Annotated in this window: 46 protein-coding genes; 19 read left to right on the top strand and 27 right to left on the bottom strand. The window is 67.3% G+C overall.

Annotation, left to right across the window (positions count from 1 at the left end; all coding sequences use genetic code 11):
• Positions 1-187: 187 nt before the first annotated feature.
• From JHD80_RS11355 to JHD80_RS11385, 7 genes are all read right to left on the bottom strand, one after another.
• The gene (locus JHD80_RS11355) at positions 188-1,846 is read right to left on the bottom strand and encodes an OFA family MFS transporter (protein ID WP_199087103.1); all 1,659 of its coding nucleotides are present in this window, start codon (positions 1,844-1,846) and stop codon (positions 188-190) included.
• A 95-nt stretch (positions 1,847-1,941) separates the two neighbouring features.
• On the bottom strand, positions 1,942-2,199 hold the full coding sequence (locus JHD80_RS11360; protein WP_248311502.1) for a formate dehydrogenase subunit delta: 258 nt from the start codon (positions 2,197-2,199) through the stop codon (positions 1,942-1,944).
• Positions 2,196-3,038: a formate dehydrogenase accessory sulfurtransferase FdhD gene (gene fdhD, locus JHD80_RS11365; protein ID WP_199087104.1), complete on the bottom strand. Its 843-nt coding sequence runs from the start codon at positions 3,036-3,038 to the stop codon at positions 2,196-2,198. The genes JHD80_RS11360 and fdhD overlap by 4 nt, the downstream gene beginning before the upstream one ends.
• Positions 3,025-5,907 (bottom strand): formate dehydrogenase subunit alpha, encoded by a 2,883-nt coding sequence (fdhF, locus tag JHD80_RS11370; RefSeq protein ID WP_199087105.1) that lies wholly within the window; start codon positions 5,905-5,907, stop codon positions 3,025-3,027. Before fdhF ends, fdhD begins: the two co-directional genes overlap by 14 nt.
• Before the next feature lie 10 nt (positions 5,908-5,917).
• Positions 5,918-7,483, bottom strand: coding sequence for a formate dehydrogenase beta subunit (locus JHD80_RS11375; protein WP_199087106.1), 1,566 nt, complete (start codon positions 7,481-7,483; stop codon positions 5,918-5,920).
• Positions 7,480-7,956 carry an NAD(P)H-dependent oxidoreductase subunit E gene (locus JHD80_RS11380; RefSeq protein ID WP_199087108.1) on the bottom strand — a complete coding sequence of 159 codons (477 nt, stop codon included), beginning with the start codon at positions 7,954-7,956 and terminating at the stop codon, positions 7,480-7,482. The genes JHD80_RS11375 and JHD80_RS11380 overlap by 4 nt, the downstream gene beginning before the upstream one ends.
• A 227-nt stretch (positions 7,957-8,183) precedes the next feature.
• Positions 8,184-9,098, bottom strand: a complete 915-nt coding sequence (locus tag JHD80_RS11385; RefSeq protein WP_210339868.1) for a LysR family transcriptional regulator — start codon at positions 9,096-9,098, stop codon at positions 8,184-8,186.
• 209 nt (positions 9,099-9,307) lie between these two features.
• Between JHD80_RS11385 and JHD80_RS11390 the strand changes: the two genes are divergently transcribed.
• A complete protein-coding gene (locus tag JHD80_RS11390) occupies positions 9,308-10,339 on the top strand; it encodes an LLM class flavin-dependent oxidoreductase (protein ID WP_199087109.1) in 1,032 nt (343 codons plus the stop codon).
• Between the two features lie 129 nt (positions 10,340-10,468).
• Here the strand turns inward: JHD80_RS11390 and JHD80_RS11395 are convergent, their stop codons facing one another.
• Entirely contained in the window at positions 10,469-10,966 is a 498-nt protein-coding gene (locus JHD80_RS11395) for an Lrp/AsnC family transcriptional regulator (protein WP_061968714.1), read from the bottom strand.
• Between the two features lie 228 nt (positions 10,967-11,194).
• Between JHD80_RS11395 and JHD80_RS11400 the strand changes: the two genes are divergently transcribed.
• The 5 genes from JHD80_RS11400 to JHD80_RS11420 all read left to right on the top strand — a co-directional run bounded on the left by JHD80_RS11400 (position 11,195) and on the right by JHD80_RS11420 (position 16,958).
• On the top strand, positions 11,195-12,454 hold the full coding sequence (locus JHD80_RS11400; RefSeq protein WP_199087110.1) for a 3-methyl-2-oxobutanoate dehydrogenase (2-methylpropanoyl-transferring) subunit alpha: 1,260 nt from the start codon (positions 11,195-11,197) through the stop codon (positions 12,452-12,454).
• 4 nt (positions 12,455-12,458) lie between these two features.
• Positions 12,459-13,475 (top strand): alpha-ketoacid dehydrogenase subunit beta, encoded by a 1,017-nt coding sequence (locus JHD80_RS11405; RefSeq protein ID WP_199087111.1) that lies wholly within the window; start codon positions 12,459-12,461, stop codon positions 13,473-13,475.
• Positions 13,475-14,782, top strand: a complete 1,308-nt coding sequence (locus tag JHD80_RS11410) for a dihydrolipoamide acetyltransferase family protein (protein ID WP_199087112.1) — start codon at positions 13,475-13,477, stop codon at positions 14,780-14,782. The genes JHD80_RS11405 and JHD80_RS11410 overlap by 1 nt, the downstream gene beginning before the upstream one ends.
• Positions 14,783-14,794: 12 nt before the next feature.
• Positions 14,795-16,192 carry a dihydrolipoyl dehydrogenase gene (lpdA, locus tag JHD80_RS11415; protein ID WP_199087113.1) on the top strand — a complete coding sequence of 466 codons (1,398 nt, stop codon included), beginning with the start codon at positions 14,795-14,797 and terminating at the stop codon, positions 16,190-16,192.
• Positions 16,193-16,550: 358 nt separating this feature from the next.
• Positions 16,551-16,958, top strand: coding sequence for a DUF983 domain-containing protein (locus JHD80_RS11420; protein WP_199087114.1), 408 nt, complete (start codon positions 16,551-16,553; stop codon positions 16,956-16,958).
• Positions 16,959-16,973: 15 nt separating this feature from the next.
• Here JHD80_RS11420 and JHD80_RS11425 read toward each other — a convergent pair whose 3' ends face one another.
• Positions 16,974-18,335 (bottom strand): aminotransferase-like domain-containing protein, encoded by a 1,362-nt coding sequence (locus tag JHD80_RS11425; protein ID WP_199087115.1) that lies wholly within the window; start codon positions 18,333-18,335, stop codon positions 16,974-16,976.
• Between the two features lie 169 nt (positions 18,336-18,504).
• Between JHD80_RS11425 and JHD80_RS11430 the strand changes: the two genes are divergently transcribed.
• Positions 18,505-18,993 (top strand): Lrp/AsnC family transcriptional regulator, encoded by a 489-nt coding sequence (locus JHD80_RS11430; protein ID WP_199087117.1) that lies wholly within the window; start codon positions 18,505-18,507, stop codon positions 18,991-18,993.
• Between the two features lie 124 nt (positions 18,994-19,117).
• Here the strand turns inward: JHD80_RS11430 and JHD80_RS11435 are convergent, their stop codons facing one another.
• Positions 19,118-20,548 carry an aldehyde dehydrogenase family protein gene (locus JHD80_RS11435; protein ID WP_199087119.1) on the bottom strand — a complete coding sequence of 477 codons (1,431 nt, stop codon included), beginning with the start codon at positions 20,546-20,548 and terminating at the stop codon, positions 19,118-19,120.
• Positions 20,549-20,889: 341 nt separating this feature from the next.
• The gene (locus JHD80_RS11440) at positions 20,890-21,327 is read right to left on the bottom strand and encodes an Lrp/AsnC family transcriptional regulator (RefSeq protein ID WP_047577514.1); all 438 of its coding nucleotides are present in this window, start codon (positions 21,325-21,327) and stop codon (positions 20,890-20,892) included.
• A gap of 128 nt (positions 21,328-21,455) precedes the next feature.
• Here JHD80_RS11440 and JHD80_RS11445 point away from each other — a divergent pair, with 128 nt between their 5' ends.
• Positions 21,456-22,514, top strand: coding sequence for an ornithine cyclodeaminase (locus tag JHD80_RS11445; protein ID WP_199087121.1), 1,059 nt, complete (start codon positions 21,456-21,458; stop codon positions 22,512-22,514).
• Positions 22,515-22,702: 188 nt separating this feature from the next.
• Here JHD80_RS11445 and JHD80_RS11450 read toward each other — a convergent pair whose 3' ends face one another.
• Positions 22,703-23,581: a LysR family transcriptional regulator gene (locus JHD80_RS11450; protein ID WP_199087122.1), complete on the bottom strand. Its 879-nt coding sequence runs from the start codon at positions 23,579-23,581 to the stop codon at positions 22,703-22,705.
• A 19-nt stretch (positions 23,582-23,600) separates the two neighbouring features.
• Positions 23,601-25,220 carry a threonine ammonia-lyase, biosynthetic gene (gene ilvA, locus JHD80_RS11455; protein WP_199087124.1) on the bottom strand — a complete coding sequence of 540 codons (1,620 nt, stop codon included), beginning with the start codon at positions 25,218-25,220 and terminating at the stop codon, positions 23,601-23,603.
• Between the two features lie 98 nt (positions 25,221-25,318).
• Here ilvA and ggt point away from each other — a divergent pair, with 98 nt between their 5' ends.
• Positions 25,319-26,914: a gamma-glutamyltransferase gene (gene ggt, locus JHD80_RS11460; protein WP_199087126.1), complete on the top strand. Its 1,596-nt coding sequence runs from the start codon at positions 25,319-25,321 to the stop codon at positions 26,912-26,914.
• Positions 26,915-27,134: 220 nt separating this feature from the next.
• The gene (locus JHD80_RS11465; RefSeq protein ID WP_199087128.1) at positions 27,135-28,181 is read left to right on the top strand and encodes a Gfo/Idh/MocA family protein; all 1,047 of its coding nucleotides are present in this window, start codon (positions 27,135-27,137) and stop codon (positions 28,179-28,181) included.
• 9 nt (positions 28,182-28,190) lie between these two features.
• On the opposite strand, the gene JHD80_RS11470 is transcribed toward JHD80_RS11465, so the two are convergent.
• From JHD80_RS11470 to pdxH, 5 genes are all read right to left on the bottom strand, one after another.
• Positions 28,191-28,463, bottom strand: coding sequence for a hypothetical protein (locus JHD80_RS11470; RefSeq protein WP_248311504.1), 273 nt, complete (start codon positions 28,461-28,463; stop codon positions 28,191-28,193).
• A 182-nt stretch (positions 28,464-28,645) separates the two neighbouring features.
• A complete protein-coding gene (locus tag JHD80_RS11475) occupies positions 28,646-29,089 on the bottom strand; it encodes a TIGR02301 family protein (protein ID WP_199087130.1) in 444 nt (147 codons plus the stop codon).
• Entirely contained in the window at positions 29,086-29,601 is a 516-nt protein-coding gene (locus tag JHD80_RS11480) for an NUDIX hydrolase (protein WP_248311505.1), read from the bottom strand. The genes JHD80_RS11475 and JHD80_RS11480 overlap by 4 nt, the downstream gene beginning before the upstream one ends.
• Entirely contained in the window at positions 29,582-30,304 is a 723-nt protein-coding gene (locus tag JHD80_RS11485) for an SDR family NAD(P)-dependent oxidoreductase (RefSeq protein WP_199087197.1), read from the bottom strand. Before JHD80_RS11485 ends, JHD80_RS11480 begins: the two co-directional genes overlap by 20 nt.
• Before the next feature lie 67 nt (positions 30,305-30,371).
• Positions 30,372-30,986 carry a pyridoxamine 5'-phosphate oxidase gene (gene pdxH, locus JHD80_RS11490; protein ID WP_199087132.1) on the bottom strand — a complete coding sequence of 205 codons (615 nt, stop codon included), beginning with the start codon at positions 30,984-30,986 and terminating at the stop codon, positions 30,372-30,374.
• Positions 30,987-31,111: 125 nt separating this feature from the next.
• Between pdxH and JHD80_RS11495 the strand changes: the two genes are divergently transcribed.
• The 3 genes from JHD80_RS11495 to fabI all read left to right on the top strand — a co-directional run bounded on the left by JHD80_RS11495 (position 31,112) and on the right by fabI (position 33,659).
• The gene (locus tag JHD80_RS11495; RefSeq protein ID WP_199087134.1) at positions 31,112-31,582 is read left to right on the top strand and encodes an RT0821/Lpp0805 family surface protein; all 471 of its coding nucleotides are present in this window, start codon (positions 31,112-31,114) and stop codon (positions 31,580-31,582) included.
• A gap of 154 nt (positions 31,583-31,736) precedes the next feature.
• Entirely contained in the window at positions 31,737-32,663 is a 927-nt protein-coding gene (locus JHD80_RS11500) for a DnaJ C-terminal domain-containing protein (RefSeq protein WP_199087154.1), read from the top strand.
• Between the two features lie 156 nt (positions 32,664-32,819).
• Entirely contained in the window at positions 32,820-33,659 is an 840-nt protein-coding gene (fabI, locus tag JHD80_RS11505; protein WP_038359560.1) for an enoyl-ACP reductase FabI, read from the top strand.
• A gap of 61 nt (positions 33,660-33,720) precedes the next feature.
• Here the strand turns inward: fabI and folK are convergent, their stop codons facing one another.
• From folK to folP, 3 genes are read right to left on the bottom strand one after another with little or no spacing between them, the layout of a single operon-like run.
• Positions 33,721-34,236: a 2-amino-4-hydroxy-6-hydroxymethyldihydropteridine diphosphokinase gene (gene folK / locus JHD80_RS11510; protein ID WP_199087157.1), complete on the bottom strand. Its 516-nt coding sequence runs from the start codon at positions 34,234-34,236 to the stop codon at positions 33,721-33,723.
• Positions 34,226-34,600: a dihydroneopterin aldolase gene (gene folB, locus JHD80_RS11515; protein WP_199087159.1), complete on the bottom strand. Its 375-nt coding sequence runs from the start codon at positions 34,598-34,600 to the stop codon at positions 34,226-34,228. The genes folK and folB overlap by 11 nt, the downstream gene beginning before the upstream one ends.
• The gene (gene folP, locus JHD80_RS11520; protein WP_199087161.1) at positions 34,597-35,439 is read right to left on the bottom strand and encodes a dihydropteroate synthase; all 843 of its coding nucleotides are present in this window, start codon (positions 35,437-35,439) and stop codon (positions 34,597-34,599) included. Before folP ends, folB begins: the two co-directional genes overlap by 4 nt.
• A gap of 140 nt (positions 35,440-35,579) precedes the next feature.
• Here folP and JHD80_RS11525 point away from each other — a divergent pair, with 140 nt between their 5' ends.
• The 4 genes from JHD80_RS11525 (at position 35,580) to ribB (ending at position 43,074) form a co-directional block, all read left to right on the top strand.
• Entirely contained in the window at positions 35,580-36,176 is a 597-nt protein-coding gene (locus JHD80_RS11525; RefSeq protein WP_199087163.1) for a histidine phosphatase family protein, read from the top strand.
• Between the two features lie 244 nt (positions 36,177-36,420).
• Entirely contained in the window at positions 36,421-40,431 is a 4,011-nt protein-coding gene (locus JHD80_RS11530) for a Pls/PosA family non-ribosomal peptide synthetase (protein WP_199087165.1), read from the top strand.
• A 73-nt stretch (positions 40,432-40,504) separates the two neighbouring features.
• Positions 40,505-41,623: a chorismate synthase gene (gene aroC / locus JHD80_RS11535; RefSeq protein ID WP_199087172.1), complete on the top strand. Its 1,119-nt coding sequence runs from the start codon at positions 40,505-40,507 to the stop codon at positions 41,621-41,623.
• Positions 41,624-41,793: 170 nt separating this feature from the next.
• Positions 41,794-43,074 (top strand): 3,4-dihydroxy-2-butanone-4-phosphate synthase, encoded by a 1,281-nt coding sequence (gene ribB, locus JHD80_RS11540; protein ID WP_199087174.1) that lies wholly within the window; start codon positions 41,794-41,796, stop codon positions 43,072-43,074.
• 187 nt (positions 43,075-43,261) lie between these two features.
• Here ribB and JHD80_RS11545 read toward each other — a convergent pair whose 3' ends face one another.
• Positions 43,262-44,191 carry a histone deacetylase family protein gene (locus JHD80_RS11545; protein WP_199087176.1) on the bottom strand — a complete coding sequence of 310 codons (930 nt, stop codon included), beginning with the start codon at positions 44,189-44,191 and terminating at the stop codon, positions 43,262-43,264.
• A 201-nt stretch (positions 44,192-44,392) separates the two neighbouring features.
• Between JHD80_RS11545 and JHD80_RS11550 the strand changes: the two genes are divergently transcribed.
• Positions 44,393-44,989 carry a L,D-transpeptidase gene (locus JHD80_RS11550; RefSeq protein WP_199087177.1) on the top strand — a complete coding sequence of 199 codons (597 nt, stop codon included), beginning with the start codon at positions 44,393-44,395 and terminating at the stop codon, positions 44,987-44,989.
• 335 nt (positions 44,990-45,324) lie between these two features.
• Here the strand turns inward: JHD80_RS11550 and JHD80_RS11555 are convergent, their stop codons facing one another.
• The 4 genes from JHD80_RS11555 to JHD80_RS11570 all read right to left on the bottom strand — a co-directional run bounded on the left by JHD80_RS11555 (position 45,325) and on the right by JHD80_RS11570 (position 49,340).
• Positions 45,325-45,531: a hypothetical protein gene (locus tag JHD80_RS11555; RefSeq protein ID WP_199087179.1), complete on the bottom strand. Its 207-nt coding sequence runs from the start codon at positions 45,529-45,531 to the stop codon at positions 45,325-45,327.
• 208 nt (positions 45,532-45,739) lie between these two features.
• Positions 45,740-47,116: an aspartate aminotransferase family protein gene (locus tag JHD80_RS11560; protein ID WP_199087181.1), complete on the bottom strand. Its 1,377-nt coding sequence runs from the start codon at positions 47,114-47,116 to the stop codon at positions 45,740-45,742.
• Positions 47,117-47,402: 286 nt separating this feature from the next.
• Positions 47,403-48,869, bottom strand: coding sequence for an amidase (locus tag JHD80_RS11565; protein WP_199087183.1), 1,467 nt, complete (start codon positions 48,867-48,869; stop codon positions 47,403-47,405).
• Positions 48,870-48,875: 6 nt separating this feature from the next.
• Positions 48,876-49,340 (bottom strand): MarR family winged helix-turn-helix transcriptional regulator, encoded by a 465-nt coding sequence (locus JHD80_RS11570; protein WP_199087185.1) that lies wholly within the window; start codon positions 49,338-49,340, stop codon positions 48,876-48,878.
• Between the two features lie 135 nt (positions 49,341-49,475).
• On the opposite strand from JHD80_RS11570, the gene JHD80_RS11575 reads away from it, so the two are divergent.
• Positions 49,476-51,101 (top strand): long-chain-fatty-acid--CoA ligase, encoded by a 1,626-nt coding sequence (locus JHD80_RS11575; protein WP_199087187.1) that lies wholly within the window; start codon positions 49,476-49,478, stop codon positions 51,099-51,101.
• 241 nt (positions 51,102-51,342) lie between these two features.
• On the opposite strand, the gene JHD80_RS11580 is transcribed toward JHD80_RS11575, so the two are convergent.
• Positions 51,343-51,836, bottom strand: a 494-nt coding sequence (locus JHD80_RS11580) for a methyl-accepting chemotaxis protein (protein ID WP_248311506.1), incomplete at its 5' end; no start/stop codon positions are given.

Consider the following 51,836-nt stretch of genomic DNA (forward strand, 5'->3'; position numbering starts at 1 on the left):
ACCCCTATTGAGGGGCTGCCGGCTGTCAGCAGCGAACCCGCGGCCCGGAGACGTTGGCTGGGCGCATGCCATGCCGCCCTTCCATTCGTCGGCGAAACCCATCGGGCCCTCCGACCATGTCTAATGGAGAAGCCCGCATCGATCGCTCGATGCGGGCTTTTCTCGATAACTGACGTTCGCGCTTCGCTCAGCGGAACAGCGCCAGCGACTTCGACAGCGTGATCCAGACGCCCCAGGCGATCGGCAGGCCGACCACGGCCCAGGCCAGGAGGGCCGGACCATTGAAGCCGCCCTTGCCGATGCCGTGGGAGCCGTAATGCGCGGTCGCGCTGGCATTGGCGGTCCGGGCCTGCAGCGCCGCGACCTCGGCATCCTTCATGAACCACTTCGCCGCGACCGGGCGGATCAGCAGGTTGCAGAGGAAGCCGAGCACCAGCATGCCGGCGAGGATGTACATGGTGCGGTCATAGACCTGCGCGCGCGGCACGCCGGCATTGATCTGCGCCTCGCGGATATAGTTCACCACGACCGGGCCGATGATGCCGGCAGTCGACCACGCCGTCAGCAGGCGGCCATGGATGGCGCCGACGAACTGCGTGCCGAACATGTCGGCGAGATAGGCCGGCACCGTCGCGAAGCCGCCGCCATACATCGACAGGATGATGCAGAAGAAGCCGACGAAGAGCGCCAGCGACCCGGCATGCGCCGCCCAGGGCGAAAGCGCATAGAGCAGGATGCCGAGCCCGAAGAAGGTGGCATAGGTCAGCTTGCGGCCGAGCTTGTCCGAGAGCGAGGCCCAGAAGAAGCGCCCGACGATGTTGAACAGCGAGAGCAGGCCGACGAAGGCCGCCGCGATCGTGGCGATCTGCGTCTTCTGCCCGGCGTCGAGCGCGGCGAAGCCGATCTCCGGCTGGCCGATCAGCTTGCCCGCGAAGATCTCCTGCAACATCGGCGAGGCCATGCCGAGCACGCCGATGCCGGCGGAGACGTTGAGGCAGAGCACCGCCCAGATCAGCCAGAACTGCGGCGTCTTGTGCGCGTTCTGGAGATGGACATGGCCCGAGGTGATCATCGCGTTCTGCGTCGCCGGCGGGGTCCAGCCGTCGGGGCGCCAGTTCGCCGGGGGCACGCGATAGCCGAAGGTGCCGGCCATCATGAAGACGAAATAGATCGCGGCCATCGCGACGAAGGTCTGCCAGACGCCGACCGAGGCCGGAGTCTTGAAATAGTTCATCAGCATGTCCGCCAGCGGCGAGCCGATCATCGCGCCGCCGCCGAAGCCCATGATCGCCATGCCGGTCGCCATGCCGCGCCGGTCCGGGAACCATTTCACCAGGGTCGAGACCGGCGAGATATAGCCGAGGCCGAGCCCGATGCCGCCGATCACGCCGGAGCCCAGCCACATCAGCCAGAGCTGGTGCCAGTAGATGCCGAGCGCCGAGATCAGGAGGCCGCCGCACCAGCACAAGGTCGAGACGAAGGCCGCCTTGCGCGGGCCGACGCGCTCCAGCCAGCCGCCCCAGATCGCGGCGGAGGAACCGAGGAAGACGAAGAACAGCGTGTACATCCAGCCGAGATCGGCGACCTTCCAGTCGCAGGCCGTGGTGAACAGCGAGCCGATCAGGCCGACATCCGCGGCGCAGGCGACGGGCTTGGTGATGCCGATCGCCTGGCTCAGCGGCAGCCAGAACACCGAGAAGCCATAGGCCATGCCGATGCACAGATGGATGCAGAGCGCAGCCGGCGGCACCAGCCAGCGGTTGAAGCCGGCCTTGGCGATGGTCCGTTCACGATCGAGCAGGCCGACGCCGCCCCCGACCTGTCCGATATCCTGTGCGACACTCATTCCCCGGTTCCTTTCCCCATGGCTTCGCCGTTCGGGCCGGGTAGGGTCCCAGCTCGTTGTCATCTCTCGTCGCCGGCAGAGCCGGCGTCTGGCTGCTACCCTGCGCGCCCCGGCCTGATCAGCGGCATGGCATGCCGCAGCAGGGGCGTGAGGTCCTCCGGCCGGTCGGTGAAGGCGGCGAGGAAATCCCCGCGCATCCGTCCGGTCCAGAACTGGTTGATATGGTCGGCGACGGAGCGGGCGGCCTCCGCCTCCGGATAGGCCTTGAAGAAATCGGCGATCTGCCCGGCCATGCGCCGGAGCTTCTCGACGTTTTCGGCGTGGTGATCGATGGTCAGGCCGGCCTCCGTCATCGGGCGATCGTCTCAGGTTCGGGCGCGAGCGCACCGGTGAAGACGATGCAGCCGTCGCGCCGTGCGACCGCGGCGAGCGTCAGGCCGAGATGCCGGGCCCGCTCGATCGCGAGCGAGGTCGGCGCGGAGATCGCGACCAGCGTCCCCGCGCCGAAGATCGCGGCCTTCTCGACCATCTCGAAGGAGGCGCGGCTGGTGACGAGCAGGAAGCCTTCGCCGGCATCCGCCCCGGCGCGGAGCCGCGCGCCGATCAGCTTGTCGAGGGCGTTGTGCCGGCCGACATCCTCGCGCACGGCCAGGATCGCGCCGGAAGCATCGCACCAGGCGGCGGCATGGACGGCGCGGGTGAGCTGGTTCAGCGGCTGGTGCTTGTCGAGCGCGGTGAGCGCGGCCTCGATCGCCGAGGCGGAGACGGCGCGCGAAGCCCGCGTCGCCGCATCGGCCATCGGAATTTCTTCGATGGTCTCGACCCCGCAAAGCCCGCAGGAGGTCCGGCCCGAGAGATTGCGCCGCCGCGCCAGATGCTCGCGGAAGCGGCCCGGTGCGAGCTCGACGGTGACGATGACGCCCTCGTCCTTCGGCTCGACCGCGATGCCCCGGATTTCGTCCGCGCCGCGCACGATGCCTTCGGTCAGGCTGAAACCGGTAACGAAATCCTCGAGATCGGACGGGCTCGCCATCATCACCGCATAGGGCATGTTGCCATAGACGATGTTGATCGGCGTCTCGACCGCGACCTCGATCTCGCGCGCGTCGTCCTGCGGCGCGCCGAAGCGCAGCGGCCGGGCCGTGACGGCGGCCGAGGCCGGCGGCTGGGCTGGCGGATTATTCCGCGGCATCGGGCAGGCGCTCCGCGATCCGGCGCAAGGTCACGTCCTCTTCGAAATTCTTCTCCTGCCAGGCGGAATAAGCATTCGTGCGCCGGACGTCGACGGCGGTGACCTTGTATTCCGGGCAGTTCGTCGCCCAGTCCGAATAATCGCTGGTGATGACGTTGGCGCCGGTCTTGGCGTGGTGGAAGGTCGTATAGACCACGCCCGGCTGCATCCGCTCGGAAATCACAGCCCGGAGCGCGATATCGCCCGAGCGGCTGGCGAGCGCGACGAGATCGCCGTCACGGATGCCGCGGCTTTCGGCGTCGAAGGGATGGATCTCCAGCACGTCCTCGTCATGCCAGGCGCCGTTCTCGGTGCGCCGTGTCTGCGCGCCGACATTGTATTGCGAGAGGATGCGACCCGTGGTGAGCAGCAGCGGGAAGCGCGGCCCGGTCCGTTCGTCGGTCGGGACGTATTCGGTGATCATGAACTTGCCCTTGCCGCGCACGAAGCGGTCGACATGCATCAAGGGCGTCCCGGTCGGCGCCTTGTCGTTGCAGGGCCACTGCACCGAGCCGAGCTTGTCGAGCTTGTCGTAGGAGACGCCGGCGAAGCTCGGCGTCAACCGCGCGATCTCGTCCATGATTTCGCTGGGATGACCATAGGCCATCTCGTAGCCCAGCGCGCGGGCCAGATCGATCGTGACCTGCCACTCGTCCTTGCCGGCTAGCGGCGCCATCACCTGCCGCACGCGGTTGATGCGGCGCTCGGCATTGGTGAAGGTGCCGTCCTTCTCCAGGAAGGAGGCGCCCGGCAGGAAGACATGGGCGTATTTCGCCGTCTCGTTTAGGAAGATGTCCTGGATGACGACGCATTCCATCGAGGCGAGGCCCGCCGTGACATGCTTGGTATTGGGGTCCGACTGGGCGATGTCCTCGCCCTGGACGTAGAGCCCCTTGAAGGTGCCCTCGACCGCCTCGTCCAGCATGTTGTTGATGCGCAGGCCTTGCTCGGGATCGAGCGGCACGCCCCAGAGCATCTCGAAGACCTGCCGGGTCGAATCGTCGGAGACGTGGCGATAGCCCGAAAATTCGTGCGGGAAGGAGCCCATGTCGCAGGAGCCCTGGACATTGTTCTGCCCGCGCAGCGGATTGATGCCGACGCCGTCGCGCCCGATATTGCCGGTCGCCATGGCGAGGTTCGCCATCGCCATCACCGTGGTCGAGCCCTGGCTGTGCTCAGTGACGCCGAGCCCGTAATAGATCGCGCCATTGCCGCCGGTGGCATAGAGCCGCGCCGCGGCGCGCACATCCGCCGCCGGCACGCCGGTATAGGTCTCGCTCGCTTCCGGCGAGTTCTCCTCGCGGGCGACGAAGCGGGCCCAATGCTCGAAATCGCCGAGATCGCAGCGCTCGCGCACATAGGCCTCGTCGATCAGCCCCTCGGTGACGACGACATGGCTCAGCGCATTGAGCAGCGCGACATTGGTGCCGGGGCGCAGCGGCAGGTGGTAATCCGCCTTCACATGCGGCGACTGCACCATGTCGATCCGGCGGGGATCGGCGACGATCAGGCGGGCGCCCTGGCGGATGCGCTTCTTCATGCGCGAGGCGAAGACCGGGTGCCCGTCGGTCGGGTTCGCGCCGATGACCAGGATGACGTCGGACTTGGCGACGGACTTGAAGTCCTGCGTGCCGGCCGAGGTGCCGAGCGTCGTCCTGAGGCCATAGCCGGTCGGCGAGTGGCAGACGCGGGCGCAGGTATCGACATTGTTGTTGCGGAAGGCGGCGCGCACCAGCTTCTGGACGAGGAAGACCTCCTCGTTGGTGCAGCGCGACGAGGTGATGGCGCCGACCGATTCACGGCCGTACTTGGCCTGGATGCGCTTGAACTCGGAAGCCGCGTAATTGATCGCCTCTTCCCATGATACTTCGCGCCACGGGTCGGTGATCTTCGCCCGGATCATCGGCTTGGTCATGCGGTCGGTATGGGTCGCATAGCCCCAGGCGAAGCGGCCCTTGACGCAGGAATGGCCCTCGTTCGCCTTGCCGTCCTTGTAGGGCACCATGCGGATGACGCGGTCGCCCTGCATCTCCGCCTTGAACGAGCAGCCGACGCCGCAATAGGCGCAGGTCGTCACCACCGAATGCTCGGGCTGGCCGTGCTCGATGACCTTGTTCTCCATCAGCGTCGCTGTCGGGCAGGCCTGCACGCAGGCGCCGCAGGAAACGCATTCCGATCCCAGGAAATCGGTCGGCCCCGCCGCGACGCGGGAGTCGAAGCCGCGCCCGGTGATCGTCAGCGCGAAGGTGCCCTGGACCTCCTCGCAAGCCCGCACGCAGCGATTGCAGACGATGCATTTCGACGGGTCGTAGGTGAAGTACGGATTCGACGTATCCTTGGCGAGCCAGTTCTCGTTGGCGAGCCCGTCCTGGCCCTTGGCGAAGACGTGGTTCTCGCCCTCATAGCCATAGCGGACTTCGCGCAGGCCGACCGCGCCGGCCATGTCCTGCAATTCGCAATCGCCATTGGCCGAGCAGGTCAGGCAGTCCAGCGGATGATCGGAGATATAGAGCTCCATCACGCCCTTGCGCAGTCCGGAGAGATTCTCCGACTGGGTGCGGACGACCATGCCCTCTTCGGCCGGCGTGGTGCAGGAGGCCGGCGTGCCGCGCCGCCCCTCGATCTCGACGAGGCAGAGCCGGCAGGAGCCGAAGGGTTCGAGCGAGTCGGTGGCGCAGAGCTTCGGGATCTTGGTGCCGAGGCTCATGGCGGCGGCCATCACCGAGGTGCCCGCCGGGACCGTGACGCTCTGGCCGTCGATGGTCAGCGTCACCGTCTTCTCGGAGAGCCGGATCGGCGTGCCGTAGTCGATTTCCTTGATCAGGCTCATCGTGGCCTCCTCACTCGGCTGCCAGCGGCAGCGGAGGACGGTCGAAATCCTCGGGGAAATGGTTGAGCGCGCTCAGCACTGGCATCGGGGTCAGGCCGCCCATGGCGCAGAGCGAGGCGTCGGTCATCAGCTTCGAGAGATCGCGCAGCACGGCAATGTTCTTCGGCACCTCAGTGCCGGCGATGATGCGGTCCATCGTCTCGACGCCGCGCGTCGCCCCGATGCGGCAGGGCGTGCACTTGCCGCAGCTTTCCTTGGCGCAGAATTCGAAGGCGAAGCGCGCCTGTTTGGCCATGTCGACGCTGTCGTCGAACACGACGATGCCGCCATGGCCGAGCATCGCCCGCATCGCCGCGAGCGCCTCGTAATCCATCTGCACGTCGAGCTGCGCGGCGGTGAGATAGGCGCCGAGCGGGCCGCCGACCTGCACGGCCCGGATCGGCCGGCCCGACAGCGTGCCGCCGCCCATATCCTCGATGATCTCGCGCAAGCTGATGCCGAAGGCGAGTTCGATCAGCCCGCCGCGCCTGACATTGCCGCCGAGCTGGATCGGCAGCGTGCCGCGCGAGCGACCCATGCCGTAATCCGCATAGACCTGCGCGCCATGGTCGAGGATCCACGGCACGGCGGCGAAGGAGAGCACGTTGTTGACGACGGTCGGCTTGCCGAACAGTCCTTGCAAGGCCGGCAGCGGGGGCTTGGCCCGGACGATGGCGCGCTTGCCTTCGAGGCTTTCGAGCAGCGAGGTTTCCTCGCCGCAGATGTAGGCTCCGGCCCCGAGCCGCACTTCCAGATGGAATGAATGCTCCGAGCCCAGAACCGAGGCGCCGATCAGTCCGGCGGCTTCCGCCTTCAGGATCGCGCGCTGGAGCATGCGATGGGCATGCGGGTATTCCGAGCGCAGATAGATATAGCCGCGCGTCGCCCCGACCGCGATCGCGGCGATCGCCATGCCCTCGATGACGAGATAGGGGTCGCCCTCGAACAGCATCCGGTCGGCGAAGGTGCCGCTGTCGCCCTCGTCGGCATTGCAGACGATGTATTTCTGCTCCGCCTTGGCGTCGTGGACGGTCTTCCATTTGATGCCGGTCGGGAAGCCGGCGCCGCCGCGGCCGCGCAGGCCGGAGGCCTTCACCGCCTCGACGATCTCGCCGCCGGTGAGCGCCAGCGCCTTCTCCAGCCCCTTGAAGCCGCCATGGGCGCGGTATTCGGCAATCGAGAGCGGGTCGATGACGCCGACGCGCTCGAAGGTGAGGCGCTGCTGGCGCTTCATCCAGTTCAGCTCCTCGGTCTTGCCGAGGCGCAAGGCGTGAGCGCCGCCCGAAGCGAAGCCGGCATCGAACAGCGATGCGACGTCCTTCGCCGCGACCGGCCCGTAGGCGATGCGTCCCTCGGTCGTCTCGACCTCGACCAGCGGCTCCAGCCAGAGCATGCCGCGCGAGCCGTTGCGGACGATCTCGACGGAAAGCCCGCGCGTCGTCGCTTCGCTGGCGATGGCCTGCGCGACGGCTTCCGCGCCGACCGACAGGGCGGCGGCGTCGATGGGAACGAAGATGCGGACCGGTGCGGCGCTCATGAATGCGCCTTTCCGTGCTGGCAGAGCCCGGCGATGCGGGCGGCGTCAACGCGCCCGATCAACTCGCCATCGACCAGGGCCGAAGGCCCGAGCGCGCAATTGCCGAGACAATACACCGTTTCGACGATGGCGTCGCCGGCATGGTGGTCGTCGACCGCGATGCCATGCTTGCGGGCAAGCTCGTCGACCACGCTCTCACAGCCCAAAGCCTGGCAGGCCTCGGCCCGGCAGAGCTTGATGACGCGGGCCGGCTGCGGGGCGGTCTTGAAGTCGTGATAGAAGGAGATCGCGCCATGCACTTCGGCGCGCGACAGGTTAAGCGCTTCCGCGATCAAAGGCACGGCCTGCGGATCGACATAGCCGAACTCGTCCTGAAGGGCATGCAGCATCGGCAGCGTGGCGCCTTCCAGATGCGCCAGTCCCGCCACGATCATGCGCGCACTGTCCTGATCCCAGGCCGGATAAGCCGCCATCTTTCCTCCATAGGCCCGGTTCGCCGGACGCTCGTTAAGGGGAGGGTGGTTGAAACTAGAATGATTTCAAATCGTTTCTTTCGAATGCGTGATAGTTTTGAGCTATCAAAATACGCGATGAGGGTACGCTTCCGCCATGCGGCAGGTTTGCCAAGCTCCAAAAAATCTCCCGGAGGGCCGTTTTGCGCTGCACAATGCTGCGCTGCTTCTAAGACGATAGGCGAAGACTATCGAACGATGGGGCGGCGAGGCAGCCCGGCATCGGTGACCGGCTTCGTCATCATCAGCAGATTGCGCGCGAGCGGCGCCACCGGCTGCCGGTCCGCCACGATCAGCCCGATCGTGCGCTGCGCCTCCGGCTCCACCAGCGACAGCGCCCGCGTGCCGAGCGGTACGCCGAAGAATTCCAGCAATTGCAGCGAGACGATGCTGGCGATGCCCTGGATGCCGGCATGCGAGCAGAGGTTGAAGATCGAGTTGGTCTCGATCATCGGGCGCGGCGCCGTGCCGACCGAGCGGAAGATGCCGTCGATGATGCGCCGGTTCTGCATGTCGCCGGTCAGCAGGCAGAGCTTCTGCTCGGCGGCCTCGGCCCAGGTGATGGTGTCGCACGCGCCGAACGGCCCGTCCTCGCGGGTCAGCAGCACATAGGATTCCTGGTAGATCGGCTTCGAGATCACCCGGTCGAGCGGCTCGTTGTCGAGATAGGTCAGCCCGACATCGAGCTCGAAATCGTCGATGCCCTGCTGGATCTCCTGCGAGGTCAGCGAAAGCACGGTGAGCGACACCGCCGGATAGCGCTCCGAGAAGGGCGCGGTGATATGGGCGATCATCGGCAGCGCGGTCGGGATCGCGCCGAGCCTGATCCGGCCGGAGACGCCCTCGCGCAGTTCGGCGATCGAATCCTTCATCACCTCGGCCTCGGCCAGGATGCGCCGGGCATGGGCGAGCACGACCTCGCCCTCCTTGGTGAAGCCCTGGAAGCGCCGCCCGCGCTCGACGATCATCACGCCGAGCTCTTCCTCGAGCTGCACGATCGCGGCCGAAAGCGTCGGCTGCGAGACATGGCAGGCCTCGGCCGCGCGGCGGAAATGTTTTTCGCGCGCGAGCGCATCGAGATAGACCAATTGGCGAATGATCATGGCTTCGGCTCGGAGGCGGCCGAGAGCGCCGCGCGCCCGAGCATCGGCAGCTTGCGCGGGCGATGCAAGCGTGGCGGTTGCATTCCTGCAAACAGGCTGTTGCTGGCCGGGCAACGCCCCAAGAATTGCGCTGCGGCAATCTCGACCCTAACTGCGGGAGGCCGGGATGGCCGGCAGGCAAAGGGTCGCGTCGCGGCCTCGGGATGAACATGGCACAGGACCTGGAATTCGGACTCGACACCTTCGGCGACGTCACCAACGGGGCGGACGGCAAGCCGCTGTCGCACGCGCAGGTGATCCGCAATCTCGTCGAGGAAGCCGTCCTGGCCGATCAGGTCGGTATCGATTTCATCGGCGTCGGCGAGCATCACCGGGCCGATTTTGCGGTCTCCTCGCCGGAGACGGTGCTGGCCGGCATGGCCACGCGCACCAGCCGGATCAAGCTCGGCTCGGCCGTCACCGTGCTGAGCTCGGACGATCCGATCCGCGTCTTCCAGCGCTTTTCGACGGTCGATGCGCTCTCGAACGGGCGCGCCGAGGTCATTCTCGGTCGCGGCTCCTTCACGGAGTCCTTCCCGCTCTTCGGGCTCGACCTGCGCGATTACGAGAAGCTTTTCGAGGAGAAGCTCGATCTCTTCGTCGGCCTGCTGCCGCAGGAGCCGTTGACCTGGCAGGGCTCGATCCGGCCGCCGCTGAAGGACCAGCTCGTCTATCCGCCGGTCGAGAACGGCCCGCTCAAGACCTGGATCGGCGTCGGCGGCAGCCCGGAATCGGTGGTGCGCGCCGTGCGCTACGACCTGCCCCTGATGCTCGCCATCATCGGCGGCGACCCGCTGCGCTTCAAGCCGTTCGTCGACTTGTACCACCGCGCCTATGGCCAGATCGGCAAGCCGGCCAAGCCCGTCGGCGTGCATTCGCCGGGCTATGTCGCCGCGACCGACGAGCAGGCCAAGGAGGAGTTCTTCCCGGCCTACAAGCAGATGCGCGACCGCATCGGCGCCGAGCGCGGCTGGCCGCCGATGGGCCGCGACGAGTTCGAGCAGGAGGTCGCGCGCGGCTCGCTCTATCTCGGCTCGCCCGAGACGGTCGCCCGCAAGATCGCCTCAACGGCCAAGGGGCTGGGCATCGCCCGCTTCCAGCTCAAGTACAGCGCCGGCCCGCTGGCGCATGAGAAGGCGATGGAGTGCATCCGGCTCTACGGCGAGAAGGTCGTGCCGCTGGTGCGGGAGATGCTGGCCTGAGGACCTGACGCCGTCATTCCGGACAAGCGGCGAAGCCGCGCCGATCCGGAATCCATCGAAGGGCGTCGCGCTCCATGATGGATTCCGGGTCTCCGCTTCGCTGCGCCCGGAATGACGGCGTTTGAATGCTTACCCCACCACCTTCAGCGGATCGACCGACAGCGTCCGCTTCAGCGCCCGCAACCCGAAGGTCGTCCGCGTCTGGCGCACGCCGGGAATGCGGTAGATCGTTCCGCGCAGGAAGCGCTCGTAATGGTCGGTGCCGCTGACCACAACCTTGGCGAGGTAGTCGTATTCGCCGGTGACCAGATGCGCCTCGACCACCTCCGGCGCCCGGCTCAGTGCCTCGCCGCACTGGTCCAGCACCTTGTCGTCATGCTTGTCGAGCGTGATTTCGACGAAGACGATGTTGTTGTAGCCCAGCGCCTTGTGGTCGAGCAGGGCGACATATTTCTCGATCGCGCCGGATTCCTCCAGCCGCTTCACCCGCGTCCAGCAGGGCGAGGGCGAAAGCCCGACCTTTTCGGCCAGGGCCTGCGTCGTCAGCCGCCCGTCATCTCGCAACGCAGCGAGAATCTTGCGATCGATCAGATCGAGAGCAGGACCGTTCTGGCTCTTTTTGTTCATCGGACGATCATTCTGAAAATGATGACACGAGCGGGAATTTCTTCTGCCTGATTTCGCCGTTGCCGGCAAATTCGGAATGAACCTCCGAACCGTCCCCGCTAGCGTTGGTTGCAAGGGGAACGATTGCCGGCCGGCTGTGCGTCCTGCCGCATCTCTGAAGAGCGCCACAGGCGCTTGCGGGATGCGCGCGAAGGCGGAATGCTGGCGGCGTTAGGGATGGAGGCGCTCATGAGCAGCGACAAGTCGGGCCAGGCGCCGGCAGCAACCCAGCCGCTGCAGTTCCATGTCCCCAAACCGGCGAGCCGCCCCGGCGAGAAGCCGGACTTCTCCCATGTCGTGATCCCCAAGGCCGGCTCCGTGGCGCGCCCGCCGGTCGATGTCGACCCCAAGGATATCCGCGACCTCGCCTATTCGATCATCCGCGTGCTCGACCGCGAGGGCGAGGCGGTCGGCCCCTGGGTGCCCGATCTCTCGCAGGAGGACCTGATCCGCGGCCTGCGTCACATGATGACGTTGCGCACCTTCGACGGGCGCATGCAGATGGCGCAGCGCCAGGGCAAGACCTCGTTCTACATGCAGCACACCGGCGAGGAGGCGGTGTCTTGCGCCTTCCGCATCGCGCTGCAGCCCGGCGACATGAACTTTCCGACCTATCGCCAGGCGGGCCTGCTGATCGCAAACGATTATCCGCTCGTCGACATGATGAACCAGATCTACTCGAACGAGCGCGACCCGATGAAGGGCCGGCAATTGCCGGTGATGTACTCCTCCAAGGAGCACGGCTTCTTCTCGATCTCCGGCAACCTCGCGACGCAATATGTCCAGGCCGTCGGCTGGGCGATGGCCTCGGCGATCAAGAACGACACCCGCATCGCCGCCGCCTGGATCGGCGACGGCTCGACGGCGGAATCGGATTTCCACGCCGCGCTGGTCTTCGCCTCGACCTACAAGGCCCCCGTCGTCCTCAACGTCGTCAACAACCAATGGGCGATCTCGACCTTCCAGGGCATCGCGCGCGGCGGCTCCGGCACTTTCGCCGCACGCGGCCTCGGCTTCGGCATTCCGGCGCTGCGCGTCGACGGCAACGACTACCTCGCGGTCTATGCCGTGGCGCAATGGGCGGTCGAGCGTGCCCGCCGCAATCTCGGACCTACGCTGGTCGAATATGTCACCTACCGCGCCGGCGCCCATTCCACCTCGGACGACCCCTCCGCCTATCGCCCCAAGCACGAATCCGACGATTGGCCTCTGGGCGACCCGCTGATCCGGCTGAAGCAGCATCTGATCGCGGTCGGAGCCTGGTCGGAAGAGCGCCACAAGCAGGCGGAGGCCGAGATCCTCGCCACCGTCATTGCCGCGCAGAAGGAGGCCGAGAGCTTCGGCACCCTGCATTCCGGCGGCAAGCCCTCGGCGCGCGACATCTTCGAGGATGTCTATGCCGAGCTGCCGCCGCATCTGCGCCGCCAGCGCCAGCAGATCGGAGTCTGACCCGATGGCACGCATGACGATGATCGAGGCGATCCGCTCCGCCATGGACGTCTCCATGGGCCGCGACGACGATGTCGTGGTCTTCGGCGAGGATGTCGGCTTCTTCGGCGGCGTCTTCCGCTGCACCCATGGGCTGCAGCAGAAATACGGGGTGTCGCGCTGCTTCGACGCGCCGATCAGCGAGGCCGGCATCGTCGGCACCGCGATCGGCATGGCCTCCTACGGCCTCAAGCCCTGCGTCGAGATCCAGTTCGCGGATTACATGTACCCAGCCTATGACCAGATCGTCTCGGAGGCTGCCCGCCTGCGCTATCGCTCGGCCGGGGACTTCACCTGCCCGATGGTGATCCGCATGCCGACCGGCGGCGGCATCTTCGGCGGCCAGACCCATAGCCAGAGCCCGGAAGCGCTCTTCACCCATGTCTCCGGCCTGAAGACGATCGTCCCGTCCAACCCTTACGACGCCAAGGGCCTGCTGATCGCGGCGATCGAGGACCCCGATCCGGTGATCTTCCTGGAGCCGAAGCGGCTCTATAACGGCCCCTTCGACGGCCATCACGACCGCCCGGTCACCGCCTGGTCGAAGCATGAGCTCGCCGAGGTGCCGGAGGGCCATTACACCGTGCCGCTCGGCAAGGCGGTGACGCGGCGCGAGGGCTCGGCGGTCACCATCCTCGCCTATGGCACCATGGTTCATGTCGCGCTGGCCGCGGCCGAGGACACCGGCATCGACGCCGAGGTGATCGACCTGCGCACGCTCGTCCCGCTCGATCTCGAGGCGATCGTCGCCTCGGTCCAGAAGACCGGCCGCTGCATCGTGCTGCATGAGGCGACGCTCACTTCCGGGTTCGGCGGCGAGCTTGCGGCGCTGGTGCAGGAACACTGCTTCTACCATCTGGAGGCGCCGGTGATGCGCGTCACCGGCTGGGACACGCCCTATCCGCATGCGCAGGAATGGGACTATTTCCCCGGCCCCGCCCGCCTCGGACAGGCGCTGCGCGATATCATGGAGGCACGCTGATGGCCGAGCGCATCATCAAGCTGCCGGATGTCGGCGAGGGCATCGCCGAGGCCGAACTCGTCGAGTGGCACGTCAAGGTCGGCGACATCGTCCGCGAGGACGATCTGCTTGCCGCTGTTATGACCGACAAGGCGACGGTGGAAATTCCCTCGCCGGTCGAGGGCGAGGTCACCTGGGTCGGCGCCGAGGTCGGCGACACCGTCGCGATCGGCTCGGCCATCGTGAAGCTGAAGGTGGCGGGGGAGGGTGGCGCCGCGGCTGAAGAGCCTGCTGAGGAAGCGCTCGCCGAGAAGCCGGCCGCTGCTTCCGCGGCCCCAGCGCCCAAAGCGGAAAAGCCAGCCGCGCCGGCTGCCCCTGCCAAGCCGACAGCACCGCCTCAGCCGGCTCCCAAGCCCATGCGTGCGGACGCCGCCCCCATCCAGCGCCGCGCACCGGGCGAGAAGCCGCTGGCCTCGCCGGCCGTGCGCCTCAAGGCGCGCGAGGCCGGGGTCGATCTGCGTCAGGTCCAGGGCACGGGCCCTGCCGGCCGCATCAGCCATCAGGATATCGACGCCTTCCTGCTGCGCGGTCCGGAGCCGGCCCGTGGCGGCGGGCTCGTCGAGCAGAGCGCCATCACCGAGGTTAAGATTGTCGGCCTGCGCCGCCGCATCGCCGAGAAGATGGCGCTGTCGAAATCGCGCATCCCGCACATCACCATCGTCGAGGAGATCAACGTCTCGCCGCTGGAGGATTTGCGCGCGACGCTGAACAGAAAACCGACGCCGGAGCGGCCGAAGCTGACGCTTTTACCCTTCCTGATGCGCGCCATGGTCAAGGCGCTCGCCGAGCAGCCGGCGCTCAACGCGCTCTATGACGACGATGCCGGCATCGTGCGCCAGCATGCCGCGATCAATATCGGCATCGCCACGCAGACGCCGACCGGCCTGATCGTACCTGTGGTGAAACATGCCGAAGCGCGCGATCTCTGGGGCTGCGGCATCGAGCTTAATCGCCTTGCCGAGCGCGGCCGGCAGGGCACCGCGACGCGGGACGAGCTGACCGGCTCGACCATTACCATCACGTCGCTGGGCGCGCTCGGCGGCATCGCGACCACCCCGGTGATCAACTATCCGGAGGTCGCCATCGTCGGCGTCAACAAGATGGTCGTGCGCCCGGTATGGGACGGCACCACCTTCGTGCCACGCAAGATGATGAACCTCTCCTCCAGCTTCGACCATCGCGTCATCGACGGCTGGGACGCCGCCGTCTTCGTGCAGCGGCTGAAGGAGCTGCTGGAGAACCCGGCCACGCTCTTCGTGGACATCTGAGGAGCGCTGCCCATGACTGAAATCACCTGCAAGCTCCTCGTCATCGGCGCCGGCCCAGGAGGCTATGTCTGCGCCATTCGCGCCGGCCAGCTCGGCATCGACACCGTCATCGTCGAGAGCACAAAGCTCGGCGGCTCCTGCCTTAATGTCGGCTGCATCCCCTCCAAGGCGATGATCCATGTCGCCGAGGAGTTCGAGAAGGCGGCGGAAGCCGCCGCCGGCAAGACGCCCTTCGGCCTGACCGCAGCCGAGCCGAAGCTAGACCTGAAGCAGGCCGTGGCCTGGAAGGACGGCATCGTCCAGCGCCTCAACAACGGCGTCGCGGCGCTGCTGCGCAAGGCCAAGGTCAAGATCGTCCATGGCCGCGCCCATTTCCGCGACGGCAAGACGGTCGTCGTCGAGACCGAGACCGGCCCGAAGACGATCCAGGCCGAGGCCATCGTCATCGCCACCGGCTCCGCGCCCGTGGAACTGCCTTTCCTGCCCTTTGGCGGCAATGTCATCTCCTCGACTGGCGCGCTGGCGCTGACCGAGGTGCCGAAGCGCCTCGTCGTGGTCGGCGGCGGCTATATCGGGCTGGAACTGGGCACCGCCTTCGCCAAGCTCGGCGCCAAGGTCACGGTCGTCGAGGCGCAGGACAAGATCCTGCCGCTCTACGATGCCGAATTGACGGGCCCGATCTCCAAGCGCCTGACCGCGCTCGGTGTCGAGGTGCTGACCGGGGCCAAGGCGCTCGGCCCCACGCCCAAGGGCGATGGCCTGCGCATCGAGACGGCGGACGGCAAGGAGCGCGCGCTGCCGGCCGACAAGATCCTGGTCACGGTTGGCCGCAAGCCGGTCACCGAGGGCTTAAGCCTCGAAAACCTCGTGCTCGACATGGATGGCCGCTTCATCCGTATCGGCGAGCGCTGCGAGACGGCGATGCGCGGCATCTACGCCATCGGCGACGTCACCGGCGAGCCGATGCTGGCGCATCGCGCGATGGCGCAGGGCGAGATGGTGGCGGAGATCGTCGCCGGCTTACCCCGTGCCTGGGACAAGCGCGGCATCGCGGCGATCTGCTTCACCGATCCCGAGATCGTCTCGGTCGGCCTCTCGCCGGACGAGGCCAAGCGCGCCGGGCACGAGCTCAAGATCGGCCAGTTCCCCTTCGCCGCGAATGGCAGGGCCATGACCCGCCATGGCGAGGCCGGTTTCGTGCGCGTGGTCGCGCAGGCCGGCAGCGATCTCGTGCTTGGCATTCAGGCGGTGGGGCAGGGCGTTTCCGAGCTGTCGGCCGCCTTCGGGCTCGCGATCGAGATGGGCGCGACCTTGCAGGATATCGCCGGCACGATCCACGCTCATCCGACGCTGGGCGAAGCCTTCCCGGAAGCCGCGATGAAGGCGCTGGGCCACGCGCTGCATATCTGAGACGGGTTGGCGCAGCGCTCTCCCAATAGGCGCAAGTCATCACCGCCGGAGCGCCTCCGCCGTCATGCTTGGGCTTGACCCGAGCATCTCCTCCCGGAGGAGGCTCCTGTGCCTCATTTGCCGGAGATTCTCGGGTCAAGCCCGAGAATGACGCTCTTCATTGGCCTCGGCCTCCGGAGCTTTTCATTGACGCGAAGACCCGGGATGCCCCGCATTTGGTTGGATAGGAGGCGCCTCTGCCCCGCGACCGATCCGCGCAGGCAGCCGGCCACGATGCATACAATCTTGACATTGTCTGTATCGAGCGCGATCTGAAGGGCGACGCCGAACGAACGGCGCCATCCTGAGGAGACATTCCATGTCCGGCGAGCACTGGCCGCCACTCTCTCCGCTCAAGACCGGCCTGCGCGGCCGCTGCCCGCGCTGCGGGCAGGGCAAGATGTTCGAGGGCTTCCTGAAGCTGAAGCCGAAATGCGAGAATTGCGGCCTGGATTATTCCTTCGCCGATCCCGCCGACGGCCCGGCCTTCTTCGTGATGATGTTCGTCTGCATTCCGGCCGCGGCCTTCCCGCTCTGGCTGGAGCTGAATTACAACCCGCCGACCTGGGTGCATCTGGTCACGACGCTGCCGCTGATCCTGCTGACCTGCATCCCGCCCTTGCAGCCGCTCAAGGGCTGGCTGGTCGCCTCGCAATATTTCCACAAGGCCGAGGAGGGCCGGCTCGCCCGCCCGGTGCCGCAAGAGAAGCCGGTCGCCTCGAACTGACGCTGTCGGGCGCGCTCAGCCTCCGTCGCGGATCAATCCCGCGAGCAAGCCGAGGGCCTCCGTCAGCCGCGCCCGCTCGGGGATTGCCCCGAGCGCGATCCGGATCGCATCCGGCGCCCCACCGCCCGTACTGAACGCATCGGCGGCCATCACGCCGAGACCGGCCTCGCGGGCGCGTTCCATCAAACTGTTGCGCGCCCAATGCGCGGGCAGGGGCTGCCAGACATGCAGGGCATAGGGATGCCCCTGCATGGTCGCAGGCAGGATGCCCCGCGCCAGCGATTGCCGCTCGGCCGCCTCGCGTCGCACGCCCTCCAGCAGGTCTTTTGCCGTGCCGATCCTGATCCAGTGCGCAGCGAGCGCCGTCATCAGGGGGGCAGGCATGAGCGCCGTTGCGCGCAGGGCCGCGAGGAACGGAACGCCGTCCATCCCTTCCGGCATGACAACGAAAGCCGTGCGCAGGCCGGGCGTCAGCACCTTCGACAAGGTCGCGACGTGCCATGTCCGCTCCGGCGCCAGCACGGCCAGCGGCACGGGCGCGTCCCCGGCGAGCAGGCTGTAGGGGTCGTCCTCGATCAGGATGAGGTCGCGCTTCCGGGCGACCGCGACGAGGTCCCGCCGGCGCCGCTCGGGAATGGTGATGCAGGTCGGGTTCTGCAGCGTCGGCGTCAGCGCGAACAGTCGCGCTTCAGAGCGGTTGGCGGCCTCGTCAAGGGCGTCGGGCAGCGGGCCGTCGGCATCGCTCGCGACCGGAACCATTGCGAGCCCACGCTGCCGCGCTGCGCCAATGAGGCCGGGATAGGTCAGTGCTTCCGTCAGGATCGTGTCGCCGGGCTGGGCCAGCAGCGAGAGCAGGGCGTTGAGCCCTGTCTGGGCGCCGGGCACCACGGCAATGCGCTGCGGCTGGACCACACCCATAAGAGGCGCGAGCCATGCCGCGCCCGCTGCGCGTTCGGCGAGCGAACCCGCGCCGCCGTGATAGTTCATCAGCTGGTCCGCATCGCTTCGCGCGAGAATCTCGGCGATGCCGCGCTGCATCAGCTCGCCGAGCCGCAGGCCCTTCGGCGCCGGCGGGATCGTCATGCTGAGGTCGAGCGGTGGCCCTGCCTGCTCCTGCCGCGCCGAGATGAAGGAACCGCGCCCGGTCACGGCATCGATCAGCCCGCGCTCGCGCGCCTCGCCGAAGGCACGCGTCACCGTGGTGAGATCGACCGCGAGATGCTCGGCGAGGCGGCGCTGCGGCGGCAGGCGGTCACCCGGCCGCAGCAGCCCGGTCGCAACCGCCCGTTCGAGCTGCGCGACGATCTGGAGGTAGCGCGGGCCTGCCGCCGGATCGAGCCGGCTGGTCCAGGTGAGCGCCGCGTCGCTGTCGACCATCGCCAAATGCAATTCCATACATTCATTGGATTGTAGGTATCGCATAGCGCGGCCTGGCTCTCCGCGCCAGTGCCATGCCGTCGCTGCCATGTGCTTTCGCGGAGATGCCGGTGGTGGCAACCGATCGCTCCTGTCATAGAGCGATTTCAGCCGGGACCGGAGACAAGGCATGGCACGCCTGCGCCTCGATGCGCTCGACCGCAAGATCATTGGAGAACTGCAGATCAATTCGCGCCTGTCGGTGCAGGATCTGGCCGAGCGCGTGGGCCTCTCCGCCTCGCCCTGCGCGCGGCGCATCCGCATCCTGGAGGAAGCCGGCGTCATCACCGGCTATGCCGCGATCATCGACCAGACCAAGGTCGGCCTGCCGATCAGCGTCTTCGTCTCGATCAAGCTGGAGCGCCAGCGGGAGGATGAGCTCGACCGGTTCTCGCAGGCCGTGGCGCGCTGGCCCGAGGTGGTCGATTGCTACCTGATGACCGGCCAGCGCGACTATCTCATGCGCATCGTCGTGCGCGACCTGCCGGCCTATGAGCGCTTCCTCAAGGACAAGCTCACGCGCCTCGACGGCGTCGCCTCGATCGAGTCGAGCTTTGCGCTTGGACAGGTGAAACGCTCCAGCGCCCTGCCGATCGCGGCGGCGCCGGAGGAGGATTGACCAGTCGGCTCCAACGTCATTCTCGGGCGCCGCATAGCGGCGACCCGAGAAGCTCATGACGAGAAGGCGCTGGTTTCCGAGATGCTCGGGTCAAGCCCGAGCATGACGACGGTGGCGCGATGCCTCACGCCGCCGCGTAGCCGACCGTGCCCTTGATCTCCAGGAACTCCTCGAGACCGAAATCGGCGTACTCGCGGCCGTTGCCGGACTGTTTGTAGCCGCCGAAGGGCGCGCCGGCGTCCCAGGCCGGGTAGTTGATGTAGACATTGCCCGAGCGCATCTGCGCGGCGATCTTGCGGGCGCGCTCTTGCGAGCCGGACTGGACGTAAGAAGCCAGGCCATAGGGCGTGTCGTTAGCGCGCTCCACCACCTCGTCGTCGCTCTTGTAGGGCAGGATCGACAGCACGGGGCCGAAGATCTCCTCGCGGGCGATGGTCATCTCGTCGGTCACGCCGCCGAACACGGTCGGGCGGACATAGTAGCCGCGGTTGAGCCCTTCCGGACGGCCCGTGCCGCCGGTGACGAGCGTCGCGCCTTCCTTGATGCCGGCCTCGATCAGGCGCTGGATCTTCTCGTACTGGACCTCGCTGACGACCGGGCCGAGGAAGACGCCGTCCGCCGAGGGAGCGCCGACCTTGAGCGGCTCGGCCACCTGCTTGGCGATGGCGAGGGCCTCCTCATGCAGCTTCTCCGGCACGAACATCCGGGTCGGCGCGTTGCAGGACTGGCCGGAGTTGCGCATCACGCTCTCGACGCCGAGCTTCACCGACTTCTTCAGATCGGCATCGTCGAGGATGATGTTGGCCGACTTGCCGCCGAGTTCCTGGTGCACGCGCTTGACGGTATCCGCCGCCGCCTTGGCGACGAGGATGCCGGCCCGCGTCGAGCCGGTGAAGGAGACCATGTCGACGCCCGGATGGCGCGAAATGGCCTCGCCGACCGTCGGGCCGTCGCCGTTTACGAGGTTGAACACGCCCTTCGGCACGCCGGCCTCGTCCAGCGCCTCGGCGAATATGATGGCGTTCAGCGGCGCGATTTCGGAGGGCTTCAGCACCATGGTGCAGCCGGCGGCGAGCGCAGGCGCGACCTTGCACATGATCTGGTTGAGCGGCCAGTTCCACGGCGTGATCATGCCGACGACGCCGATCGGCTCCTTGGCGATCAGGGTGGTGCCGCGCAGCTCCTCGAACTCGAAGTTCTCGAGCGTCTCGATCATCTTGGCGAGATGGGCGGTGCCCATCGCGGCCTGCGCGCGGTGTGCCAGCTCCTTCGGCGCGCCCATCTCGCGCGACAGGACGTTCGCGATATCGTCGTAGCGCTTCTTGTAGGCCTCGGCGAGGCGGCGCATCAGGGCGAGGCGCTCGGCCTTCGAGGTCGCGGCGAAGGCGGGGAAGGCGGCACGGGCCGCGGCGACGGCCTTGTCGACATCGGCCTGCTCGCCGAGCGCGATCGTGGCGAAGACCTCCTCGTTCGACGGATCGATCACGCCGAGCGTGCGGTTGCCCGAGGGCTTCACCCACTGGCCGTCGATATAGAATTCGAGCTCATGCGCCATGGTCTGGTCTCCTGCCTTGGTCTCGGCTCGTGGCGCGGACAGCCTGCCGGAAGCGGCCGGTGGTCCATGCCCCGAGTGGGAACTGTGGGTGTCCGACGCGAACGGGCGGCCTTGCGCGATCATGCATCGCCGGCCGCCACCAACGCTGTATCTGACGGGACACAACGTTAGGGGGCGGAGGCGCGCCTGTCACGGGGCGCCACGCCGCGTTTGCGGATGGCCGCCATGCAGCGACGCTTCTTGCGGGGGCGGGCTGGGTGGTCAGGCGGTCGCCGAACCCTCCGCGTCATCCCGGGTCTACGCTTCGCTTCGCCCGGGATGATGGTGGAGGATGAGTTTGCTCAGAGCCGCGCTTTGACGCTGCGCGGTGTCGCGAGCAGCAGGCTGGTCTCGCTGTTGGTGACGCCGGGGATCATGCGGATGCGCCGGAGCACCTGGTCGAAGGCGATCAGGTCGGAGGTGCCGAGCTCTACCACGAGGTCCCAGTTGCCATTGGTGGTGTGGATGCTGGAGACCTCGGTGAAGCCCGAGAGCGCATCGATCACCGTATCCGCCGCCTGGCCGGCGATCTCGATCATGGTGATGCCGCGCACCGGCAGGTCGATCGCGTCCGAGCGCAGGATCACGGTGAAGCCGATGATCTCGCCGGATTGCTCCAGCTTCTCCAGCCTTGCGCGCACCGTCGCCCGCGTCAGGCCGAGATCGGCGGCGAGGTCCGAGATGCTCCGGCGCCCGTCATGGCGCAGCAGGGTGATGAGCTTGCGGTCGAGATCGTCCATCGTCCAAAATGGATAGACGGCTTTGCCAGATCGATCAATCTTGGCGCCGATCTGGTCGTTTTGGCTTCTTTCGCCTGCCGCCGAAAACAGGGACAATCGTTCCTTCAACGAGAACAGCGCGGGGACCCATGATTCAGCAGCTCAACGTCGTGCCTTTCGTCAGCGTCGACCACATGATGAAGCTGGTCCATGCGATCGGCATCGAGCGGATGCTGTCCGACATCGCCGCCTATATCGAGGATGATTTCCGGCGCTGGGAGATCTTCGACAAGACGCCGCGCATCGCCTCGCACAGCCTCGAAGGCGTGATCGAATTGATGCCGACCAGCGACGGCAAGCTCTACGGCTTCAAATACGTCAACGGCCATCCCAAGAACATGAAGGCCGGCCTGCAGACGGTCACCGCCTTCGGCCTGCTCTCGGATGTCGCGACCGGCTACCCCGTCCTGCTCTCGGAAATGACGATCCTGACCGCCTTGCGCACCGCGGCGATGTCGGCGGTGGCGGCCAGGCACCTCGCGCCGAAACACGCCGCGACCATGGCGATCATCGGCAACGGTGCGCAGTCCGAATTCCAGGCCTTCGCCTTCCGCGCGATCCTCGGCATCGAGAATCTCCGGCTCTACGACGTCGACCCGGCCGCGACCGAGAAATGCGCCCGCAACCTCGCGCGCCACGGCTTCAGGATCACCCGCTGCGCCACCGCGATGGAAGCGGTCGAGGGCGCCGAGATCGTCACCACCGTCACGGCTGACAAGCAATATGCGACGATCCTGACCGACAACATGGTCGGCGCCGGCATCCATATCAACGCGGTCGGCGGCGACTGCCCCGGCAAGACTGAGATCCACCGCGACGTGCTGTTGCGCTCCTCGATCTTCGTCGAGTATCCGCCGCAGACCCGCATCGAGGGCGATATCCAGCAGCTCGACGCCGATCATCCGGTCGAGGAACTCTGGAAGGTCATCACTGGCATGGCTCCGGGCCGCACCGATAACAGCCAGATCACGCTATTCGACTCGGTCGGCTTCGCGATCGAGGATTTCTCGGCGCTGCGCTATGTCTATGAGCGCATCCGCGAGGCCGGCACCTATGTCGATCTCGACCTTATCGCCGACCCCGACGATTCCCGCGATCTCTTCGGCATGCTGATGCGCGCCGCGCCGGGCGCTGCTGCGGCGGCGTGAGCTTCAGGCCGTCTCAGCAGCAGTTTTCAGCCACACAGTTGTCATTCCGGGGCGCGCCGAAGGCGCGAACCCGGAACCCACGACTGGGTGAAACATCACGTGTTCGGTCAAAAGCGGCTCGCCTCGTCGTGGATTCCGGGTTCTTCGCCGCGCGAAGCCCCGGAATGACAAGGGGCTCAGGCCGCCAGCTAGCCCGCCTGACAGAGCGCCAGGAAAGCCGCCGCCGCCTTGGCGAGGTAGCGTTCCTTGTGGCGCAGGGCGAGGAAGCGACGCTTCGGCAGCGGCAGCGCGACGGTGGCGAGCCGCCCGGCCGCGATCGCATTGGCGGCAACGAGCCGCGAGATCGCGGTTGCGCCCGCGCCCGCCGCGACGGCGGAGCAGATCGCCTCATTGGACGGCAATTCCAGCGCCACGGCGAGATCGTCGGCGCCGAGGCCGAACGCCGGCAGCGCCGCCTCGAACATCGCCCGCGTCCCCGATCCAGCCTCGCGCAGGACCCAGGCGCCTTGCGAGAGCTCTTTGGTCGAAGGGGCGTTCTCCGCCCAGGAATGGCCGGTCGGCACGACGATGACGAGCTCGTCCTCGTCGAGAGCCGTCATCGCCAGCGCCGGGTCGTCGATCTCGCCCTCGATGAAGCCGAGATCGGCCACGCCGTCATGGATGGCGGCGCTCACCGTCTCGGTGTTCCCGATCGCGAGCGAGACGGCGATGCCGGGATGCTCCCGGCGAAAGCGCTGGATCAGCGGCGGCAGCCAGTAATTCGCCACGGTCTGGCTCGCCATCAGCGCAAGCGAGCCCCGCGCCAGCCCAGAGAGATCGGACAGCACCGCTTCCGCCGCTGCGGCCCGCGCCAGCACGGCGCGTGCTTCGACCAGGAAGAGCTTGCCGGCGTCGGTCAGGGCGATCCGCCGGCCGATCCGGTCGAACAGCTTCGTCGCATAGCGCGCCTCCAGCGTCGTGATCGCGGAGCTCACCGCCGATTGCGTGAGGTTGAGCGCGCGCGCGCCTTGCGTCAGGTGCTCCCGTTCGGCGACGGCGACGAAGATGCGAAGCTGGTCGAGCGTCATGCTTCCACCTTAAGCCAATTCACGGCGCCGGCATCTCAGCGAGGAACGACAGATAAGCCGGGTTGTCGCTCTCGCTCCAATAGGGATAGCCGAGCGCGTCGAGCCGCTTTGTAAGCTGGCCGCGCTGGGCCGGCGGGATCTGGATGCCGGCGAGGATGCGGCCGTAATCGGCGCCGTGGTTGCGGTAATGGAACAGCGAGATGTTCCAGTCGGCCGAGAGGCTGTTGAGGAACTTGAGCAGCGCACCGGGCCGCTCCGGAAACTGGAAGCGGAAGATCAGCTCGTCGCCGAGCCCGGGCGCCTTGCCGCCGACCATGTAGCGGATATGCAGCTTGGCGAGTTCGTTGTCGCTCATGTCGAGCACGGGATAGCCGTGCTCGGAGAGCATCGCGATGATCTGGCGCTTTTCGGCATCGCCCTCCGAGAGCTGCACGCCGACGAAGATGCGCGCGGCCTTGGGGTCGGAATAGCGGTAGTTGAATTCGGTGATCGCGCGCCGGCCGAGCAGTTCGATGAAGGCGCGGTAGGCTCCGGGCTTTTCGGGGATCGTCACCGCCAGCAGGGCCTCGCGGTGCTCGCCGATCTCGGCCCGCTCGGCGATATGGCGCAAACGGTCGAAATTCATGTTGGCGCCGCTGTTGATCGCGATCAGCGCGCCGGTGCGCTTGGCCCCACGCGCCGCATAGGCCTTCAAGCCCGCGAGGCTGACCGCGCCGGAGGGCTCGGCGATGGCGCGGGTATCCTCGAAGATATCCTTCACCGCCGCGCAGATCTCGTCGGTCGAGACGGTGATGACCTCGTCGAGCAATTCGCGGCAGAGCCTGAACGTCTCCTCGCCCGCCTGCCGCACCGCGACGCCGTCGGCGAAGAGCCCGACCTGGTCGAGCACGATGCGCTCGCCCGCCGCGATGGCGCCGGCCATGGAAGCGGCATCCTCCGGCTCGACGCCGATCACCTTGATCTCCGGCCGCAGGAATTTTGCGTAGACCGCGACGCCGGCCGCGAGCCCGCCGCCGCCGATCGGCACGAAGATCGCCTCGATCGGATCGGAATGCTGGCGCAGGATCTCCATGCCGACCGTGCCCTGGCCGGCGATGACGTCGGGATCGTCATAGGGGTGGACGAAGGTCAGGCCCTTCTCGGCTTCGAGCTTGCGGGCATGGCCATAGGCCTCGTCGAAATTCTCGCCATGGAGCACGACGCGCCCGCCCATGCTGCGCACCGCCTGCACCTTGATGTCCGGCGTGGTGCGCGGCATCACGATGGTCGCCCTGATGCCGAGCTTCTTCGCCGCCAGCGCCACGCCCTGCGCATGGTTCCCGGCCGAGGCGCAGATCACGCCGCGCTCGGCCTCAATTTGGGTGAGACCGGCGATCTTGTTGTAGGCGCCGCGCAATTTGAACGAGAAGACGGGCTGCAGGTCCTCGCGCTTCAGCAGGGCGCTGCCGCCGAGTCTCGCGGACAGGCGCGGCAGCGGATCGAGCGGGCTTTCGATCGCGACATCGTAGACGCGCGCCCCGATGATCTTGCGGATGTAGTCTTGCATGGCCGGCCCGTCCTTCGAGGCGGCGATAGTCCTCCATGCCGGGATGTCAACCGCCACAGTTGCGTGCGGCGAGGGACGGGCGATGTCGGCCATGCGCCGGGCGGGATTGCCAAGCCCCCGGCCGGCGCGCCAAAGCGGTGAGTGAAACAAGGCACCGCGCAGCAACGGCGCCGCAGAGGTGGAGACGACGCATGGCCTGGGGTAATCGCGATTTCATGGTGCCGGGCCGTCCGGTTGCGGTCGGCGATCGCGGCATGGCGGCGACCTCGCATCCGGCCTCGACGCTGGCGGCCGTCGAAATCCTGCGCAACGGCGGCAACGCCATCGACGCCGCCATCGCGGCGGTGGCCGTTCAAGCGGTGGTCGATCCGCACATGACCGGTATCGGCGGCGACTGCTTCGCGATCTACGCCCCGGCCAATGGCAAGATGGTCGCCATCAACGGCTCGGGCCGCTCGGCCGCCAAGGCCGAGCTCGGCTGGTTCCTCGGCCAGGGCATGACGTCGATCGCGGCGGATTCGCCCCATGCCGTCACCGTGCCCGGCGCCATCGACACCTGGTGCCGGCTCGTCGCCGACCATGGCAGCAAGAGCCTCGACGAGATCTTCGCAGCCGCGATCCGCGCAGCGGAAGAAGGTTTCGTGGTGACGCCGCGCGTCGCGCTCGACTGGGCCAAGGCCCGCGGCCGCATCGAGAAGCACGGCCTTGGCAATGCCGTGTACCTGCCGGGTGGCAATCCCCCGGCCGTCGGCGACAAGATGGTCCACCCGGCGCTGGGCAATATGCTGCGCCGCGTAGCCCGCGAGGGCCGCTCGGCCTTCTACGAGGGCGAACTCGCCGCCGACATGGTCTCCGTGCTGAACGCGGCCGGCAGCCTGATCAGCCTCGAGGATTTCGCGGCCTCAAAGCCGGATTATGTCGACCCGATCGGCGCCGATTATCGTGGCCACCGCCTCTGGGAATGCCCGCCGAACGGCCAGGGCATCGCGGCGCTCTTGATCGCGCGCATCCTCGAAGGCTTCGACATGAAGGACGGGAAGCTGAGCGAGTCCGACCGCATCCATCTCCTCGCCGAGGCCAGCAAGGCCGCCTATCGCCAGCGCGACGCGCTGGTCGCCGATCCCGCCGTCAGCCCCTTCGACACCGAGGCCTTCCTGTCCGACCAGTTCGTCGGCCGCATCCGCCGGCAGATCAGCCTGGAGAAGGCGGCGGCGCCCGAAGCCTTCGACATGCCCCTGCACAAGGATACGATCTATCTCTGCGTCGTCGACGGCCAGGGCAACATGGTGTCCTTCATCAACTCGCTGTTCTCCGCCTTCGGCAGCGGCATCTATGCGGCCAAGGCCGGCGTCATGCTGCAGAACCGCGGTTCGGGCTTCCGCCTGATCGAGGGCCATCCCAACGCGATTGCGCCGCGCAAGCGCCCCTTCCACACGATCATTCCGGGCATGCTGGCCAAGGACGGCAAGCCGATCATGCCGTTCGGCGTGATGGGCGGCCAGTATCAGTCGACCGGCCATGCCCATTTCCTCTCCGGCATCCTCGACCGCGGCCTCGACCCGCAGCAGGCCTCGGATGCGCCGCGCAGCTTCGCCTATGACGGCAAGCTCTCGCTGGAGACGACGATTCCCGCGACCGTCGCCGCCGACCTGAAGGCGCGGGGCCATGACGTGGTCTGGTCCGAGGAGCCGCTCGGCGGCTGCCAGGCGATCTGGGTCGATCACAAGCGCGGCGTGATGTTCGGCGCCTCCGACCACCGCAAGGACGGTTTCGCGCTCGCGGTGTGAACGCTGCCGGATTCGCTTGGAACCACACCGTCATCCCGGACGGAGCGAAGCGGAGATCCGGGATCCATCGTAGAGCTCCGAAGCCCTTCGATGGATCCCGGGGCAAGCCCGGGATGACGGCGTGGTTCTACGGTCCGCGAGCGGGGCAAATGCTGCGGAGCACACGGCGTCTTAACGCCCATCCGCTATCGCGATCAGGCGATCGGGAGAGCGAAGCAGCATGGCGCAGCAGAATTCATTCGGCTGGGGGATCATGGGCACCGGCGCCATCGCCGGGCTCTTCGCCGCCGATCTCGGCCTGCTGCCGCAGGCGCGCATTGCTGCCGTGCAGTCTCGCTCGCTGGAGAAGGCGCAGGGCTTTGCCGCGCGCTTCGGCGGGGCGACGGCTTATGATGACGAAGCCGCCTTCCTCGCAGACCCGGCCATCGAGGCGGTCTATATCGCGACGCCCAACCATCTCCACGCCGCACAGGCTTTGAAGGCCATCGCGGCCGGCAAGCCGGTCTTGATCGAGAAACCGATAGCGCTGGCCAGCGCCGATGTCGAAAAGATCGCGCAGGCGGCAAGCGAGCGCGGCGTCTTCGCGATGGAAGCCCTGTGGAGCCGCTTCCTGCCGGCGGTACGCCGGGCGCGCGAGCAGATCGCCGCCAGCCGCATCGGCAAGGTCAGGTGCATCCGCGCCGATCTCTCCTATCTCCATCCCGAAGAGCCCGGCAGCCGCTTCTTCGATCCGGCTCTTGGCGGAGGAGCTGCTTTCGACCTTGGCGTCTATCCGCTCTCGCTTGCCCAGCATCTGCTGGGCGAGCCGCTGGCCGTGAGCGGGAGCTGGCTCGCCGCCGGAACCGGGGTCGACCGGCGCAGCTTCTTCCGGCTGGACTATCCGGCGGCCGTCGCGGAACTCTCCTGCGGCTTCGATCGAGACGGGGCGAACCGGCTGCTTGTCGAGGGCGAGCGCGGTGGCCTCATCTTCGAGGCACCGTTCCTGAAGGTGCAGCGATTGAGCTGGTATGCCGATGCCAGTCGCGCGGTCGCAGCTTACGAGCGCGGGATTGGCGGCATGGCGCGCCTGCTCGACCGTCTGCCTCAGTCGGGGCGGGCTAGCGAGAGCTGCGCCTTCCCAGGCAGCGGCCTTCAATTCCAGGCGGAAGCGGCGATGGCGGCGATTCGGGCCGGGAAGAGCGGTTGCCCGGAGATGCCGCTCGGCGAAAGCGCAGCCGTTCTGCGGATCATCGAAGCGATAAGGGCGCAGCCGGGCACGGCGCCCTGACCAACCTGATCAGTGGCGCGTGCCGCAGGTGAAGGCGCCGCAGCGCACCTTGTCGGCCAGCGTGTCGGCGAAGGTCGCGGTCGCGTCCTCGCCATAGGTCTCGACCAGCGTCCGCAGCGCCGCGAACAGGGCGGCATGCGCCATGGCGTCGGGATCGAGCCCGTCTTGCTGCGCCTCGTTGAAGGCGTCCTCGACATAGCCATAGGCCACGCGACGGATGTCGCCGTGGTCGTCCTCGGCGAGATTCGGGTCGAGCATCGTGTCGTCTGGCTGGATCGGCATCGAAACGGGACTCTTGAGCCTTCTGTCTGACGCGAATCGCGGCGCTTCTGCTCCGGATCGCGACGTTTGGGCGATGCTCAAGACATAAGCCGTGCCAGAGCGGCACGCTACCGTGGCCTTTAAGAAAGGTTAACGCGACCGGGAAAATCCGGTGGAAGAAGCCTTACGGCAACAGCTGTTGCCTATCCGCCATAGCGCCCGGCGAGCGCCCGCGAAAGCACCTCACCCTCCGCGGCAAGCCTGGAGGAGGCTTCCTGGCTGGCTTCGGTACAGGAGCGATGCGTCAGGGAATAGGCCTTGAAGCCGCGATTGAAGGCTGCGGTTAACCTGTCGCGCCGCTGCGGCGTCCGGCCCTCGGCATCGATCAGCGCGGCCATCCGCGCGCGCCAGTCCTGCGCTTCCCGGCCGCCGCAGAGCGTTCTGAGATAGGCGAGCGATCCCATGATCTCGGAGAGCTGCAGGAGCTGCGGCTCATAGGGCGGGCCGGCCGGCTCCGTGGCAGGCTGCTCGGCAGGCTTGGCTGCCGGAGGTTTCGCGGCCGGCTGGGGCCTCTGCTGCGCCTCCGCCGCCATCGGCAGCAGCATGAGCGCGATCAGAATCGCCGGGTAGCGAAGCCTCGTCGTCATGCGGGTACACCCGCCGTGACGATCTGATGCGCGCGGCGCAGCACGTCGCCGAGTTCGCGCGTGGTCGCGAGCCCGCCGAGCTTGAGCGGATCGGCCCACATCACAGCCCCGGCTTCCGGCCCCGTCCGGGGCTCCCCGGAGAGCCATTCGCCGACGAAGGAGGCGACGACGAAATGGTGGGTCACGGCGCCCTTGGCGTCGCGCCCGAAGATCTCGACATGCCGGTTGAAGCCGAGGATGCGGGCGGTGACGCCGACCTCTTCCTCCAGCTCGCGCAGGGCCGCTTCCTCAAGCGTCTCGCCGGCCTCGACCTTGCCGCCCGGCAGCGACCAGAGCTGGTCGGCCGGCGGCTTCGTCCGTGTCGCCAGCAGCACCTTGCCCTCGCGGAAGACCGCGACGGAGGCCGCCAGCACCGGCCGCGCGGCCGCCCGGCCGGGCGTGGGGAAGCGGATGACCTGGCCGCCGTCCTCGCTCATCTTGCCGACGCGCGGGTCAAACGTGCTGCCCGCCATTGATGTGCAGTTCCGAGCCGGTGACGTAGCTCGAGGCGTCCGTGCACAGGAAATAGATCGCCTTGGCGACCTCGTCGGTCTTGCCCAGGCGCTTCATCGGCAGGGTCGCGACGATCTTCTCGGTGCCGGGCGAGAGGATGGCGGTATCGATCTCGCCCGGCGAAATCGAGTTCACGCGGATGCCGAACGGCCCGAAATCGGCCGCCATCTCGCGCGTCAGGCTGGCGAGCGCCGCCTTCGAGGTCGCATAGGCTGCCCCGGCGAAGGGGTGCACGCGCGAGCCGGCGATCGAGGTGACGTTGACGATCGCGCCCTTCGCCACGGTGAGCTCGTCGAGCAGGCCGCGCGCCAGCATGATCGGCGCGAAGAAATTGACCTGGAAGACCTTGTGCCAGTCGTTGAACGAGGTGGTGGCGGCGCCGAGCCGCTCGCCATTGCGCCCCTTCGGCGAGATGCCGGCATTGTTGACCAGCGCATTGAGCTTGCCGCCTTCGACGGCGAGCCGCTTCTTGATCTCGGCGATGCCGCGCATCGTGTCCTCGGGGTCGCCGAGATCGATCTGGACATGGTCGTCGGCGCCCGACGGCCAGGGGCACTTGTCGGAAAAGGCCTGGCGCGAGCAGGACAGGATGCGCCAGCCCGCCATGGCGAACTGCATCACCGTGGCGTGGCCGATGCCGCGGCTCGCCCCAGTCAGCAGCATGACCGGGCGCTTGCCGGCTTCAGTCTTCGGGAAATCGAACTTGGGCATCGCCATGGGGCAGGTGTCCTCAGGGGTAAAAGCGCGTCTTCGTCCAGGGCGTCTCGGTCGAGTCCCGGCGGAAGATGATGCGGTCATGCAGGCGGAAGGCGCCGTCGCGCCAGAACTCGATATAAGTCGGCGTGATGCGAAAGCCGCGCCAGTAGGGCGGGCGCGGAATCTCGCCGATGCCGAATTTCAGCGTATAGCTCGCCACCGCCTTTTCCAGCGCGAAGCGGCTTTCCAGCGGGCGCGATTGCTGCGAGGCCCAGGCGCCGATCCGGCTGTCGCGCGGGCGGGAATGAAAATAGGCATCCGATTCGGCGTCGCTGACGAGCGCGACCGTGCCGCGGATGCGGATCTGCCGGCGCAGGCTCTTCCAGTGGAACAGGGCGGCCGCCTTGGGCTGGCCGATCAGCTCCTGGCCCTTCTGGCTCTCGGTATTGGTGTAGAACACGAAGCCGTCGGGCCCATGGCCCTTCAGCAGAACCATCCGGCTGTTCGGCATGCCCTCGGCGTCGACGGTCGACAGCGCCATGCCGGTCGGGTCGTTCGGCTCGGATTTCGTCGCCTCGTCCAACCACTTCTGGAACAACGCGAAAGGCTCGTTTTCCTCGGTGAAGTCACCGCTCGTTAACGGTTGCACGTTCTAATCCTCGGTCAGTGGAAATGGGCGTTGGGCGAGCGCGAAAAGTGATCCGGGTTCAGTCGGTCGGTCTATATAGGGCAGGGGCAGGGGCGTTCCAAAGCCTCAACCGTTGCGCAGCCCCCATGCGCCCGCTGGCTGCCGCCGCGTTGCTGGCCGTGTTCAGCGCCGGCTGCTCGGTTTCCTTCCCGATTCTCGGCCTGTCCAGCAAGAGCGAGGACGAGGTCGCCGCGACCTCGGCGATGACGACCTCCTCGGTCCTGCCGGCACGCGGTGGCGACCGCTCCGGTCCCTTCCAAGGCCTGGCATCCGAGCTCGGGCCGGAAGACATGCGCCGGGCCGACGGCGCGATGGGCGTGGCGCTCGACCCCCAGGGCAATGGCGCCGCCGTCTCCTGGGACAATCCCCAGAGCGGTATCAAGGGCTCCTTCATCCCGGTCGGCGGCCCGTTCCTGCGTTCCGACGAGATCTGCCGGGCCTTCATCGCCAGCGTGCAGACGCAAACCCAGCCGCTTAAGCTGCAGGGCACCGCCTGCCGTCCCTCGGGCGGCGATTGGGTGGTCAAGGATATGGGCCCCTGGAAGGGGCTGGGCTAGGGCCCTTCCACGCCGCTTGCCTTGCCGTGAAGCCGGGTGCAGAACGGCCCCGAAGAGGTGTTGCGCACACGCCACACCGCCCCCACATAGGGTGAGACGGACGGCCGGCGGCTTCGGCGCTGGCCGTTTGGTTTTGCGTGGAAACGAGGTTTTGATGCGCGATCCCTATCAGGTTCTGGGCGTCGCCCGCGGCGCGAGCGATGCGGAAATCAAGAAGGCTTTCCGCAAGCGTGCCAAGGAGCTGCACCCGGACCGCAACCGCGACGATCCCAAGGCCCAGGACAGGTTCTCCGAGCTCAACGCCGCCTATGAGATCGTCGGCGACGAGACCAAGCGCAAGCAGTTCGACCGCGGCGAGATCGATGCCGAGGGCAAGCCGCGCTTCCAGGGCTTCGAGGGCATGGGTGCCGGCCGCGGCGGGCGCAGCGGCGGCTTCGAGTTCAATTTCGGCCAGGGCGGCGGCCATCCCTTCGGCGGCCGGGCCGGCTCGGGCGGCGATGCCGGCTTCGACGCCTCCGACATCTTCTCCTCGCTCTTCGGCGAGGCCGGCCGGCGCGCCCGCGGCAAGCCCGAGCCGCAGAAGCCGCCGGAGCAGAGTTTCACGCTCGAGGTCTCGCTGGCGCAGGCCGCGACCGGCGGCACGCGCCGGGTCAAGCTGCCGGGCGGTCGCGAGGTCGAGATCACCATCCCCGAGGGGGTGAGCGACGGCAAGGTCATGCGCCTGCGCGGGCTCGGCCAGACCGATCCGTTCTCCGGCGAGGCCGGCGACGTGATGATGACCATCAAGGTCAAACCGGATTCCCGCTTCACGGTCGACGGCAACGACCTGCGCACCCGCGTCGCGGTGCCGCTCGCCAAGGCGGTGCTCGGCGGCCCGCTGCATGTGCCGACGCTGACCGGCGCGGTCGAGATGAACATCCCGCCGCTGACCGGCACGGCCCGGCAGTTCCGCCTGCGTGGCAAGGGCCTCAAGGGCGAGAAGGGCGTGCTCGGCGATCTCTTCGTCGCCATCGATATCGAGATGCCGGCGAGCGATGCCGAGCTGACGGCGCTGATGAAGGCGCGGGACGAAGCGAAGTAAGCCGGCTCAGGCGCCCGCACGGCCGAAAATCGGGTCGTGCAGGCTGCCGATGGCGCTTCCATGCGTGATTCTGCCGTGGAGGCGGGCATCAAAGCGGTTCCCGTTTCCCTGCGACTGTTCTAAGAGACCTGCTCGTCATTCATCTGCGGGTCTCCCATGCCTGATTCCAACGCCGTTTCGCCGACCGCCAATCTCCTCAAGGGCAAGCGCGGCCTCGTGATGGGCGTCGCGAACAACCGGTCCATCGCCTGGGGCATCGCGAAGGCGGCGGCGGACGCGGGCGCGGAACTCGCCTTCACTTATCAGGGCGACGCGCTGAAGAAGCGCGTCGAGCCGCTCGCCAAGGAGCTCGGCGGCCATGTCGTCGGCCATTGCGACGTCACCGACGGCGCCACGATCGACGCGGTCTTTGCCGAGGTCGAGAAGCTCTGGGGCAAGCTGGATTTCGTCGTCCACTGCATCGCCTTCTCGGACAAGGACGAACTGACCGGCCGCTATGTCGAGACCACCGAGGCGAACTTCTCCAAGTCGCTGCTGATCTCCTGCTATTCCTTCACGGCGATCACCCAGCGCGCCGAGAAGCTGATGCCGGATGGCGGCTCGCTTTTGACGCTGACCTATTACGGCGCCGAGAAGTGGATGCCGCATTACAACGTCATGGGTATCGCCAAGGCCGCGCTGGAATCGAGCGTGCAGTATCTCGCCGCCGATCTCGGACCCTCGAAGATCCGCGTCAACGCGATCTCGGCCGGCCCGATCAAGACGTTGGCTGCGTCGGGCATCGGCGATTTCCGCTACATCCTGCGCTGGAACGAGTACAATTCCCCGCTGCGCCGCACGGTCACCATCGAGGAGGTCGGCGAGACCGCGGTCTTCCTCGTCTCCGACATGTCGCGCGGCATCACCGGCGAGATCATGCATGTCGACGCCGGCTACCACGTCGTCGGCATGAAGGTGCCGACCGCGCCGGACATCTCCCTAGACAAGGGCGAGTAATCTCGCTCATCGGATCGATCGGCCAGTCAGCCTGACCGATCTGACGATCTGACACAGTGAGCTAGCTGGCCAGCAAGTCCGTCAACCGATCCGTCGCGGCCTCGTCGCGGCGGATCGTTTCGTCTGTGGCTGCCGCCAGCAGCTCTGTAACGCTGCGGCCGCCGATCCGGCGCTGAGGCATGATCTCGGCCAGCGGCGTCAATACGAAGGCGCGTTCGGGAATGCGCGGATGCGGGATCTGCAACCGGGCCTGGTCGATGATCGCGTCGCCATAGGTCAGGATGTCGATATCGAGCGTGCGCGGCCCCCAGCGTTCGCGGCGCTCGCGGCCGCCGGCGCGCTCCAGCTCGAGACAGAAGGCGAGCAGGTCCGCCGGTTGCAGCGAGGTCTCGATCAGCGCGGCCATGTTGAGGAATTCCGGCTGGTCGGTCTTGCCCCAGGGCGGCGTCCGATAGATCGAGGACAGACGGCTGAGCGCCACCTTGGAATGCCCGCGCAGGCCCTTCAGCGCCGCGGCGAAGGCCGCGACGGGGTCGCCGATGTTGCCGCCGAAGGCGAGTGCGGCCTCAACCTTCACGCTGGAACCTCAATTGGATGCCGACCGAGCCGAGCGTCGCCGGGATCGGCGGCGCGGGCTTGCGCAGCGTGACCTCGACGCTCGTGATCGGCGGGAAGGCGTCGAACAGCGCGAGCGCGACGGCCCGCGCCGCGCCTTCCAGCAGATGATACCGGCTGGCCGTGAAGACCTCCGCGACGATCGCGACGGCGCGGCCGTAATCGACCGTGTCGGCCAGGCGGTCGCTGGCGGCGGCGGCGCGCAGGTCGGCGTCGAGCACCAAGTCGAGCACGAAGCGCTGGCCGAGCCGTTCCTCTTCCGAGAAGAAGCCGTGATAGGCGTAGATATCGAGTTTCTCGATCAGGATGCGGCCGGTTTCGCTCACGGGTCTGCTTTCATGCTGTCTTCGATGGCCGCCCAGGTCTTCAGCGCGTCGATATGCGGGGCGACGTCATGGGCGCGGATGATGGCGGCGCCGCGGCTCGCGCCATAGAGATGCGCGGCGATGCTGGCGGCGAGCCGTTCGGCCGGAACCTCCCGGCCGGTGATGCGCCCGAGCGTCGATTTTCGGGAGGCGCCGAGCAGGACCGGGCAGCCGAGCACGGCGAGCCGGTCGAGATGGCGGATCAGGTCGAGATTCTGCCTGATCGTCTTGCCGAAGCCGATGCCGGGGTCGACGACGATCTGGCTTCGCGCCACGCCGGCTTGCGTCGCGATCGTGATCGAGCGTTCGAGGAAGCGCAGCACGTCGTCGAAGATGTCGAGCGCGGGGTCGATGCTCTCGCGGTTATGCATCAGGATGATCGGCGCGCCGGCCCGCGCCGCGACTGCGGCGATGCGCGGATCGCGCTGGGCACCCCAGACGTCGTTGACGATCGAGGCGCCGACCGCGAGCGCCGCTTCCGCGACCTCCGCCTTGTAGCTGTCGATCGAGATCGGCGTATCGACCCTGGCCTTCAGCCCGGTGATGACCGGCAGCACGCGCCCCATCTCGGTCGCGGCATCGACGGCGGCATGGCCGGGCCGGGTCGATTCGCCACCGATATCGACGATGGCCGCGCCCTCGGCCGCAAGGCGTGCGCCATGCCCGACGGCAGCCTCGGCGTTCTTTAGCAGCCCCCCATCCGAGAACGAATCGGGCGTGATGTTGACGATGCCCATGACGAGCGGCGTCGCGGAAAGCGCGAGGCTGCGGCCGTCTGGCAAGGTGAGGGCAGGGGGCATGGGGTTCCGCCGGTGATCGAGCAAGGGCGCTATACACAGCCCGTGTGGAATCGGCCACAGAAAGCGGCTGATTGTCGCCATCGCCGGAAAGCGCCCGGAAGGGCTTTGACCCTGCCGGTGCCGGCGTGCAGAAGCGGGCCATGGTCCCGCTCTCGCTGCCTCACCGTCTGATCCTCGTCCGCCATGGCGAAACCGACTGGAATCGGGAGGGCCGTCTGCAGGGCGGGCAGGATATCCCGCTTAACGATCTCGGCCGCCGTCAGGCCGCCGAAGCCGCCGGCCGGCTGAAGATGCTCGAGCCGGCCTATGCCGATCTCGCCTATATCTGCTCGCCGATGCAGCGGGCGCGCGAGACCATGGACATCCTCCGGCGCGAGCTCGCCTTGCCTGAGGGCGCCTACACGGTCGACGATCGGTTGCGCGAACTCACCTTCGGCGAGTGGGAAGGTTTCACCTGGCGCGACATCCGCAAGGCCGAGCGCGAGCAGGCGCATCTGCGCGAACGCGACAAATGGGGTTTCGTGCCGCCGGGTGGAGAGAGCTACCGCATGCTGGCGGAGCGCGTCCGGCCGGTGCTCGAAGCGCTCACGCGCGAGACGGTCATCGTCAGCCATGGCGGCGTGGCGCGCGCAGTGCTGGCGCTGATCGGCGCGGTGGCGCCGCGCGAGGCCTCGATGGTCGAGATCTGGCAGGGCAAGCTGCTCGTCGTCACCGGGAACAAGGCGGACTGGCTCTGAGTTGGCCTGGGTGCCGGCGGCATTCATCGCCGGTTCACGGGTGATCTTGCAGGGAGAATATGCTAGCGAGATTGCGTGATGCGGCGGCCTGCCCGGCCGGGGGGCTCACGCGGATGTCGCGACGCTGGAGCGGCTATTCCGGTTTTATTCACGAGGTGCGTGATAAGGCGCCATATGGCCGGAGGCAGGCTCTGCCGCGGCATCGGCGGCGGGCCTTTCAACGCAGCGGGGCGCGATGAACGATATGACGAAGCTGCCGGCGGCGTCTGATGCGGCCGGCGCCAACCCTCTCGCCATGCTGGCCGGCGAGAAGCGTCCAGATTTGATTCGCGACGAGGTCCTGGCCGAGATTTTCGCGGCGACCGTCGCTGCTCGCCCCGATCATCCGGCGCTGATCGATACAGAACATCGCCTGAGCTATGCCGATGTCTGGGCCAGGGCCGGGCGCCAGGCGCGCGGTCTCCAGCTGGCGGGCGTTGGCCCCGGCGACATGGTCGGCCTGTGGATGCCGCGCGGCATCGACCTGCTGGTCGCGCAGATCGCGATCACCCGTGCGGGCGCCGCCTGGGTGCCCTTCGACGCCGAGGCGCCGGTCGAGCGTATCGCAACCTGCCTGAACGACGCGGATGCCAAGGGCATCGTCACCTGCGCCGGTTGGACCGTGCGTGCCGAGGATACCGGCCGCAAGGTCTGGACGCCGGACACGCTTGCCGCCGGTGCGGACGAAACCGAGCCGCCGGTGCGTCCCGCCGGCCTGACCAAGGATCACCCGGCCTATCTGATCTACACCTCCGGCTCGACGGGCACGCCCAAGGCGATCGTCATCAGCCATCGCAACATCTGCCATTTCCTGCGCTCCGGGAACGCGGTCTACGGCTTCGGGCCGGACGATGTCGCGTTCCAGGGCGCTTCCGTCGCCTTTGACCTGTCGATGGAGGAAATCTGGACGCCCTATCTCGTCGGCGCGACGCTGTTCGTCGCCTCGCCCGAGATGATGGGCGATGCCGAGAAGCTGCCGGCCATCCTCAACGACGCCGGCGTCACCATCATCGACACCGTGCCGACGCTGCTCGGAATCCTGCCGGCCGACGTGCCTTCGCTGAAGCTGATCCTCCTCGGCGGCGAGGCGCTGCCGCCTGCGATCGTGCAGAAATGGTCGAAGCCGGGCCGGCGCATCCTCAATACCTATGGGCCCACCGAGGCGACCGTGGTTGCGACTGCGGCCGAGGTCGTTCCAGGCGAGATCGTGACCATCGGCAAGCCGATCCCGAATTACACGGCCTATGTCGTCGGCGAGGACATGCGCCTCGTTCATCCCGGCGAGCAGGGCGAATTGCTGATCGGCGGGCCCGGCGTCGCCAAGGGCTATCACGGCCGGCCGGAGCTGACGGCCGAGAAGTTCATCGCCAATCCCTTCGCCGGCGTCGCCGGCGGGGACGATCCGATCCTCTACCGCTCGGGCGACGCGGTCAGCCTCGATGCGAACGGCAATATCGTCTTTCACGGCCGCATCGACGACCAGATCAAGATCCGCGGCTTCCGCGTCGAGCTTGGCGAGATCGAATCCAAGCTCGCCGACGAGCCGGGCGTGGCCCAGGCGGCGGTCGTGCTGCGCAGCGATGACGGCATCGAGCGGCTCGTCGCCTTCGTCGTGCCCGAGCCCGGCGTCGCCGTCGACGGCCCGGTGCTGAGGGCGGCTTTGCGCGAGAAGTTGCCGCCCTACATGGTCCCGGCGCATTTCGAGGCGGTGGGCTCGCTGCCGCGCATGGTCTCCGGCAAGGTCGACCGCAAGATGCTCAAGGCGGCGCCATTGACGGCGCCGAGCGCCGAGGGCGAGCAGGAGCCGCCGCGCAACGCGACGGAAGCCGCGCTGCTGGAAGCGGCCAAGCGCGTGCTCGGCACGGCAAGCCTGCCGCTGGAGGCGGATTTCTTCGTCGATCTCGGCGGCCATTCCCTGCTGGCGGCCCGCTTCATCTCGATCGTGCGCGAGACCCCGGCCTATGCCGGCATCACGCTGCAGGACGTCTATGCCGCGCGCACGCTGCGGGCGATGGCGGCACTCCTCGACGAGCGCGGCGTCGCCGTTGCCGAGGACCTGTCCTTCACGCCGCCGCCCCTGCTGCGCCGCTTCCTCTGCGGTCTCGCCCAGGCGATCGCGCTGCCGGTCATCATCGGCCTGGCGACGGCGCAATGGCTCGGCGTCTTCGTCACTTACATGATCCTCTCGGGCGAGGACCTCTCGCTGCCGGGCCAGATCGCCGCGCTGCTCGGCGTCTATGTCGCGATCATCGTCGTCACCGGCCTGATCGGCATCGCGCTGAAATGGCTGGTGCTGGGCCGGACCAAGCCCGGCGTCTATCCGCTCTGGGGCGTCTATTACTTCCGCTGGTGGTTTGCCGCCCGCGTCGCCGGCCTCGTCCATATCAAGTGGCTGCAGGGCACGCCGGTGATGCGCTTCTACTGGCGCCTGCTCGGCGCCAAGGTCGGTCGTGACGTCATCATCTCCGATTACGAGGCCGGCGCGATCGACCTGATCGAGATCGGCGACTTCACGACCTTCGGCTCCAAGACCACCTTCGCCAATGGCGAGGCGATCGGCAACAAGCTGGTGATCGGCCGCATCACCATCGGCAAGGACGTCTCTGCCGGCGCCTCCGTCGTGCTCGGTCATGGCGCGGTGATCGGCGACCACGCCGAAATCGGCGACCTCACCGCGATTCCTCCCGGCGTCCATGTCGGCGATGCCGAGATCTGGGACGGCACGCCCGGCCGCAAGATCGGCACGGTCGATCTCGCGGCCCTGCCGCCGCAGGCCGAGGCTTCGCCGGGCCGGCGCGCGCTGATGACCTGCTTCTACATCCTGATGCTGGTGGTGCTGCCGCCGGTCAGCCTGCTGCCGATCTTCCCGGCCTTCTGGCTGTTCGACAAGATCGACTACTTCATCGCCGGCTGGACCGACATCAGCTATCTCTGGTTCCTGCCGCTCCTGACCTGGCCGACCTCGATCGGCCTGATCGCCTTCACCGTGCTGCTGATGGCCGCCTTGCGCTGGGCGATCCTGCCGCGCGTGACCTCCGGCTCCTGGTCGATCCATTCCGGCTTCTACGCGCGCAAATGGACGGTGGCGCTGGCGACCGAAGTCACGCTGGAAACGCTCTCATCGCTCTTCGCGACCATCTACATGCGCGCCTGGTACAGGCTGATGGGCGCCAGCATCGGCAAGGGCGCAGAGATCTCCACCAACCTCTCCGGCCGCTACGACCTCACCGGCATCGGCGCCGGCAACTTCATCGCCGACGAGGTCGTCTTCGGCGACGAGGACATGCGGCGCGGCTATATGCGCCTCGATGCGACGCGCACCGGCGATCAGGTCTTCGTCGGCAACGATGCCGTCGTGCCGCCCGGCGCCGTCATTCCCGACCGCGTGCTGATCGGCATCAAGTCGAAGCCGCCTGCCAACGACCGCATGCAGCCGGGCGACACCTGGTTCGGCTCGCCGCCGATCCGCCTGCCGACGCGGCAGAAGGTCGATCTCGGCGCCGACTGGACCTACAAGCCCTCCTTCGCCAAGCAGTTCGGGCGCGGTGTCTTCGAGGCGCTGCACACCTCCTTCCCGGCGATGCTGTTCATCACCTTCGGCACTGTCGCGGTCGACATGGTGCTGCAGCAGAAGATCAACGACGGCGACTGGACCGGGCTCGTCCTCTCCTTCATGGCTGTCGCCATGGCGATCGCCATCGTGCAGGCGCTGATCTGCGCCGCCGTGAAATGGCTGATGATGGGCGTCTACAAGCCCGTGATGAAGCCGATGTGGTCGTGGTGGGCGATGCGCACCGAGGCGGTGGCGGTGATGTACTGGGGCCTCGGCGGCAAGGTGCTGTTCGACTATCTGCGCGGCACGCCGTTCCTGCCCTGGTTCCTGATGCTGTTCGGCGCGAAATACGGCAAGGGCGTCTGGCTCGACTCGACGGATATCACCGAGTTCGACTGCATCCGCGTCGGCGATTTCTGCACGGTCAACGCCCATTCGGCGCTGCAGACCCATCTCTACGAGGATCGGGTGATGAAGGTCGGCCGCGTGCGCCTGGGCAAGGGCGTCTGCGTCGGCGCGGGCGCGACCGTGCTCTACGACACGCATGTCGGCGACTACGCCCAGATCGGCCAGCTCACCGTGATCATGAAGGGCGAGAACCTGCCGGCGCATACGCGCTGGGAAGGCGCTCCCGCGGCGCCCGCGAAGGGGCCGGCGCACTGACGAAACCGGCCGGTCGTTTGACCGGCGGTCCCGGCCCGGACTAAGACCCTGCACGTATCTCGCGCAGGCTCCCATGTCGCATAACAGTTTCGGCCATCTCTTCCGCGTCACCACCTTCGGCGAGAGCCATGGCCCGGCCATCGGCTGCGTCGTCGACGGCTGCCCGCCGCTGCTTCCGTTGACCGAGGCCGACATCCAGGGCGATCTCGACCGCCGTCGTCCCGGCCAGTCGCGTTTCACCACGCAGCGCCAGGAGCCGGACCAGGTCCGCATCGTCTCCGGCGTCTTCGCACGCGAGAGCGACGGCGTGCAGGTCACCACCGGCACATCGATCGGGCTCATGATCGACAATGTCGACCAGCGCTCGAAGGATTATTCCGACATCAAGGACAAGTACCGGCCGGGCCATGCCGACTACACCTATGACGTCAAATACGGCATCCGCGACTATCGCGGCGGCGGCCGCTCCTCCGCGCGCGAGACGGCGATGCGCGTCGCCGCAGGCGCCATCGCCCGCAAGGTCGTGCCCGGTATGATCGTGCGCGGCGCCCTCGTCCAGATGGGGCCGCACAAGATCGACCGCGCCAATTGGGACTGGGACGAGGTCGGCCGCAACCCGTTCTTCTGCCCCGATGCCAAGGCCGCCGCCTTCTTCGAGGGTTATCTCGACGGCATCAGGAAGTCCGGTTCCTCGATCGGCGCCGTGCTGGAGATCGTCGCCGAGGGCGTGCCGGCGGGTCTGGGCGCGCCGATCTACGCCAAGCTCGATTCCGAGATCGCGGCGGCGCTGATGAGCATCAACGCGGTCAAGGGCGTCGAGATCGGCGAAGGATTCGGCGCGGCCGAGCTTTCGGGCGAGGAGAATGCCGACGAGATGCGCGCCGGCAATGACGGGCGCCCGCTCTTCCTCTCCAACCATGCCGGCGGCATTCTGGGGGGTATCTCGACCGGCCAGCCGATCGTCGCGCGGTTCGCGGTGAAGCCGACTTCTTCGATCCTGGCGACGCGCGCGACCGTGACACGCACCGGCGGCGAGGCCGAGATGTTCACCAAGGGCCGACACGACCCTTGCGTCGGCATCCGCGCCGTGCCGGTCGGCGAGGCTATGGTCGCCTGCGTGCTGGCCGACCAGTATCTGCGCCATCGCGCGCAGGTCGGCGTCGTCGAGCCGCGCTGGCCGTTTCAGGAGTGACATCGCCGTCATTCTCGGGCGGAAATGGGCTCTGGTACGAGAGCCTTCCTCGTCATGAGATGCTCGGGGCAAGCCCGAGCATGACGCGCCAAAGAGCTTGCATTTCAGCAATACTGAAAATGCATTGATCATTCATTGCGGATGAAGTGGCGACGTACTAGCTTGCCGGCATGAAGCTCGATATCTGGCTCCGGCAGAACAAGATCGCACGCAGCGCCTTCGCGAAACAGGTTGGCCTCTCGCCGGCCAGTGTGACCGCCTTGTGCAACGATCCCGCCGCCTGGATTTCCCGCGAAAGCGCCGAGCGCATCACCGCCGCCACCGGCGGCGCCGTCACCCCCAATGATTTCCTCGGCCTGTCCGGGCCACGCGAGGCTGCCATGTCCAACAATGTCGCAGAGACCATCGAAGCCTTCGCCCGCGGCGAGATCGTCATCGTCACCGATGACGACGATCGCGAGAACGAGGGCGATCTCATCGTTGCAGCCTCCCTCTGCACGCCGGAGAAGATGGCCTTCATCATCCGCAACACCTGCGGCATCGTCTGCGCGCCTTTGACGGCGAGCGAGGCCCGGCGCCTGCGTCTCGATCCGATGGTCTCGTCGAACGACGCCCCGCTCGGCACCGCCTTCACCATCACGGTCGACGTCAAGCACGGGCTGACCACGGGCATCTCGGCCGAGCAGCGCACCAACACGGTCCGCGCGCTCGCCAACGGCAATATGGGCGCCGCCGATTTCGTCCGCCCCGGCCATGTCTTCCCGCTCATCGCCAAAGATGGCGGCGTGCTGATGCGCTCCGGCCATACCGAAGCGGCCGTCGATCTCTGCAAGCTCGCCGAATTGCCGCCGGTCGGCGTCATCTGCGAGCTCGCCAATGACGACGGCACGGTGATGAAGGGCGCGCAGATCGCCGCTTTCGCCGAGAAGCATGGCCTCAAGCAGATCACGGTCGCGGACCTGATCGCCTATCGCCAGTCGCGCGAGAAGCTGGTCGAGCGGGTGCATTCCTTCCCGGTCAAGACCGCGTTCGGCGACGTCACCGGCCATGTCTATGTCACGCCCTTCGACAGCACCCAGCACTTCGCCTTCGTGATGGGCAAGCTCGGCGACGGCGACAAGGTGCCGGCCCGCCTGCACCGCGCCGACGTGGTCGCCGACGTGCTCGGCGGCGCCAGCTCGATCCAGTGCGCGCTCCGCCGCTTCCAGCAGGAAGGCAAGGGCGTGCTGATCTATCTGCGCGACGGCAGCGCCGGCGTGCCGATCAAGCCCGTCGACGACGAGAACTCCGACGCTCTGCGCAGCCAGCAATGGCGCGAGGTCGGCCTGGGCGCACAGATCCTGCGCGATCTCGGCGTCCGCTCGATCATCAATCTCGCCTCCTCGCCCCGCTCCTTCGTCGGGCTCAGCGGCTTCGGCATCGAGATCGCCGAGACGGCGCCGCTGGAATAGGCGAGCGTCCGCAACTCAGCGGGGAGCTTCCCGAACAAAAACGCGGGTCATCCCGGGCGACCGAAGGGAGACCCGGGATCCATGCCGGAACCTTCCTCGGAAACGCTCAGGCATGGATCCCGGATCTTCGCTTCGCTCCGTCCGGGATGACGGTGGGGTTGTTGTCGGGGCCGCGGGTTGGCCTTCCTCACCCCTCCATCAGCGCCGCGACATGGGCGGCTGTCGATTTCGCGAGAGCGTCGAGGTCGTAGCCCCCCTCCAGCACCGAGACGATGCGGCCGCTGGCATGGCGGTCGGCCACCTCCATCAGCTTTTGCGTTGCCCAGGCGAAATCGGCCTCGCGCAGGTTGAGGCTGGCGAGCGGGTCGCGCCAATGCGCGTCGAACCCCGCCGAGATCACCACGAGATCGGGGCGGAAGGCATCGAGCCGCGGCAGGATGGTGGTCTCGAAAGCGTCACGAAACGCGTCCGATCCCGCTCCGGACTGCAAGGGCACATTGACGATCGTGCCTTGCGTGCCGCGCTCCGAGGCCGCACCGGTGCCAGGATAGAGCGGCATCTCGTGGGTCGAGGCGTAGAGCACGCTCGCATCGTCCCAGAAGATGTCCTGCGTGCCGTTGCCGTGATGCACGTCCCAGTCGACGATGGCGACGCGCGCGGCCCCATGCGCCTTCTGCGCGTGGCGTGCGGCGATCGCGGCATGATTGAAGAAGCAGAAGCCCATGGCGCGCTCGCGTTCGGCATGGTGGCCGGGCGGGCGCATCGCGACGAAGGCGTTGCGCGCCTTGCCGGCCATGACCTCGTCCACGGCGGCGACGGCTCCGCCGACGCCCCTGAGCGCCGCTTCGATCGTGCCGGGCGAGATCAGCGTGTCGGCATCGACCTGGACGAAGCCGGTCGCGGGCGCGGAAGCGATCAGCGCCCGCGCATAGGATTCGGGATGGCAGAGCGCCACCTGCTGGAGCGTGCCGAGCGGCGCCTCCAGCCGAATCAGTGCCACGAAACGCTCGGCTTCCAGCGCCTGATCGACCGCCTTGATCCTGTCCGCGCATTCGGGATGGCCCGGCGGCATCGCATGTGCGAGGCTGGCCGGGTGGGTGAAGAGCAAGGTCGTCAAGGCCGGTTATCCCCGTATCCGTGGCCGGTTTGCCACGCCAGACGGCCTTCTGGCGCTCATTTTGGGAACCGGATTGCACCATGGCCGTTTGAGGCCTAGTGCTTCGCCGGACCGCCGCTTTTGGGGAAGCGCGCGGGCGATACGAAGCCTTAACGTTCGATTCATCATAAAGGCTGCCTTCGGGTCGGCTGGGGTGGGGCTATGAAGAAGACCGTTTTCGTTGCGCTGGCGCTGTCCGCCCTCCTGGGCGCCTGCCAGTATAAGAGCGTGGCCGCTCCGGAGCTGTCAGCCCGTGACGCGGAATATATCGCGCTCGTCCCCAAGTTCGACACCTACCTGCCTTACCTGCCCTACGAGATAGCCGATCCGACCGGGCAGCCGCCGGGCACGATCTATATCGATACCAAGGCGAAGTTCCTCTACCTCGTCCTGCCGAACAAGAAGGCGATCCGCTACGGCGTCGCCACCGGCGAGGAAGCCTATGGCTGGACCGGCGAGGCCGTGATCCAGCGCAAGGCGGAATGGCCGCGCTGGACGCCGCCGGCCGAGATGATCAAGCGCTGGCCGCATCTGAAGCCGGTCGCCGGCGGCCTCGCCGGCGGCCCGGACAACCCGCTCGGGGCGCGCGCGCTCTATCTCTACCAGAACGGCCAGGACACGCTCTATCGCATCCACGGCACCAACGAGCCGGAGACGATCGGCCGTTCGGCCTCATCGGGCTGCATCCGCATGCGCAATATCGACGTGATCGACCTGTTCAACCGCGTTCCCGCGGGCGCGAAGGTCATCGTTGTCTGATCGGACGGACGATCCGGAGAATTTAGCGGGCGGCCTTCGGGCCGCCCGTTTTCGTTTCGGCGGCTTCGATGGAAGCACGCCGTCATTCCGGGGCTTCGCGTTAGCGAAGAGCCCGGAACCCAGAACCGATGCCGTTTCAGAAAAGAGCCCTCGGGTCGGCGCCCAGTTCATGGCGGCAGCGGTTCTGGGTTCCGGGCTCAGGCCTTTGGCCTGCCCCGGAATGACGGCGAGCCTCATGGAAATTGTGCGCCGGCATGCGCTCTGAGCCGCCCAAGAAAAAGGCCGGTGGGAGCAAGCTCCGCACCGGCCAAGTGATGGGTCTCGAAGGGGAGGTTTCAGTCGTAGAAACCGTGGCGGAGAACACCGGGCAACTCGGCCTTGCGCTCTTCGTGCTGTTTCAACGCGGGTGGTGCCTGTCGGGTTCCTGCGGCGACCGCGCGAATTGCGATCGGGCGGAAGCGGGAGGCATAGGTCGCCCGCGCCGTGGCGTCGTGGAAACCCTTGCGGGCCGGTGCCGGGGAATGGGCGTCGCGTTGAAGCATGGTTCCTGACTCGTCTGAAGCGACCTCGTGCCGGCGGCTCGCGCCTGCCGACCTGATCTGTCTGGCGGCGGATCGGGACCGCGCCGGGGCGCCTCTGTGATCTGTTCGTGGCGTTTTCGGGCGTTCCCCGAGCTTTTGCCATATTGCTGAACAGGAAAAGGCCGGGCGTCGCCGCCCGGCCTTTCATGGTTCCGCCGTGCCGGCGATGTCAGGCCAGCAGGCCTTCGGCCTTGGCCCAGTTCAGGGTCTTGTCGAGGGCGCGTTCGCAGCGGTTGAACATTTCCTCGATCTCGGCCTCGTTGATCACGAGCGGCGGGCAGAAGGCGAGGCGGTCGCCCATGGCGCGGGTGATGAAGCCCTCTTCCAGCGCATAGGCCACGGCCTTGGCGCCGACGCCCTTCTTGGTCTCGAAGGAGGCCTTGGTCTGCTTGTCCTTGACCAGCTCGGCGCCGCCGATCAGGCCGACACCCTTGGCCTCGCCGACCAGCGGGTGCTCGTTCAGCTTGGTCAGGCGGCGCAGGAAGGTCGGCGAGACCTTCTGGACGTGCTCGACGATCTTGTCGCGCTGGTAGATCTCCAGCGTCTTCACCGCGACGGCGCAGCCGACCGGATGGCCGGCATAGGTGTTGCCGTGGCCGAAGGTACCGATCTTGCGGCTCTGGTCGACCAGAACGTCATAGATCTTGTCGTTCATCATCACGGCGCTAAGCGGGAAATAGGCCGAGGTGATCTGCTTGGCGAGCGAGATCGAATCGGCGGCGAGCCCGTAGGTCTCGGTGCCGAACATCTTGCCGGTGCGGCCGAAGCCGGTGATGACCTCGTCCGAGATGAACAGCACGTCGTACTTGGCGAGCACGGCGTTGATCTTCTCGAAATAGCCCTCCGGCGGGATGATCGCGCCGCCGGCGCCCATCACCGGCTCGGCGATGAAGGCGGCGACCGTGTCCGGCCCCTCGCGCAGGATCATCTCTTCCAGTTCGGCGGCGAGGCGCGACGAGAAGTCCTGCTCGCTCTCGCCCGGCTCCGCGAAGCGGTAATGATGCGGGCAGGAGGTGTGCAGGATGCCCGGCAGCGGCAGGTCGAAATCGATATGGTTGTTCGGCAGGCCGGTCAGCGAGGCCGAGGCGACAGTGACGCCGTGATAGCCCTTCAGCCGCGAGATGATCTTCTTCTTCTGCGGGCGGCCAAGCGCGTTGTTGAGATACCAGACGATCTTGACCTGGGTGTCGTTCGCGTCGGAGCCGGAGGCGCCGTAGAACACCTTGGAGATCGGAACCGGGGCGATCTCCTTCAGCTTCTCCGCGAGCTCGATCGCCGGGTCATGGCTGCGCCCGCCGAAGATATGGGTGAAGGGCAGCTTCTTCATCTGCTCATAGGCGGTCTCGACCAGTTCCTGGTTCGAGTAGCCGAGCGAGGTGCACCAGAGCCCGGCCATGCCCTCGATATATTCCTTGCCGGCGGCATCGTAGACATAGATGCCCTTGCCGCTTTCCAGCACGAGCGGGCCCGTCTGCCGATGCGTGGCGAGGTTGGTATAGGGATGGACGAGGGTCTCGATATCCCTGACGGCGACATTCGACAGCATGATGGGCTCCCGGTTCTGTTTAATATTCTTGCCAGTGTAAGCTGAAATGGTCGCAAATGTTGAGCGATTTTGGCGCAGGGGACGGTAGACTCTGCCGCAGGGCGAGCGAAACGCAAAGGGTTCGCGCGGAGCGGGCGTAGCGGTCCTTCCGGGCTGTCGGATTTTCGTGAGAACGGGCGTCATCCCGGACGCAGCGAAGCGGAGATCCGGGATCCATCGTAGAATTCGACACCCTGCGATGGATCCCGGGGCAAGCCCGGGATGACGGCGGTGTTTCCGCGCGAAGTCACGATCGCGGAAGTGGCGGCGGCGTGAAACGCCCGCCCAGCTCTTCCAGCATCGCGCCGACGGCGATGGCGGTCCTGTCCTCGCCGAAGGGCGCGATGATCTGGACGCCGAGCGGCAGGCCCTCGCGCGACCGCATGACTGGCGCCGACAGCGCAGGCAGGTCGGCGCCCGTCGCGAGCGAAGCCCAGAGCAGGAAATCGAGATAGGGCCGCGGCTCGCCGTTCACGATCAGGCGTCGCGCATGGATATCCGGGCCATGGTCATGCGGGATCGCGGCGACGGGCGCAGGCGGGCAGAGCACCACGTCGTATCGCGCAAAGAAGCTGGCCCATTGCCGCTTCTGGGTGCGGCGGCGCTGGTCGATCTGCTGGTAGAGGCCGGGCGTCATCCGGGCGCCGCGCGCCTGCAAGGCCTGGTGCGAAAGGTCGTTCGGACTGAAGCGCGAGGCCTGCGCCTGGATGCGGGCGCGCACCTTGGGCGGCAGGCCGTAGGCGACGACGGCATGGTTCAGGAGTGCGTAGACCTCGAAGGCATCGGCGAAGCGGAGAGAGGGCCTAGCGGTCTCGTCGACGATCGCGCCGGCCTCGGCCAATCGGCGCGCCGCCTCGCGCACGGCATCGGATACCTCCCGATCGACCGGGGCGAAGGGATCGTCGGCCCAGAGCGCGACGCGCAAGCCCTTGGCATCGATCCGGCGCGGTTCCGCCAACGGCGAGGCGGGCAGGGCGGTATCGCGCGGCCCGGCAATGACCGGCAGGATCAGGTCGAGGTCTTCGGCCGCGCGGGTGATGGGACCGGCAACCATCAGGTCGACATTGCGCAGCGTGCGTCGCTCGGGCGGCGGTGGGATCGCGCCCCAGGTCGAGACCAGCCCCCAGCTCGTCTTGAGCCCGAAGACGCCGCAGGCATGGGCCGGCCAGCGGATCGAACTGCCGAGATCGGAGCCGAGCTCGAAGGTGCTCATGCCCGTTGCGACCGCGACCGCGGCGCCGCCCGAGGAGCCGCCGGGCGAGCGCGTCTCGTCCCAGGGATTGTTGGTCACGCCATGGGCGGGGTTGTAGCTCTGGAAATCGCCGGAGAAGACCGGGACATTGGTCTTCCCGACGATCACCGCGCCGGCGGCGCGCAATCTGGCAACGGCAGCGGCGTCCTCGGTCGGCACGCGCTCGCGATAGGCCGGGAGGCCGCCGGAGGAGGGCAGGCCGGCAACGTCGAAGGCGTCCTTGATCGTGATCGGCAGCCCTTCGAGCGGGCGGGCGGTGCCATTGGCGATGCGCGCGTCCGAAGCCTTCGCCATCGCGCGGGCGGCCTCGCGGTCCTGCGCCACGATGGCGTTGAGGCGCGGGTTCAGCGCATCGATGCGGGCGAAGGTCGCTTCGAGCAGGTCGGTGGCGCTGAAGCGGCGGGCCAATAACCCCGCGCGCAAGGCCGTGGCGGAGGCGGTCAGGTCGATGCCGTCAGCCATGCCCGCTCACTCGGCATCGGCGGCGCGGGCGAGATCGCGCCAGGCCAGCACGAGCCGGTCGAGTTCGGCGAGGTCGTCCGGCCCGAGCTTGCCGAGCGTGCTGGCGACGAACTCGCGCTGGGCGGCGATGCCGGCTTCGGCGAGACGGCGGCCTTCCGGCGTCAGATGCATCGCATAGGAGCGCCGGTCGCCGGCGATGGCGCGGCGCTCGACCAGCCCGGCCTGCACCAGCCGGTCGACCAGCCCGGAGACATTGCCCTTGGTGACATAGAGCCGCTCGGCCAGCTCGCTCTGGCTGATGCCTTCCTGCTCGGTCAGCGTCGAGAGCAGGTCGAATTGCGGGATCGAGAGGCCAAGCGTCCGGATGCGTCCCGTCATCTGCATCAGCATGCGCTGGTGCAATCGCATGAAGCGGAACCAGACCCGGTCCGGCTCGGTTGCGGCGTGCGGCACGATCTTCGGTGCGGACATGGCGTTTCCCCCGCTCTTGAATGATCAGACCTAAACCATCTCGCGCGCGCAGGCGAGCCTTCGATGGGATGACTTCCCTTTCGCGGAAACCCGTCGCTATCCTCCGTGATAAAACGATCTCGGGAGGATAAGCGCATGCTCGGCCTGATGCAGGACTGGCCCCTTCTGCTCCACCGCATCATCGACCACGCCGCCGTCCAGCACGGCACCCGCGAGGTGGTGAGTCGCGCCGTCGAGGATGGCGCGCTCAGACGACGCAGCTATGTCGAGATCCGCAGCCGCGCGCTGAAGGTGGCGAAGCGCCTGCAGCGTGAGGGCGTCGCGCTGGGCGACCGGATCGCGACGCTCGCCTGGAACACCGACCGCCATCTCGAGCTCTGGTACGGCATCAGCGGCATCGGCGCGATCACGCATACGGTCAATCCGCGGCTGTTCCCGGAGCAGATCGCCTGGATCGTCAATCACGCCGAAGACCGTCTGCTCTTCCTCGACCTGACGTTCGTGCCGATGATTCAGGCAATCCAGGACAAGCTGCCGACGGTCGAGCGCTACGTCATCCTGACCGATGCCGCGCATCTCCAGCCATGCGGCCTGAAGAACGCCGTCGCCTATGAGGATTGGCTCGCGGAGGTGGACGACGATTTCACCTGGGGCCGCTTCGACGAGAACACCGCGGCGGGGCTCTGCTACACCTCGGGCACGACGGGCGGGCCGAAGGGCGTGCTCTACTCGCATCGCTCGAACGTTCTGCACGCGCTCGCCTGCGCCGCGCCGGATTTCATGGGCCTGTCGTCCCGCGACACGGTGCTACCGGTGGTCCCTCTCTTCCATGCCAATAGCTGGTCGCTGGCCTATTCCGCCCCGATGACCGGCGCCAAGCTGGTCATGCCCGGCGCCAAGCTCGACGGCCCCTCGCTGCACCAGTTGCTGGAGGAGGAGGGCGTGACCATGACGGCCGCGGTGCCGACCGTCTGGCTCGGCCTCCTCCAGCATCTGGAGGCGACGGATGGCAAGCTCTCGACGCTGAAGCGCGTCGTCATCGGCGGCTCGGCCTGCCCGCGTGCGATGACCGAGGTCTTCGAGCGCAAATACGGCGTCGATGTCGCCCATGCCTGGGGCATGACCGAGATGAGCCCGCTCGGCTCCTTCTGCTCGATGAAGCCGGTCTATCACGGGTTGGAAGGCGATGCGCTCTACGATCTCAAGGTGAAGCAGGGCCATCCGCCCTTCACGGTCGAGTTCCGCCTCACCGACGATGCCGGCGCGGACCTGCCCTGGGACGGCAAGACTTTCGGCCGGCTCAAGGTGCGCGGCCCGGCTGTCGCGGGCGCCTATTACCGCAGCGAGGACGACATTCTCGACGATCACGGCTTCTTCGACACCGGCGACGTCGCGACCATCGATCCCGCCGGCTACATGCAGATCACCGACCGCTCGAAGGACGTGATCAAGTCCGGCGGCGAATGGATCTCCTCGATCGACCTCGAAAATCTCGCCGTCGGCCACCCCGATGTCGCGGAAGCCGCGGTGATCGGTGTCGCACATCCGAAATGGGACGAGCGGCCGCTGCTGGTAATCGTGCCGAAGCCCGGCCGTACGCCGGGCAAGGACGAGATGCTCGCCTTCATGACCGGCAAGATCGCGAAATGGTGGCTGCCGGACGATGTCGTTCTGGTCGAAGCCATTCCCCACACAGCGACCGGCAAGATCCAGAAGACCAAGCTGCGCGAGATGTTCAGGGATTACCGGCTGCCGGTGTGAGGCAGGGATAGAGGCTCTCCCAAGGATTCAGAAAGACCCACGTCCTCCCGGACGGAGCGCAGCGGAGATCCGGGATCCATCGGAGAGCGCGCCGTCTTACGATGGATCCCGGGTCAAGCCCGGGATGACGGTGCTGTTTCGCGGTGAAATCAGCGAGCCCTGGCCGACGCCTGAAACGCCAGCGGCGCCCTTTCGGGCGCCGCGCGTGTCTTGATCGAGGACGGTTCGGAGGCTGTTTGCCTCAGAACTCCTCCCATCCGGAATCGCTGGCCCGGCCGCCGCCGCCATTGGCGACCTTGCGCGGGGCGGGCATGGCCTTGGACTGGACGAAGGCGGCCTCCGCGAGCTGGCGCAGGCGCGCCGGTTCGCCGGCGGGAGCTGCCCGCATCGGCGCCTTGACCGCGCGCGGGGCCGTCGCGGCCGGCTGGGCATAAGCCGCCTGGCCTGCAGGCTCGCGCCGGGTCTTGAACGCCGCGACCAGCGCGTTGAGCTGCTCGATCCGGCCCGACAGCGAGTTGGCCGAGGCCGCACTCTGCTCGGAGAGGGCCGCATTCTGCTGGGTCATCTCGTCGAGATGGGCGACGGCCTGGCTCATCTCGTCGATGCCATTGGCCTGCTCGCCCGACGCCGCCGAGATGTCGGCGATGGTCGCCGCGACCTTCTGCGAGGCCGCGAGGATGCGGGCGAGCTGGTCGCCGGCCTGCCGCACCAGCTTCACGCCGTCGCCGACCTCGA

It is taken from the genome of Allobosea sp. ASV33 (assembly GCF_016428755.1).
Taxonomy (GTDB): domain Bacteria; phylum Pseudomonadota; class Alphaproteobacteria; order Rhizobiales; family Beijerinckiaceae; genus Allobosea.

Bases quoted from the DNA above. Each gene is read 5' to 3' on its own strand.
- JHD80_RS11355 (WP_199087103.1), bottom strand. From the start codon at position 1,846: ATGAGTGTCGCACAGGATATCGGACAGGTCGGGGGCGGCGTCGGCCTG.
- JHD80_RS11360 (WP_248311502.1), bottom strand. From the start codon at position 2,199: ATGACGGAGGCCGGCCTGACCATCGATCACCACGCCGAAAACGTCGAG.
- fdhD (WP_199087104.1), bottom strand. From the start codon at position 3,038: ATGCCGCGGAATAATCCGCCAGCCCAGCCGCCGGCCTCGGCCGCCGTC.
- fdhF (WP_199087105.1), bottom strand. From the start codon at position 5,907: ATGAGCCTGATCAAGGAAATCGACTACGGCACGCCGATCCGGCTCTCC.
- JHD80_RS11375 (WP_199087106.1), bottom strand. From the start codon at position 7,483: ATGAGCGCCGCACCGGTCCGCATCTTCGTTCCCATCGACGCCGCCGCC.
- JHD80_RS11380 (WP_199087108.1), bottom strand. From the start codon at position 7,956: ATGGCGGCTTATCCGGCCTGGGATCAGGACAGTGCGCGCATGATCGTG.
- JHD80_RS11385 (WP_210339868.1), bottom strand. From the start codon at position 9,098: ATGATCATTCGCCAATTGGTCTATCTCGATGCGCTCGCGCGCGAAAAA.
- JHD80_RS11390 (WP_199087109.1), top strand. From the start codon at position 9,308: ATGGCACAGGACCTGGAATTCGGACTCGACACCTTCGGCGACGTCACC.
- JHD80_RS11395 (WP_061968714.1), bottom strand. From the start codon at position 10,966: ATGAACAAAAAGAGCCAGAACGGTCCTGCTCTCGATCTGATCGATCGC.
- JHD80_RS11400 (WP_199087110.1), top strand. From the start codon at position 11,195: ATGAGCAGCGACAAGTCGGGCCAGGCGCCGGCAGCAACCCAGCCGCTG.
- JHD80_RS11405 (WP_199087111.1), top strand. From the start codon at position 12,459: ATGGCACGCATGACGATGATCGAGGCGATCCGCTCCGCCATGGACGTC.
- JHD80_RS11410 (WP_199087112.1), top strand. From the start codon at position 13,475: ATGGCCGAGCGCATCATCAAGCTGCCGGATGTCGGCGAGGGCATCGCC.
- lpdA (WP_199087113.1), top strand. From the start codon at position 14,795: ATGACTGAAATCACCTGCAAGCTCCTCGTCATCGGCGCCGGCCCAGGA.
- JHD80_RS11420 (WP_199087114.1), top strand. From the start codon at position 16,551: ATGTCCGGCGAGCACTGGCCGCCACTCTCTCCGCTCAAGACCGGCCTG.
- JHD80_RS11425 (WP_199087115.1), bottom strand. From the start codon at position 18,335: ATGGTCGACAGCGACGCGGCGCTCACCTGGACCAGCCGGCTCGATCCG.
- JHD80_RS11430 (WP_199087117.1), top strand. From the start codon at position 18,505: ATGGCACGCCTGCGCCTCGATGCGCTCGACCGCAAGATCATTGGAGAA.
- JHD80_RS11435 (WP_199087119.1), bottom strand. From the start codon at position 20,548: ATGGCGCATGAGCTCGAATTCTATATCGACGGCCAGTGGGTGAAGCCC.
- JHD80_RS11440 (WP_047577514.1), bottom strand. From the start codon at position 21,327: ATGGACGATCTCGACCGCAAGCTCATCACCCTGCTGCGCCATGACGGG.
- JHD80_RS11445 (WP_199087121.1), top strand. From the start codon at position 21,456: ATGATTCAGCAGCTCAACGTCGTGCCTTTCGTCAGCGTCGACCACATG.
- JHD80_RS11450 (WP_199087122.1), bottom strand. From the start codon at position 23,581: ATGACGCTCGACCAGCTTCGCATCTTCGTCGCCGTCGCCGAACGGGAG.
- ilvA (WP_199087124.1), bottom strand. From the start codon at position 25,220: ATGGCCGACATCGCCCGTCCCTCGCCGCACGCAACTGTGGCGGTTGAC.
- ggt (WP_199087126.1), top strand. From the start codon at position 25,319: ATGGCCTGGGGTAATCGCGATTTCATGGTGCCGGGCCGTCCGGTTGCG.
- JHD80_RS11465 (WP_199087128.1), top strand. From the start codon at position 27,135: ATGGCGCAGCAGAATTCATTCGGCTGGGGGATCATGGGCACCGGCGCC.
- JHD80_RS11470 (WP_248311504.1), bottom strand. From the start codon at position 28,463: ATGCCGATCCAGCCAGACGACACGATGCTCGACCCGAATCTCGCCGAG.
- JHD80_RS11475 (WP_199087130.1), bottom strand. From the start codon at position 29,089: ATGACGACGAGGCTTCGCTACCCGGCGATTCTGATCGCGCTCATGCTG.
- JHD80_RS11480 (WP_248311505.1), bottom strand. From the start codon at position 29,601: ATGGCGGGCAGCACGTTTGACCCGCGCGTCGGCAAGATGAGCGAGGAC.
- JHD80_RS11485 (WP_199087197.1), bottom strand. From the start codon at position 30,304: ATGCTGCTGACTGGGGCGAGCCGCGGCATCGGCCACGCCACGGTGATG.
- JHD80_RS11495 (WP_199087134.1), top strand. From the start codon at position 31,112: ATGCGCCCGCTGGCTGCCGCCGCGTTGCTGGCCGTGTTCAGCGCCGGC.
- JHD80_RS11500 (WP_199087154.1), top strand. From the start codon at position 31,737: ATGCGCGATCCCTATCAGGTTCTGGGCGTCGCCCGCGGCGCGAGCGAT.
- fabI (WP_038359560.1), top strand. From the start codon at position 32,820: ATGCCTGATTCCAACGCCGTTTCGCCGACCGCCAATCTCCTCAAGGGC.
- folP (WP_199087161.1), bottom strand. From the start codon at position 35,439: ATGCCCCCTGCCCTCACCTTGCCAGACGGCCGCAGCCTCGCGCTTTCC.
- JHD80_RS11525 (WP_199087163.1), top strand. From the start codon at position 35,580: ATGGTCCCGCTCTCGCTGCCTCACCGTCTGATCCTCGTCCGCCATGGC.
- JHD80_RS11530 (WP_199087165.1), top strand. From the start codon at position 36,421: ATGACGAAGCTGCCGGCGGCGTCTGATGCGGCCGGCGCCAACCCTCTC.
- aroC (WP_199087172.1), top strand. From the start codon at position 40,505: ATGTCGCATAACAGTTTCGGCCATCTCTTCCGCGTCACCACCTTCGGC.
- ribB (WP_199087174.1), top strand. From the start codon at position 41,794: ATGAAGCTCGATATCTGGCTCCGGCAGAACAAGATCGCACGCAGCGCC.
- JHD80_RS11550 (WP_199087177.1), top strand. From the start codon at position 44,393: ATGAAGAAGACCGTTTTCGTTGCGCTGGCGCTGTCCGCCCTCCTGGGC.
- JHD80_RS11555 (WP_199087179.1), bottom strand. From the start codon at position 45,531: ATGCTTCAACGCGACGCCCATTCCCCGGCACCGGCCCGCAAGGGTTTC.
- JHD80_RS11560 (WP_199087181.1), bottom strand. From the start codon at position 47,116: ATGCTGTCGAATGTCGCCGTCAGGGATATCGAGACCCTCGTCCATCCC.
- JHD80_RS11565 (WP_199087183.1), bottom strand. From the start codon at position 48,869: ATGGCTGACGGCATCGACCTGACCGCCTCCGCCACGGCCTTGCGCGCG.
- JHD80_RS11570 (WP_199087185.1), bottom strand. From the start codon at position 49,340: ATGTCCGCACCGAAGATCGTGCCGCACGCCGCAACCGAGCCGGACCGG.
- JHD80_RS11575 (WP_199087187.1), top strand. From the start codon at position 49,476: ATGCTCGGCCTGATGCAGGACTGGCCCCTTCTGCTCCACCGCATCATC.